Genomic DNA, 56,672 nt, shown 5'->3' on the forward strand with positions numbered 1-56,672 from the left:
ATCGCGTCGCGCAGCTTGGCGAGGTTCTGTCGGCGGGGGGGCGGGTGCTCAACATGGTCGACCTCAGCGACGTCTACATGACGTTCTTTCTGCCCACGGCGGAAGCGGGACAAGTGGCGCTGGGCGCGGAGATCCGGCTGGTGCTCGATGCGGCACCTCAATACATCATCCCGGCAAAGGCAACGTTCGTTGCCGACGTTGCGCAGTTCACGCCGAAAAGCGTCGAAACGGAAGAAGAGCGGCTGAAGCTGATGTTCCGGATCAAGGCGCAGATACCCAAGGCGCTGCTTCAGAAGTACATCCGGCAAGTCAAGACTGGGCTGCCCGGCGTGGCATACGTCAAGCTTGATCCCAACGCGCAATGGCCGGTGCTCGCAGGAAAGCTGGTGCAATGACGAGCGGCCCGGCCGAACCTGTTCCAGTCGTCGCCCGTCTTGAAAATGTCAGTCTAAGCTACGGAAAGACGCTGGCGCTCGACGCTATTACGCTCGATGTCCCTGCGGGGGTTATGGCTGGGCTGATCGGCCCGGACGGCGTCGGCAAGTCGAGCCTGCTGTCGCTCCTTTCCGGTGCGCGCAAGCTACAGAAGGGGCGCGTCACCGTCCTCGGCGGAGACATGCGGGACGCGGCCCATCGCCGACGAACCTGTCCGCAGATCGCATATATGCCCCAGGGGCTCGGCAGAAACCTTTATCCGACGCTGTCGGTCTTCGAGAACGTCGATTTTTTCGGTCGACTTTTTGGGCTCGACCAGCATGAGCGACAGGACCGGATTGCCGAGCTGCTAAAGAGTACAGGTCTTGCCTCCTTTGCCGACCGACCGGCCGGCAAGCTTTCCGGCGGCATGAAGCAAAAGCTCGGGCTTTGCTGCGCGCTGATCCACGATCCGGAATTGCTCATTCTCGATGAGCCGACCACCGGCGTCGATCCGCTCTCCCGCCGGCAGTTCTGGGAGTTGATCGACGGCATTCGTCTCGGCCGGAAGGGCATGAGTGTTCTCGTCGCGACCGCCTACATGGAAGAGGCGGCGCGGTTCGACTGGCTGATCGCGATGAACGCAGGAAACGTGCTCGCAACGGGCGCGCCGAGCGATCTTCTCAAGAAGACGGGTGCGCCCAATCTCGATGCAGCCTTCATTGCCCTATTGCCGGAAGATCAGCGCCGCGGACACGTCGATGTCGTCATTCCGCCGCGCACAGAAAACGGTGACGACGAGGTCGCGATCGAGGCCGATCATTTGACGATGCGGTTCGGTGATTTCATCGCCGTCGATGACGTCAGCTTCCGTATTACCAAAGGAGAGATTTTCGGATTTCTCGGCTCCAACGGTTGCGGCAAGACGACGACAATGAAAATGCTGACTGGTCTTCTGCCGGCCAGCGAAGGCACCGTGAAATTGTTCGGGCGAGAGGTCGATCCCAATGACATGGCCGTCCGACGTCGCGTTGGATACATGTCTCAGGCCTTTTCGCTTTATTCGGAACTGACCGTCGCACAGAACCTCGATCTGCATGCGCGGCTCTTTCATCTGGAGCCCGATCATATCGCGCCGCGCATTGCTGAAGTCGTGCGCCGCTTCGATCTTTCCGACGTCATGGACGCATTGCCTGATGCGCTTCCGCTCGGTATCCGCCAGCGCCTGTCGCTCGCCGTGGCGATGATACATTCCCCGGAATTGCTCATTCTCGATGAGCCGACGTCGGGCGTCGATCCGGTTGCGCGCGATCAGTTCTGGCAGATCCTAGCCGATCTCTCGCGCAAGGATAACGTGACAATCTTCGTTTCGACCCACTTCATGAATGAAGCGGAGCGTTGCGACCGCATTTCGTTGATGCATGCCGGCCGCGTTCTCGTCAGCGATACGCCGGCCGCGATCGTTGAGCAGCGCAAGGCATCGTCGCTCGAGGATGCCTTTATCGACTATCTGCAAGATGCGATCGGGAGCAAGGCAGGTAGCGACGTTGAAGCCGACCAGATCGCCACGTCACTTGCTGCTGAGCATCATGCGGCCTCCGCTCGACCGGCGAGCCCATTGAGCCAGAGCATCCGGCGGATGCTAGCCTATATGAGACGCGAGACGCTCGAACTGCGGCGCGACCCGCTTCGCGCCACGCTCGCGACGATCGGCAGCGTGCTTTTGATGTTCGTCATCGGCTACGGCATCAATCTCGACGTGGATAATCTGAGCTTCGCCGTTCTCGATCGCGACGACACGACAATCAGCCGTGATTATGCCACGCAGATTGCCGGATCTCGCTATTTCAAGGAGAAAGCGCCGGTTACCGACTATAAGGACCTCGACCGCCGCATGAGCAATGGCGAGCTGAGTCTGGTCCTCGAATTTCCGCCGGGGTTCGGACGTGACGTTGCACGCGGGCGAAACGTCGAGATCGGCGCCTGGATCGACGGCGCGATGCCGATGCGCGGCGATACCATCGCAAGCTACGTCCAGCAGATTCATACTGAGTGGCTAGCGCAGAAGGCGCGTGAACTTTATGGCGATTCATCAGCGCTCGGTGCTTTTCAGGTCGCGCTGCGCTATCGCTACAATCCGGATGTCGAAAGTCTCGTCGCGATGGCGCCGGCGGTTATTCCGCTGCTTCTTATGATGATCCCGGCGATGCTCACCGTTCTGAGCGTGGTGCGAGAGAAAGAACTCGGGTCTATCATTAATTTTTACGTGACGCCGGTGACGCGCCTTGAGTTTCTGCTCGGCAAGCAAATACCGTATGTGGCGCTCGCAATGCTCAACTTCGTTTTGCTGGCGGCGTTTGCGGTGTTCGTCTTTCGCGTACCGTTTACGGGGAGCTTTCTGGCTTACACCTTCGGAGCGCTGCTCTATGTGATCGTGTCGACGTCCATGGGGCTGGTGGTGTCGTCATTCATGAGCAGCCAGATCGCGGCCATTTTCGGCACGACGCTGATAACGCTGATTCCGGCTGTCCAGTATTCAGGCTTGATTGATCCGGTATCATCGCTGCAGGGAGTCGGTGCTTATATCGGCAAGATCTACCCGGCGGCCTACTTCGTCACGATCTCGCGTGGGACGTTTTCGAAAGGGCTGGGATTTGGCGATTTGGCCAATGACTACTTGGCGCTGCTGATTGCCATTCCCATCCTGTTCGGCCTAGGCGCGGCCTTCCTCAAAAAGCAGGCGACGTAAGATGCGCGTCGCGAACATCTGGCAGCTCGGGGTCAAGGAATTGCGCGGATTGATGCGCGATTCGACGATGCTGATCCTAATCGTCTACGCTTTCTCGGTTTCGATCTATTCGGCGTCGCGGGCGTTGCCGGATACGCTCAATCACGCGGCGATCGCAATCGTCGATGAGGATCAGTCGCCCGTATCGTCCCGTATCATCACCGCATTTTATCCGCCGTACTTCAGTGTGCCGCGGCTGATCACTCAGGAGCAAATGGACGAGCGTATGGATGCCGGCGCCGATACGTTTGCGCTCGATATTCCGCCCGAGTTCCAACGCGATCTACTTGCGGGCCGCTCGCCGACGATACAGCTCAACATCGATGCAACCCGCATGACGCAGGCCTTTACGGGTGGCGGTTATATCGAATCCATTCTCGCAGGTGAGATCAGCGAGTTTCTCGATCGCTATCGCTCGGATGGCGATCTTCCCGTTCGATTGACGCTGCGTGCTCGGTACAACCCAAATCTTAATAAGACTTGGTTCGGGGCGATAACGAATGTCATCATGTCGATTACAATGCTGTCGATCATTTTGACCGGCGCCGCTCTCATTCGAGAGCGGGAGCACGGTACGGTCGAGCATCTTCTCGTGATGCCCGTAACGCCATTCGAGATCATGGTCAGTAAGATCTGGTCGATGGGCTTCGTCGTGCTGCTGGCGTCGAGCATGTCGCTGATTTTCGTCGTGCAGGGATTGTTACAGGTTCCGGTCAACGGCTCGGTGCCATTGTTCCTCGTTGGCGCTGCCCTGGATATTTTCGCTATGACGGCCTTGGGTGTTTTTCTGGCGACGATGGCGGGGACGATGCCGCAATTCGGTATGCTGCTTATTCTTGTTCTTATCCCCTTGCAGGTTCTGTCAGGCGGCGTGACGCCTCGCGAGAGCATGCCGGCCATCATTCAGGATATCATGCTGGCCGCTCCGAACACGCACTTTATCATTCTTGCTCAGTCAGTGCTGTTTCGCGGCTCGGGATTTGACGTCGTCTGGCCGCAGTTCGCAGCGCTGCTTGGTATCGGCTGTATGCTGTTTGCGCTCTCCATGTGGAGCTTCAGGCGCTTCCTGAGATAGCGGCCTCGCCATTCGAGCGCGAGCCTGGCAGCTGCAAAACAAGCCGCTGAAGACTTTGGCATGAACTGTCAATTACTTCCCAGTCTGACCTGGATAGGTTTTTCCAGGCTGTCGGCTAGGAGCGCGCGCGGCGTTGGCTTGAGCCAGGGCACCATTCGGCAGTCCCGTTCAGTGTGAGCTGTGCTCGGTTTCGCAAACGATGGAGTTTGAACGCATGCCGGAAGGTCGTCGCGTGTCGCAACGTAAAAATTATTCGGGAAATCGCGGTGGCTTGGTTCGACGCCTGTCGCGAACGCTCGGAGCAGTCACGGCGCTGTCACTCTTTGGCGCCTCTGTCGCGTCTGCCGATAGCTTAAACATGCTGGTTTGGGAGGGCTATGCCGACGCGAGTTTCGTCGAGCCTTTCAAAAAGGAAAGCGGTTGCGCCGTCTCGGCTGTCTATGTCGGAACGAACGACGAAATTTTCGCCAAGCTGATGGCCGGCGGCGGCACTTACGATCTCGTGACGCCCTCCAACGACACGACCATGAAGCTGATTGATGCTGGATTGGTTGATCCGATCGATCCTGACAAGATCTCGGCGGAGGCCGATTTCTTCCCGATGCTGAAATCGCCGCCGTGGCTGTCGAAAGATGGCAAGACGTACGGCGTTCCCTATGCCTGGGGCATCATTCGCATCCTCGTCGACGCCACTGCCGTGCCGGAGCCGCCGACGAGTCTCGCGTTTCTCTGGGACCCCAAGTACGCCGGTAAGTTCGCGATGTGGGACGATATCGAGACACTCTATGAAGCGGCGCGCTATCTCGGAATCAAGAACGTCTACGACATGAATGACGAGGAGCTTGCGAAGGTCAAAGAAGCGCTTCTGAAGCTCAAGCCGAACGTTCGCAAGTACTGGACGACAGCAGGCGAGATGACGACCTTGCTCCAAGGCAAGGAAGTCATCGGCGGCAATGCATGGGAAGAAACGTTGGTCAAGCTGCGCGGCGGTGATCGGAAACTCATCGACATCGTTCCAAAGGAGGGACGGGGTGGCTGGAGCGATAGCTGGATGATTGCCAAGGGAGCTTCGTCCAATTCCTGCGTCTACAAATGGCTGAATTACGTGTCGAGTGCAAAGGCACAAGCTCTCGGACACGCCGTTACGGGATTTGGATATTCCAACGCCAAGATGGTCGATTTCCTTCCGGACGACCAGAAGAAGTCGTTTGAAGAACTCGGCATGACGAACCCGGAAACGCTGAAGACCGTCAGCTGGTGGCAGCCGGTGAAACAGCGCGCGAAATATCTGGAAATCTGGAATCAGGTCAAAGCCGCGCAATAATCACGAACCGTTTTTAGTCCGTCCAAGCTGCGATCAAGAGGGTGCGCGAATGGCCGCTTACATAGATCTCATCGGTATTCGCAAGACGTATGGTGCATCGAACGTTGCGGCCGTCGACGGTGTAGACCTGTCGATCCAGAAGGGTGAGTTCATCACCCTTCTGGGCTCATCCGGATGCGGCAAGACGACGACGCTGCGCTGTATTGCGGGTTTCGAAATGCCGGACACGGGCACCATTCGCATCGATGGTGAAGACATAACGTATTCGCAGCCGTCGGAACGCGACATGCGGATGGTATTCCAGGATTTCGCTCTCTTTCCCAATCTTACGATTTCAGAAAACGTAGCCTTTGGTCTCCGCCTCAAAAAAATGCGGGGTCGTTATACCGAAGCGCAAATCCGTGCGCGGGTTGATGAATACTTGAGCCTCGTGCAGCTGGCCGATCATGGCAAGAAAATGCCGCATCAACTCTCTGGCGGGCAGAAGCAGCGCACGGCTCTGGCGCGCGCGCTCATTACCGATCCAGCGGTCGTTCTCTTCGACGAGCCGCTTGCATCGCTTGACGCCAACCTGCGCAAAGCGATGCAGGTCGAGATCAAGCGGCTGCACCGGCAGTTCAACAAGACTTTCATTTACGTCACGCACGATCAGGAAGAAGCGATGGCGATGAGCGATCGCATCGTCGTCATGAATAAGGGGCGCATCGTTCAAAGCGGAAGTCCGCAAGAAGTTTACGCCCAGCCGAATTCCAAGTTCGTGGCGAACTTCATCGATCGGGCTAACGTTCTTACAGGCGTGGTCGACGCGGTTGATGGCCCGACGGCTAAGATCCGTTTGGCAGGCGGCGCAACGCTTTCGGCACCGGCCAACGCCGCGACCGTCTCAGGCAAGACAGTCGGCGTGATGATCCGCGTCGACCGCGTCGCCATCGGCGAGGACGTATCTGACCAAAGAAATATTCTTCGTGGCACTGTGGCTGAGCGTCTCTTCCTCGGTGCGAAGAATGAGTATGTGATCGAGCTTGCGGGCGGTGCCGGTCGGATAAGCGTGCATGATCGAACGACCGGCGCGCAGGCCAGCATCGGCGATGTCGTGCCGCTTTCCGTTCTTCCAGACGATATTCGCGTATTGGCAGCTTAATCCATGAATGACACTGCAGCTTCCGTCATGACGACTTCAAGCGCCATCTCGGAGACGGCCGCAAAGCTCAGCCCAGGCGCGCTGAAGGCGAAAAAGATCGAACGCGCGCGCATGCTTTTCTGGCTTCTGCCACCTGCGGCTTGGTTCTTCGTTTTTATGATCCTACCCTACTGCATGCTGTTCTATTACAGTCTGGGATCGGTCGATTACGTCGTCTTCAAGCCGGGCTTTTCACTGGCGAATTTCGTCAGGGTTTTTACGACCGAGCCATATCTCAGCGTGATGCTCAAATCAGCGAAGATCGGTATCTATACAGCGGTGTCGTCGTCGATTGTTGCGTATCCGCTGGCGTTCTATTTGGCGTTTCATGCTTCGGAAGCGACCAAACGCTACGTCTATCTTCTGGTTATCGTGCCGTGGTGGGCGTCTTATCTCGTCAAGGCCTACGCCTGGAAAACCATTCTCGGAACAGCCGGTCTCATCAACGCCTCACTGCTTGGGCTCGGTATAATCGATCGTCCGCTGACGTTGTTCCTCTATAACGAGTTCAGCGTGACGTTGACACTCGCCTATATCTTCACGCCATTTGCAGTGCTTTCGATTTACGCTCAACTCGAACGCATCCCGACGTCTCTTATCGAAGTTGCGCTCGACCAGGGTGCGACGCGTATGGAGATCTTCCGCAAGATCGTTTTGCCGATCAGCATTCCGGGCATCATCGCGGGCGGCGTCATCACGTTCTCGCTGGGGTTTGGAGATTTCGTAGCGCCCGCGCTCGTCGGTGGCGCGGATTCCATCATGATATCCAACATTGTTATCAACCTGCTGGGCGCGGCCTACGACTGGCCGATGGCGGCGGCGATCGGCCTGGTCATTATCGCCCTGGGGCTTGGGCTGATTACCTTGGCCCATCGCCTTGAGCACCAATTTCAGGTGCGTTTCTAGAACGGACGAGAGAAAATTGAATGCGCGCATTTGGAAACAAACCCCTTGTCGCAGGTCTCGCCGGAGCAGTTCTGCTGTTTCTCTATGCGCCGCTGCTCGTCATGGCATTCTTTTCATTCAATGCTAGCGAGTTTACCGGGCTTCCGTTCAAAGGCTTCACGCTCTCCTGGTATGAGAAGGTTCTCGAGAACGAAACGCTGATGCGGTCGATCGGCGCGTCCGTTTATGTCGGCATCGGAACGGTCATTCTCAGCATGCTCATCGGGCTGCCGGCGGCGATTGCGCTGGACCGCTACGAGTTTCCGGGGAAAGCCGCTTTCCGGCGGATCGTGATGCTGCCGATTGTGCTTCCCGGTGTCATTACCGGTGTTTCGCTTTTGAGTTTCTACATCACGATCGGGTTTCGGCTATCACTCAATACGATCATGCTCGGCCAAGGTACGGCTCTGACTTGCATCTATGTCACGGAAGTTTTTGCGCGTCTGCAGCAGCTCGGTCGGAGCCAGGAGGAGGCGGCCTTCAATCTTGGCGCTTCGCAGATCGAGACGTTCTTTAAAGTGACGTTGCCGAACCTGAAGTCCGCCATCTTCGGTACGATGCTGATCGTATTTTCGATCTCGTTCGACGAGATCGCGGTTACATACCTTCTGACCGGCCGCGAAAATACTTTGCCGATGGCGCTTTGGTCGATCCTTCGTCGCGAGGCGACGCCGGAGATCAACGCCGTTGCGACATTGGTGATTGCATTTTCAATTGTTCTCATCGTGATCGGCGTCGTGGCGTCGCGTGGCAAAGGACTTGCGTCAGCGTCTAAGGCTTAGCGCTGTCTTATCCAATCAATGGCTGGCGGCGCTCGTCGGCGCCATGAAAGAAGATCCCTGTCCTGAAGATGTTCGCGCGCGAACGGCGCCGTCCCGGAATTTAGCTGGTGTCGATCCGGTGAAGCTTTTGAAGCTTCGTGAGAATGCGCTCGTTTCACTATAGCCAAGATCGAACGCGATCTCCGGAATGGTGCGATCGGTGAACGCCAGCATCGCCTTCGCGATTTCCGTTCGCACTGCGTTGCGAAGATCTGCATAGTTCAGGCCAGCATCGGCGAGCTTTCGCTGAAAGCTTCTGACGCTCATACCGAAGTCGCTGGCTGCATCCTGTATGTCGATGCTCTTGGAACAGCATAGACTGGCGTTGATCCATGCCTTGACGCTGTTGCTGAGATCGAGCTCGAGTTCTTGCGAACTTAGGCAGTCGGACAGCTCACTCTCCAAGCGGTGGTGCAGCATGCGATCATATGAGAGGATCGGGCGGCTCAGCTCCGAGAGGGGAAACAATATAGCGTTATAACGAGCGCCAAAACGTAGTGGGCAATGAAAATGCGCCTGATAACTGGCGAGATTTGCACCAGGAGAATGCTCGAACTCTAGGCATAGCGGCTCCCAGTCCTTGCCCAAAGTCGCGCGCAGGACCGAGCACAAGACAGCCTCTGAGAAATTTGCATCCTGGACGCGATGTGAGACGGTTCTGTCGAAAATGGAGTAGGTCAGGCGTGCGGTGTCGCCGCTGACATTCAGTGCGCAGTGCGTTCCGCCCTGGAAGGTGGGAAAATACTCACAAAGCTTGGTGAGCCCTTCACCGACAGTACGAGCGGTGAGATAGAGCTGGGAAGTTGCTCCTAAGTCGTGAATATTGAAGAGTTTTCCCCACTTCATGCCAAGTGCATGATCGTTCGTCTGAGTTGCCGCCATCTCCAGCATCGTTGTGAACGCTGAGAGCGGAAGAAAAGGCGAGCGTCCAAACAACCCATCGTTCGCTATGCCGACACGTGCGGAAATTGTCTCCGGGTCCATTCTCCGGCGATCGATCGTGGAGAGAACTCCGTTGATGATCGATGCCGCGATGACGCCTGATGAAGGCATGCAACTCCACCCCATAGTGTCGCCGTTGAGTGGGACAGCATCGCAAGAAGCGTACCACTTCGTTTGCGGCGACGGCAGATCACCTTTGAACGTGAAATCTCTGTGCGGCGGTGGTTTCCAGATGAGCGCAGCAAACGGTTTCTGAGCGGACAGATTCGCTTTTTGGCGCCAACTATCAATTACAGCCCACATGGCGCTGGCTAGGGTCTTTCGAGAAAGGACGGTTGCCCTGATAGGGCGTCGCCTCGGCTGCTGTTGAAGCAGCGTCATTCGGCTAAAGTGCGTGACCAACCAGAACGCATTGCAACACTTGGGAGCCTAATCATGTCAGAAAGCTGTTGCTCGACGGCCGTGCTGGAAAAGTCATCTTTGGTTCGGCATCCACTGGATCCGTTGTCGCCCGATGAGATCCGGAATGCCGCTGGGGTCGTCAAGGTCGTGGCACCATACGGACCGAAGACGTGCTTCGAGTCGATCGGATTGGACGAGCCGACAAAGGACGAACTCAAGGCTTATGCCGAAGGTAAGCCAGTAGAGCGGCGTGCGGCAGTCAACGCCTCAAGTTCTGAGACGATCGGCGTTACAAAGTTCGTCGTTTCTCTCGATACAGGAAAGGTGTTGTTTCGCGAAGACTGCCCCGACAAACGGCCAATGATACAACTCGAACAGTTCTTGGCTATCGAGGACATTGTTCGCGGCAATACGGAGTTCATCGCTGCGTGTGCCAAGCGCGGCATTACCGACATGAGCAAAGTGTGCGTCGATCCGTGGTCGGCGGGGAGCTTCGATATTCCGGGGGAGGAAGGGCGCCATCTCTGCCATGTTTTTTGCTGGCTTCGGCTCCGGGAGTTCGAGAACTTCTACGCGCATCCTATAGAAGGCCTCAACGCTGTGGTGGACATCAACAGCGGCGAGGTCATTCGGATCGACGATTACGGCGTTACGCCGATCCCGATGGCTGAATACAACTATGAGCACCAGTTCTTCGACGAGTTCCAGCCGCCTGCAAAGCCGATCAATGTCGTCCAGCCGGAAGGCGTGAATTTCAAAATCGAGGGAAGTCGGCTGACTTGGCGTAATTGGGCGCTCAATATCGGGTTCAATACGCGCGAGTCGCTGACGCTGCACGATATCAGCTTCAACGGGCGACCGATCCTCCGGCGCGCATCTATCGTCGAGATGACTGTGCCCTATGGTTCGCCAGACGCCGGGCACTTCCGTAAGCACGTCTTCGATATTGGCGAGTACGGGATCGGCAAGCTCGCGAACTCTCTTGAACTCGGCTGCGATTGCCTCGGCGTCATCAAGTATCTCGACGCGCATCTCAATACGCGCGATGGTGAGCCGTGGACGATCAAAAAAGCAATCTGCATTCACGAAGAAGATTCAGGCTTGCTGTGGAAGCATACCGATTTCCGCACGGAGCGGTTTGAAATTCGCCGGGGCGCTAAGCTCGTCATTTCGTCGATCTGCACGGTCGGCAACTATGAGTATGCGCTGTACTGGTATTTCTTCCTAGACGGCAAGATCGAATTCGAGCTCAAGGCGACAGGCATTATCAACACGACGGCGTGCATTCCCGGCCAGCCAGGAAAATATGGACGCGAAGTTGCGCCCGGCGTCGTCGGGCAGATCCATCAGCACATCCTCTGCGCGCGGCTTGAGATGTGTGTCGATGGCGACAAGAACAGCTTTGTCGAGTGCAATACCTATGCCGAGCAGGAAGACGGAGAGAACCCTTACGGCAACGCCTTCTACGAACAAGAGACCCTCATAAAGACGGAGGGAGACGCCGCACGGACTGCAAATCTCGGTACGCAGCGCTATTGGAAGGTTATCAATCCAAACAAATTCAATCGTGCTGGAACGCCGGTCGGATACAAGCTCGATGCCCCGGATTGCCTGACGTCGTTCGTTGCGCCAAATTCGTTTTCGGGCAAGCGCGCATCCTTCACGCAGAACCACGTCTGGGTTTCGGCCTACGATCCGACCGAGCGTTTCCCTGCTGGCGAATTCATGAATCATTCGGACGGATCGGGAGATATCAAGTCTTTCGTTGCGAAAAACCGCTCGATCGAGAACACGGATATCGTGCTCTGGCATACGTTCGGATTGCACCATTCGGTTCGACCAGAAGACTTTCCCGTGCAGCCGTGCATTTCGGCCGGATTCAAATTGATGCCGTCCGGGTTCTTCGATGGAAATCCGGCGATCAATTTGCCGCCCGTCGTCAACGCTGCGAGCTGCTACGCCGACACCGGCAAATAGCAGCGTTGGAGGTCCAGTCCGTTTTAGGACGAGGAGGTTGACGGATGGACGGCGCGGCTTTGTTTGCCGGTGGGTTTGTCATGGGGCTCGCGGGAAGTCTGCACTGCTCGTGCGTTTGTGGTGGCATTGCGTCGTCGCTGCTGTTGGCGACGGCGCCTAGCTCATCCGCGCAGAGATCGCAGTTGCGTGCACTTGCCGGCATTCAAACCGGGCGCGCGCTGACGTATGTGCTCGGCGGAGCGGTGGTCGCATCGGTCGGATCATCATTTGCGAGTTTGATGCATCTTGCCGGATTGCAGGCAGCTGTGCGTATGATGGCCGCCGCGCTCATCGTTGCAGTAGGGCTGTCGATTGCCGGTATTCTGCCGCGATACGGTCTTTCTAAGGCAGTCACCGCTGTTCATGAGCGCATTCGTCGGTGGCTGCCTGCACGGATGTCGAAAGGTCTGCCGGTGATGTCCGGCATGGTCTGGGGATTTGCACCGTGTGGCATGGTCTACAACGCCTTGATGATGGCAACGGTCAGTGGATCAGGGACCGATGGTGCGTTGTTCATGGGCGGTTTCGCAATTGCAACGATGCCCGCAGTCAGCCTCGCTGCATACGGATCGGCGAGGGCCGTAGGTCCTGCGGGCATGCTCTCTCGGCCGCGTCTCAGAACGGCAGCGGGGACGATTGTTGCGATACTCGGCTTGGCGAGCGCAGTCATTCCGTCAGAAGCTCTGACAAGTCTTTGCTTGCCGGGTTAGGTAGGCGTAACGCTTCTTGTCTCTTTGGGCTCCGCGCTTGGGCCAATGGCAAGGTTTCGAGGCGAGACGGCTATTATTGGCTGTGCTTTTTATCAGGTGAAAGTTCAGCGCCGAGGCGTTTCAGGGCGTCCGACATATCCAGTTTGTCGAGCATGATTTCGATGACGGCGGGGCCATCGTTGCTGCTTCTCGCCTGGTTCAATGCCGCGTCGAGCTCTTCCTCGGTTTCGACGCGACGCCCCCAGCCGCCACCGAAGACATCCGGCAGTTTGTGATAGTCCCATGATTGGATATCGTTATAGGGGCCTTCGTGAATGACGCGTTCGGTGGTGTAGCCGTCATTGTTCATGATCAGCAGGACGACCGGGATATTTCGCCGGCAAAGCGACGATAATTCCTGCACCGTCATTTGCAATGCGCCGTCACCGATGAGAGCGAGAACGCGGCGGTTCGGGGCGGCGATAGAGGCACCCAGAACCGCGGGAAGGGCGTAGCCGATCGATAGGTAGAACGCCTGCCCTATAAAGCCGACATCATGATGCATGACGAGGTCGGCAGCGGCGAACAGGCTGTCGCCTGTCTCGGCAACGACGATGGTGTCGTCGCGGATATAGTCGTTGACGCGGCTCATGACCTTGTCGACCGTGAGCTTGGCTCCGCGGTGCGCAATCGATGGCTTGGCCTCACGTTTGGCTGCGCTTTCAAACGGGGGATGGGGCAATCCCTGGGCCGGCATGCGATCCGCGAGGCCGGTCACCACGTCGCCGATCCATACTTGCTCGTAGACGTGTTGGCTGATCTTCAGGCGGCCGGAATTTGCGAGGATCAATTGGCGGCCTTCGAGCTTGCCGGTAAACACGCCGAAATTGATGTCGCTGATCCACGCGCCGATGCAGAGCAGGACGTCGCTGGCTTCGACGATTGCCCGAACATCCTTTCGCGACATGGCACCTTCGTAAACTCCAATCGCCTGCGGGTGAAGTTCCGAGATGACGGTCTTGCCGAGGAGAGTTGTTGCAACCGGTAGCTTGCTCTTTTCGACGAGACGCATGAATTGTTGCATCAGGCCGTAGCGATGCAGCTCAACGCCACCGAGAATGACCGGCCGCTTCGCCGACGCGAGGAGGGCCATGACCTCGTCCAGGGCTTCGTTCAATGAGTCCGGATCTGACACGGGTGGTCCGGACGGTGTCTGCCGTTTCGAGGGCTCGCAGGGCTGATCAACGATATCGACGGGAATTTCGATCATGATCGGGCGCTTCTCAGAGAGACAGCGGGCAAGCGCACGGTCGATGAGTTGGGGCGCGTCTCCAGCATCGTCGAGCAGAACGGACGCAACTGTGATGTGTGCATAGGCATGCTGCATTGTCGAAAATTCGCCCACGCCGTGATGAAGCAGCATTGAGGAGCGGCGCTGATTTGTGCGCGGTCCGCCGACCAAGACCACGAGCGGAACCTGTTCCGCATAAGCGCCCGCGACGGCATTCATGGCGCTGAAGCCGCCGACGCCCCATGTCACGACGGTACAACCGATGCCGCGGATGCGAGCATAAGCATCGGCAGCATAGCCCGCATTAAGTTCATTACAGGTTCCTATCAGGTCGACGCCAGATGCGATCAAACGATCCATGAACGTCAAGACATAATCGCCGGGAACGCCAAAGGCGTGCTCAAGGCCCGCCTGTTTGAGCCGCTCGATCAGGTAGTCGGCGACCGTTGTCGATTTTTCCGGCATTCCTTCCCCACCTTTAAGACATGGCATCCAACTAAATTAGCCCTGCACAGGCACGTCGTCAGTGATAGATTCAAGGGTGTGAGTGGCCAAACCGCAATTTTTAGGATTATGGCTATGATTGTTCAAAATATCCTCAAAGCAAAAAAGAATGCGCATGTTCTGACCGTACGGCCGGACGACACGATCCTTAAGCTCGTGCAGATGCTGCGGGCCGAGGGCGTTGGCGCAATGGTTGTCAGCAGAGATGGCCAAGCGTTGGATGGGATCATTTCTGAGCGCGATGTGGTGCGCGCCTTGGCGACCAACGAAAACAGGCTTCTGGCGTTGCCAATATCAGCTCTCATGACGCACGAAATCGTTACGTGTTCTCCCGGCGATACGATCGCGCACGTGACGCATTTGATGACGGAACGGCGTGTCCGACATCTTCCTGTGGTCGAGAATAATCATCTCGTCGGGATCATCAGTATCGGCGACGTCCTGAAACACCGCGTTGATGAAGTGCAGTTTGAGGCAGCGGTTCTTCGCGATATCGCGCTTGCGGGCCGCTAGCTCGGACAGCTATCGCACGTTTTTGCAGTGAGTGGCCGCGGCGCGTTTCCGGCGCAGTCACGCCATGTTTTGCGCCCATCGAATAAGAGACATTCATCTTTCAAATAACAGCAATAAGAAGCGCATGACCAACATAACAGAAAAGACATCGCCGCCGTTGTCGTATGCAAAGTCTTCATTTCCAAGCCCCTGGGCGACGTATCTTGCTCAGGTCGATCGCGTAACGCCCTATCTCAAGACTTTGGCGCGTTGGGTGGAAACACTCAAACATCCCAAGCGGACGATGATCGTCGACGTGCCTATCGAAATGGACGATGGCATCGTCCGTCATTTCGAAGGTTTTCGCGTGCAGCACAATCTTTCGCGCGGGCCCGGCAAAGGCGGCCTTCGGTTTCATCCGCAGGTTACGCTGGAAGAGACAATGGCACTCGCTGCCTGGATGACGATCAAGACGGCCGCGATGGATCTGCCATTTGGAGGAGCAAAGGGCGGGATTCGCGTTGATCCGTTTGCGCTGTCGGACAACGAGCTGGAAAAGATTACGCGGCGCTATACCAGCGAAATCAGCATCATTATCGGCCCGCAAAAAGATATTCCGGCGCCAGATGTCAATACCAATGCCCAGGTCATGGCATGGATCATGGACACCTACTCGATGCAGGTTGGGTTTACGGCGTCAGGTGTCGTAACGGGAAAGCCATTGCATCTTGGCGGTTCGCTGGGGCGCGTCAAGGCAACGGGACGCGGTGTCTTCGTTACTGGACGCGAAGCGGCATCGCGTATGGGCTTGAGCCTCGAAGGCGCGCGGGTCTGCGTGCAGGGTTTCGGCAACGTCGGTTCGTCCGCGGCGGAGCTTTTCGTTCTCAATGGTGCAAAGGTGGTCGCGCTACAGGATCAGTGGGGTACCGTTATCGATGAAGCGGGAATCGACGTTCCCGCGCTGATGATGAGCGCGCCGTCGAGAAAAGGGATCGGCGGATCGCCGGATCTTAACGATGCTTTCTGGAGCACGCCCTGCGATATTCTGATTTTAGCGGCCTTGGAATCGCAATTGACGGCCGAGCGCGCGCGCCGGACGACGGCAAAGCTTGTGCTTGAGGGCGCCAACGGACCGACCCTGCCTGATGCCGACGATGTTCTTACCGACCGCGATATTCTCGTGGTGCCGGATGTCATCTGTAACGCCGGCGGCGTGACGGTGAGCTACTTTGAATGGGTGCAGGATTTTTCCAGCTTTTTCTGGAGCGAGAACGAAATTAACTCGCGACTCGATACGCTTATGGTTGAAGCATTCCGCAAGATATGGGCGTGCGCGGATTTCAATAAGGTTTCGCTACGAACGGCCGCTTATATCGTGGCTTGCGAGCGAATCCTGGCTGCGCGAGAGGCGCGGGGGCTATATCCGTAGTAGCGGTGGCAGGAGATTGATGAGGGAGCGAGATATCTCGCGCCCTCGAAAGATTTTGCGATGGATGGGCCGAGGTAGACGCAATTACGCCATCCCTGGAACCGGCAGGCACTCCATCACCTCGATGTGGTCGCCGGGGAAAATCGTAAAGTGAGGGTGGTTGAGGAACAGGCGCGTTGCTTCTTCCTGTGAATTGGCTTTAACCACCGTCCAGGCACATAGTTCGTTGCGTGTGTCCGACATACCGTTCTTGTCCGCACGCTTTGTTTTTCCGAGAGGCGAGCCCATTTCGGATATGACGCCGTTATGATCGGCCACCCATTTGTGCCACGCGGCCATACCGGCTTGCTCGCGGTCTTTGCGCTCCGATTCAGGTAGCGCCTTCCAAGCTTCCATCGCGTCTGATTTTCCGAAGAAGACGGCAAGGTAGTTTTTCATTGCAACTCTCCTTATGAGATTACTCTTTTACGGGTCCGTTGATGGCCCACACGATGCCGAACGGGTCTTGGACTTGGCCATACCGATCGCCCCAAAACATGCACGAGATCGGAACTTTAGGAGTGCAGCCCGCCGCGATCGCCCGCTCGTACCATGCGTCAGTGTTATCGACGGCGAGCGTAATGTTGAAGGCTGCGGGCGGGACGGGCGGATAGCCGTGCTCGGGGAAAAAGTCGCTGAGCATGACGGACGAACCGTTGATGTAGAGATGGGCATGCATCGTCCGTCCTTGCTCGTCGGGCGGGACGAGGGCGGCCAGGGTGCCTGCAAACGCGCGTTGATAGAATTCTGCTGCTTTCACTGCGCCATCGATGGATAAATAGACGATGGCGCCGCCTTTTACCGGCGCCTTGACACTTTCGGTCATGATTTCCTCCGTCTTGATCGCACTTCAAGGACGGCGCTTCCGGCCGCCATCCGACAAGGCGCAAAAAAAAATCATTCAGCATCGCGAATAATGCGATCCAGATGCTGGCGAATATGAGCCGCCTGGGCTGGCGTCGTGGCCAGAGATATAGCGCGATCGAAATCAGCGCGTGCTTCCGCCGTTCTACCGAGTTGCAATAAAAAAGCGCCGCGCGCGCCGAAATAATGAAAATACCCGGACAAGGGCCTTTCGAGCGGTTCGATCATGGCAAGGGCTGCTTCGGGTCCGCGAAGTTTTGCGGTCACCACAGAGCGGTTTAACGTGACTACAGGTGACGGCTGCATACGTTCGAGGGCGGCGTAAAGCCCGTCGATTGCCAGCCAATCGGTTTCCTGGAAGCTGCCGGCGCGGGCGTGTGTTGCGGCGATGGCGGCTTGGACCTGGTAGGGGCCCGGACGGTCATGGCGCATGGCCTTGTCCAAGAGAGCCACGCCTTCGTTGATCAATTTTGTGTTCCAGAGATTTCGATCCTGATCTTCCAGCAGGACTGCTTCGCCCTTGTCATCGAACCGGGCGCGCAAACGTGATTGCTGCAGCATCATCAACGCCGTCAGCCCCATGATTTCCGGTTCTGTTGGATAGAGGCGCAAAATCAATCGCGCCAGGCGAATGGCTTCATCGCATAGAGACGCGCGGGCAGGATCATTGCCCGCGGTATAGCCTTCGTTGAAGAGCAGATAGATCATCGTTACGACGGCCGCGAGGCGTTCGGATCGTTCAACCGGCCCTGGCGTTTCGAACGGTACGTCAGCTTTCGCTATTCGAGCCTTGGCGCGCGTGATGCGTTGCTCCATTGCAGCATCGCTGACAAGAAATGCGCGTGCGATCTGCGCGACGGAGATGCCCGAGACGATACGAAGCGCCAGCGCAATTTGTTGTGTCGCGGGAAGTTCCGGATGGCAGCAGATAAAGAGAAGGCGTAAGACATCGTCTCGGTAATGCGAGTCATCCAGCCGTTCAATCAGCGGAGCTTCCGCATCGCCAAGATCGGAGATCATCTCATCAGGCGGTAACGCTATGTCACGGCTTTTGCGGCGGGTGCCGTCGAGAGCCGCATTGCGGCCAACCAAGATCAGCCAAGCTACCGGATCGCGTGGCTGGCCGTTTCGAGGCCAATTGCGGAGTGCGCGAAGGCAGGCTTCCTGATAGGCCTCTTCGGCCGTGTCCATATCGCGAAAGTAGCGAAGCAGTGCGCTGACCGCTTGCGGACGAGAAGCGGTCAGTATGCTGTCGATCCATGTCGGATCTTGAATGACCTGGCTCATATCAATAGGCTTTGATGCGATCCTTTGGTGCATTCTCTCGCGCTTCAGGCACGTAGAGGGCTACGGGACGTATTTCGTAGACGCTCGTCGGATTGGCGGCAGAGAGTTCACGCGCGACCGCCAATGCTGCATCGAGATCGGGAACGTCGATGACATAAAAGCCGAGGAGCTGCTCTTTGGTTTCGGCGAACGGGCCGTCAATAACCATGTCGGGACCACGCAGCGTGGTTGCGGCGGTGGTCGGCAAGAGCCGTAGTGCGGGGCCGAGCTTGCCTTCCTTGACGAGCTTCTCGTGAACCACATTCAGCCGCCCCATCACAGCGTCGTCTTCCTCCTTGCTCCAGGACCAGACGACGTCTTCTTTATTGTAGCAAAGCAGCGTGTAGAGCATGGCGTCTCCTCTGTGTTTGCTTCCAGGACGTCTCAACGTCTGGCAATCCGACATGTTCAATAAAAAAAATCGCAGTACGGCATCGGGTATAAGGCTGTCGCTTCGACGGGCACATGAATATTCCTAAAAATCACCCATTCCTGTTGTCGGATGGGCGACGCAGCAAACGTCTTGAAGACAGAGCGGAGCCGATAACGGCTTTTCCGCGACTGCGAAACAGGGAGAAGCGTCGTGTCGGATAAGCAGAAAGCGACTGCAGCAGCCACAAATACCGTTCGATTGCATCGTGTCTTTGCCACCAAGCCGGAGAAGGTCTATCGGGCATTTCTCGACGGCGATGCTATGGCGCGATGGCTGCCGCCTTACGGCTTTATCTGCCACGTCGCGCAGATGGACGCAAAGGTGGGCGGCAAGTTCAAAATGTCATTTAAGAACTTCACGAGCGGAAAAGTGCATTCGTTTGGCGGGGAATATCTGGAACTCGTTCCGAACGAGCTCATCCGCTACACGGATAAATTTGACGATCCCAATCTTCCCGGCATCATTCATGTCACGGTTGTGCTCAAGGCCGTTTCAGTCGGCACGGACGTCAGCATTGAGCAGTCTGGTTTGCCAGCCGTCATTCCGGTCGAAGCCTGTTATCTCGGGTGGCAACAGTCGCTGGAGCAGCTTGCGAAACTCGTAGAACCGGACATTCCGGATTGAGGCTATGTGCGCATTTGCCGACGAGGCGCCATGAAGTACGCCATCAAAGTTTCAGTGCAGGACGTGAAGGCGAAAATATTTGCCTTCGCGTCGCAGAAGACGATGTATGGCGGCAAAAAATGTTGCTAAGGGCGATACGATCTTTGTGTTCGCCAGCGAAAATGAGGGTGGTATTGGTCTCATCGGGAGGGGTGTTATTGTAGCTGCCGAACCGGTCGCGAGAAAACTCGGCGTCGTGAGGCAGACACCTCGCGTAAGCGTGGTCATCAAGCGGACAGGCGTGACAAAGCAAGCTCTTGGTCGCAACAGCCTTAAACGTTTTTCGGACTGGGACGACGGCCGGCCTGAAACGGAACTCAACTTCAAATTCTATCGACAGGCCACGAATAAGATCGTTGAAATTTCGGATGAAGCTGCGGCGTATCTCGATACATTTTTTTAGAGTCTATTGTGCACGGACGACTTCGCGCTTGATCAACTTTTCCAGCCATTCTGCGAAAATCTGAAGGCGGCGGGAAAGGTGCTGACGATGGGGATAGAGCAGCGTTATCGGCATCGGGGCGGCTCGATACGTTGGCATAACCTCGCAAAGTTCGCCGGCTTCTATGTATCGTCGGACATCGAATGCCGGAATTTGAATCAGACCGAGGCCTGCAAGGGCACATGCAATATAGGCTTCGGCGCTGTTCACGGTGACTCGGCTGCGCATCGAGAGCGTGCGAAGTATTCCGTCCTCGAACCATTCCCAATCTTCGGTGCGGCCGGTCGAAGGTGAGGCGTACTGGATGGCCCAATGTTCAGTGAGGTCTGCGGGCGTTTTCGGAATGCGATGACGGCGCAGATAAGATGGGCTGGCGACGTTGATCAGTGTGAGCCTTCCCATGGGGCGTGCGATTAACACCGAGTCCGTCAACGGACCGACGCGTAAGACGCAATCGATGCTATCTTCCACGAGATTTACAGCACGATCGGTAACGCCAAGCTCAATCGATATTTCCGGATAGGTATCGAGAAAGTCGGGCAAGGCAGGAGCGACGATAAGGCGTCCAATTCGGCCGGGTACGTCGACTTTAAGTTTGCCGGATGGCTTTGCTGCCGTCTGGCGGAAAAGCCCTTCGGTTTCTTCCACGTCTGCTATGACGCGCAGACAGCGCTCGTAAAATGCGACGCCATCTTGTGTCGGCGAGACCTGTCTCGTCGTTCGGTGGAGAAGTCTCGTGCCGACGCGCTCTTCAAGTTCCAGGACGGCAGCAGAGACCGACGACCGCGGCATGCCAAGCGTATCTGCCGCGCGTGTGAAGCTGGAGCATTCGACGACACGCGCGAATACGCGAAATAGCTCGATCCGATCCAAGTCGCTGAAACAACCTTTCATTGCGCGTAAATTCTGACAAGTGATGTCGTAATATAATGATTTATCCGCAAATTATAGACTGTACGGTGTCGAGCGAACAGATACTGACAAGGTGATAGAAGTGAAAATGGCTGATCACAGCATCAAAGGAAAAACCGCAATCATTGCGGGCGGCGCCAAGAATCTTGGAGGTCTTATCGCGCGCGATCTAGCTGCTCACGGCGCCAAGGCGATTGCTATTCACTACAACACTGCGGCGAGCAAGGAAGCGGCTGAGGAGACTGTTGCGGCCGTGAAAAAGCTCGGGGCCGAGGCGATCGCGGTTCAGGGTGATCTCACGACGGCCACAGCCATGGAAAAGCTTTTCGCCGATGCCGTCGCAGCGCTCGGGCGTCCGGACATCGCCATCAATACGGTTGGCAAAGTTCTGAAAAAGCCGATGGTTGAAATATCTGAGGCGGAATACGACGAGATGAGTGCCGTCAACGCCAAGGCCGCGTTCTTCTTTCTCAAAGAGGCCGGTAAGCACATCAACGACAACGGCAAGATCGTAACGGTGGTAACGTCTCTCCTTGGCGCTTACACGCCATTCTATTCGAGTTATGCCGGTACCAAAGCACCCGTCGAGCATTTCACCCGTGCGGCATCAAAAGAGTTCGGCGAGCGCGGCATTTCGGTGACGGCGATCGGCCCGGGCCCGATGGATACGCCATTCTTCTATCCGGCAGAAGGAGCCGATGCCGTTGCGTATCACAAGACTGCCGCGGCGCTGTCGCAGTATTCGAAGACTGGTCTGACAGACATCGAAGATATTGTGCCTTGGATCCGCATGCTTGTCTCGGACGGCTGGTGGATGACAGGGCAAACGATCTTGGTCAATGGCGGTTACACGACGAAATAGACGATCATGGCGAGGAACCGCATCCTACTTTGGCAGTGGGCCGCGGTTCCTCGCGCTTAGCGATTAGAAGCGTTCGCCGACCATTTCTTCGCTTTTGGCCCACAGCGCCATCGCCCTTTCAGGGTCCAGTGCATAAGCGCGCACTCCGCCGCTCACGATGTCCATCTTGCCATCGGTTACGGACGCGACGTGGCAATCTTCGCAGTACTTTGCGCCGATTTCATCGGCTGGCGCTACGAAACCCGCCCACACGGTTGTTGCGGCGCCCTGCGGAACGGTCTTCCACTGGAATGGCGGTCTTCCGGCCGCTGCGGCTTGAGCATTGATCTGCTTCAATAGTTCATCGATCTCGCCGGGCTGCATATGGCGCGCAAGCTCGGTGGCGATGCCACCCGGATGTATCGCGGTGGCGCGAGCGCCCTTTTCTTTGTGGCGTCGGTCGAATTCGACAGCAAACAGAATATTCGCTGTCTTCGAGCGACCGTAAGCGACCATGGGATCGTAAGGCGTATTCGCGAAATTCGGATCGTCGAGATCGACGTCGGAATAACGGTGGCCGGCAGATGAGACGTTCACCAGCCGTCCGCCGGGTGCGATCAATGAGGCGATGCGGTTGACGAGGACGAAGTGTCCGAGGTGATTGGTTCCGAACTGCATCTCGAAGCCATCTTCCGTGTGCCAGAAGGGCGTGCGCATGACGCCGGCATTGGCGATCACAACGTCGAAAGGACGTCCGTCAGCCAGCAGAGCGTCGGCGCACGCGCGTACGCTTTTGAGGGAGGCGAGATCGAGATCTATAAATGTGATGCTGCCGCGGTTCTGGACTTCGGCGCGGGCTTCTGCCGTCGCACGCTCTGCCTTCGCAAGGTCGCGTACGGCGCCGACGACTTCTGCGCCGTGGGCTGCTAGTGCACGCGCGGTCTCGACGCCTAAGCCCGCTGAAACGCCCGTTACAAGTATGCGTTTGCCATGCAAGTTGACGTCTTGAAGGACATCTTCCGTTGTTGAGGTTGCTCCGAAAGCCGCGGCCATGACACTCTCCTTTATACCAGTAGACGCACGCCTCCGTTGGCGGCGGAGCATTGTCTGCCGACCCGATTTGGCATAAAAGGAGGGTGCCTCCATTTATATACGGAGGCATTCTCCGTTTATCAAGAGGCATTTCGTGTGTGAGCGATAAAGGTAAGCCTACTGCGGCCCGGAAGGTCCGCGTCGATGCGGAGCGCAATCGGCTTCGCCTGCTGGAAACAGCGAAAGGGGTCTTTGCGGACAAAGGATCAGCCGCGAGCCTGGAGGAGATTGCACGCGATGCCGGTGTCGGCATCGGAACGCTGTATCGGCATTTTCCGACGCGCGATGCGCTCATCGAAGCGGTCTATCGCAACGAGACCGAGCAATTGATGGCGGCGGCTATACGGCTCGCGAAAGAGCGACCGCCGGTCGATGCGTTGCGTGCGTGGTTGCTTATTTTTGTCGACTACATGGCGATCAAGCACGGGATGTCGGAAGCATTGAGTTCACTCGTTTGCGGACCGTCAGATCTTTACGCGTCATCCGGCGCCAAGGTCACCCAGGCGATCTCGACGTTGGTCGAAAACGCGACGGCGAGTGGCGATATTCGGCTGTCGGTCGAGCCTCTCGATCTTTTGCGGGCGTTGGCCGGCGTCGCGACGATTGCGACGGGTCCATCGGGAACTGATGCGGCCAAACGTTTGGTCGATATTCTCCTGGCGGGAATTTCCACGCGCACATAGTCAGGGTGACAGGCATCGTCTTGTCCTGTCGTGCGCGGGGGCAAAAGCGGGAGGCATTGTGTCGAACTACAAGATTTATCTGGCGGGGCCTGAAGTATTTTTGCCCGAATTTGGAAAGCCAGTCTTCGACGCAAAAAAAGCGCTGTGTGCTGAATTTGATTTCGAGGGCGTATCACCGATGGACGGCGAGCTGGATCTCGGCAAACTCTCGGCGTTCAGCCAGGGCATCGCTATTTATCGCGGTAATCTCGATCACATGAAGAGATGCGATGCCGTGATTGCAAATATGACGCCCTTCCGGGGCGTGAGTATGGATCCAGGCACGGCATTCGAAATGGGGTTCATGGCTGCCACGGGCAAGCCGGTCCTCGGCTACACGCATGTGACGTCGCCGTTCCATCAGAGATCGAGCGGATATTACGAACATGGTCGAGCGGATTTGCTGGAGATGTACAGCGCGGGCACGTCGGTCGAGCGTTTCGACATGTCGGACAATCTGATGATGGTGAGCGCCGTACATGAGAGCGGATTTCGCGTTCATCAAGTGGATGTTCAGGCGGGAACCGAACTGACTTCCTTGGAAGGATTTCGCTCCTGTTTGATTGATTTGTCGGCGCTTTGCGGCAATCGGCGAGTATAAGACGTTTTCAATAGAACTCTTCGGTACGTCGGCCCTCGCGCCGTATGCGAACGATGTCTCTTATTTCTCTGCTGATAGTCGCAGATCATCGCTCTGTGTTGAGAGCGAACCTATAGGATAGGTGGTCGGGAGTTCCGCAAGCAAAAGTGCTTCGCCACGAATGCCCGCTCTCGCTAGGTCCAGGCCGTCGGGACCGCTGATGCCGCTCATGCCTGTATACTCAAGTTCCGCTTCGGTACCGCAATGATTTGCGTAGGCGAGAAATAGTCCATTCTCAAGTGCGCGGGCGCGGACGAATGTGGTCGGAACCTCGACAAAGGGAAGCATATTCGCGGTTGGCGCGACGATGAGATCCGCGCCGCGTCGCTTCAATGCGCGGGCGAATTCTGGAAATTCGATATCGTAGCAGATCGCCATTCCGATCGTGCAGTCGCCGAGGCGGGCGACGACCAATTCGTCACCGGCGGTGAACAATTCTTGTTCCTTCGGACCGAACAGGTGAATCTTCCGATAAAGCGCGACGAGATTGCCCTGCGTGTCGAAAAGGGCGGAACTATTGAAAACGTTTTTTCCGTCGCGTTCGGCAAACCCAACACATATCGCGCAGCTTTCGCGTGCTGCGATTTTAGCGACGGCGGTGAGCGAGGGGCCATCCATTGCTTCTGCCAACTCGGCTGCTCTGGAGCCGATGTTGTATCCCGTCAAGAATAGTTCGGGCAGAACGACAAGATCGGTCCCCCAGCATGCCGCTGTGTGGACGGCTCTACTGATCGTGGCGATATTCTTCGCTTTGTCCCCAAGTGCAGCGCTTACCTGACAGACAGCCAGTCGCATTTTATTTCAGCTCCGTATCCTGGATTACTCGTTGAGTGGCGCCTGCTTTGGCGGATCTGATCGCAAGCCTCTTTGTAAGTGCGCCGGCTTTCAAGTCTGAAGTTTGACCCCATGCACGGATGTGCAAAGGCTTATGCATCAAAGTGCAAGACCTCTGCGGCATAAGAGTTATCGTGCACTTTATGTATATCGAAGCCCACAGGAGCTAAGTGACCTTGATGCCGTCTATCCTTGTCGTCTCTGCCAGCCCTTCCGAGAAATCGAAGACGGCAGCATTGGCGCAGCATGTTGCCGATCGTCTGACTTCGATGGAGATGGAAGCCCGGCACTTGCGGCTGAGGGATTTGCCGCCCGAGGCGTTGGTGCGCGCGGATACCAAAAATACTCAGATCGCAGAGGCGGCGGCTCTTCTTAAGGACGCCCATGGCGTCGTTTTGGTTACGCCTACCTACAAGGCGTCCTATTCCGGCCTGCTCAAGGTTTTTCTCGATCTTCTGCCGCAATATGCGCTCGCGGGTAAAGCAATCCTTCCTCTGGCGACTGGCGGAACGTTGGCCCATGCGCTCATGCTTGATTACGCGTTGCGACCGGTACTTCATGCGCTTGGCGCACGTCATTCCGTCCAGGGACATTTCGTTATCGAGAGCGTTCTCGATCCGACGTCAGATGGACTGATCACAGACGCGCGTTATAGCGAGATGCTAGATCAGGTGGTCGGTCAATTCGATGAAGCCGTGAAGTTTGCTGCGAAGAGCGTTGCATAATAGAGGTACGCTCTGTTCCTTTTTTTTGTTGTCAGTATTTTGTCACGGGACGAGGCGGAGGATGAGATCGCATCCTCCGCCTCTCATCGCATTAGAACGCGACAAGATTTTCTTTCAGGGTCTTGCCGGTGTATTCGGTGCGAACCAGACCTTTTCTTTGCAGAACAGGTACGAGGCCGTCGCACACTTCGATAACGGTCCGGCGGTTCGTCGATTGCACGGGTGTCGTGATGAGAAAGCCGTCACCGCCAACGGCGGCCATTGTGTCAGCCATTTTATCCGCAACTTGTTCTGGCGTTCCCACGAGTTCGACCGAACCAACGATGCCGCCGGATGCTTCGACGACGAGCTGACGAAGCGTCTTGTTCGAACCCCATTGCTGGAACATGTCGAGCGAGCCCTGTTCGCCGTTCGTGATAAGCTTCTCAGGCAGCGGCTTGTTGATGTCGTACTTCTTGAAATTGATATCCGTGATGGCCGAGATGAGCGCGAGGCATTGTTCCAGAAACATTGGATCGGACGTCTTGCGCGCGTTCTTTGCCTTGGCCTCTTCTTCCGTTTCCGCGAGAACCGGTGCGACGAGGAAGAGTATCTTGATGTCGTCCGGATTGCGGCCGTGGGCTTTGGCGCGTTCTCGTACGTCGTCGCGGAATGCTTTCATCTTTTCGATGCCCGGCGCCACGGCGACGATCGAGTTGGCGTGCCTGGCGGCGAAGTCTCGGCCTTTGGGAGATCCGCCGGCCTGCACCAGAGCGGGCACGCCTTGCGGTGAGCGGACGGTATTGAGTGGGCCGCGGCACTTGAAGAATTTGCCTTCAAAGTTGACCGCGTGAACTTTTCTGAAGTCGGCATACGTCGATGTCGCGCGGTCGCGAATGACTGCATCCGGCTCCCAGGAGTTCCAGAGTTTGTAGCACAGGTTCATGTATTCATCGGCCATCTCGTACCGCAGCTCGCGAGGAGGTAGTGCATCGAGGCCGAAGTTTTGTGCAGCAGCGTTTTCTGCCGAGGTCACGATGTTCCAGCCGAAGCGGCCGCCTGCGATGCTGTCAACGGTCGAAGCAAGGCGTGCCAGCAGAAACGGCGGATAGGCCAGCGTCGACATGGTGGCGACGACGCCGAGTTTGCTTGTTGCAGCGCTGATCATCGTCGCCAACGGTACGGGATCATGCTTCGGTGCAAATCCAAGAGCGTGCTTCAAGGTGATTTCAGCGGTGCCGCCGTAGGATTCGGAAATGGCGAGTTTGTCTTCGAGCATGATGTAATCGAAGCAGGCACGTTCGAGCGACTGGGCCATTTCAACGTAAAACTTGCCGTTCCACGGGGCGCCGCCGTTCGAGAAGGGGCCTAACCATTCGTCGGCGGTGAAGTTCGTGAACCAGCCGAGATGGAAGCGTTTAGCGGTCATTCATTATCTCCATTGAGACGCTGTCGTTATTTGGTGCGTCTGCCCAACGATAAGATCCCGCCTTTTGCGTCCCAATGAGATTCTGCAGCCTTTGCGCGAAACGACAAAAATTCATTCCTGATAGGAGGGATGGTTGCTAGCGGTGGGAATTGGAAAAGAGGTCGATCACATGCGGGCTTTCGGAATTCTCCTGCCAGGAGGCTAGAGTTTCACCACGCTCACTCGGCGTCTGGCCGGCAAGGCCGACATCGCGAACCAAAGTTGCGCCGTAGGCATCGGGAGCTTGGGGATCGCGCCGGACTTTACCGAATTCGAGGACGCGCGTTGCCAACGTGAATGCTTCGGTCAGATCGTGCGTGACCATGAAGACTGTCATCTGGCGATCTTGCCAAAGCTGGTGCATCAGCGTGTGGATGTTCGATTTAGTCGGCGGATCGAGGGCGCCGAAGGCTTCGTCAAGAAGCAGGACTTTCGGACTGCAGAGAAGCGCTTGGGCGATCGCAAGTCGCTGCTGCATGCCGCCCGAGAGTTGTGCCGGATAGTGGTTTAGGACGTGACCGAGGCCAACACGCCCAAGCATATCAGTTGCGGAACTTTTCGCTTGTGCGCGTTTATTGCCGAAGAGATGTCCGCCCATTTTTGATTGCGCGAGTTCTGTCCCGAGCATTGCGTTGCCAAGAACGGTGAGATGGGGAAAAACGGAGTACCTCTGAAAGACGATACCGCGATCGCGCGCGGGCTCAGTTGATATCTGTTCCTCACCGACCAGAATTTTACCGCGGGTCGCGGGCTCCATGGATAACAGCAGACGGAGGAACGTCGTCTTTCCGCATCCTGAGGGCCCGACAAGGGCGCAAAATTCGCCCTTTTGGACCGTGAAATTCAATCGCTCGAGTACGGTCGCACTGCCGTACTCCTTCCAGACATTCTTGATCGTAATTTCACTCATGGGGCGGCCGCCTTTGCCCACGGAAAGAGCCTCGCACTCAGGATGCGCAGACCGTAGTCCATCAGAAATGCAAGAGCTGTGATCCAGATGACGTAGGGTATGATGATATCCATCGCGAGGTAGCGGCGGACGAGGAAGATGCGATAGCCCAGGCCGTCGGTTGAGGCGATTGCTTCCGCAGCGATGAGAAACAGCCATGCGGGTCCGATTGAGAAGCGCAATCCATCCAGCACGCGCGGCAGCATTTGCGGCAGGACGATCCGCGTCATGATCTGCCAAGTCGAGGCGCCCATTGTTTGCGCTTTCACGAGGAGTTCGTATGGCATCTGCTCGATACGCAGCGCCAGATCGCGAATAAGATAGGGCGTTACACCCAGAATGATCAGGACGATCTTAGAAAGTTCGTCGAGACCGAAGGCGATAAACAGAATCGGCAGAAGGGCAAGCGGCGGGACCAACGCCAGCACGGCCACGAACGGATTGGCGAGCGCGGCAGCGTAGGGAATAAGTCCGAGAAGAGTACCAACGACGATGGCGATCACGAAGGACGTGCCCAAGCCAATGGCAAGACGCCGGAGGCTCGAAAACGTATCGGCCCAAAACAGATACTGACCGGTGCGTGTATCTTCGGAAAAGGCAAGATGGGAAATTGCCGATCCCATCGCGCTGAAGGGCGGCAGGAGTTTGTCGTTGGGATTGGCATGCAACCTTATCTCGGAGCAGATGAGATAGAGGATGATGAGGGCGATAAAGGGCACCAACCCGAGGAAACGTGCAATCCTCGGGTTGGGCTTTATATTGATGATGCGCGGCACCTCAGAGCTTTCCCTCGGCGGCCATCTCCGTAAACTTGGTGTTGAAGCGGAATTTGATGTTCTTTGGGTCGCCGATCGTGGACCCGTCGGGGAATTCGATGCCGACGACATCTTTTGACGCCGCGTTTTGGCCAAGCAGGCCGTGCTCGAATGAGAACGTGCGGACGAGATCCATGATCCTCTTCATCTCGGCAGGGCTTTCGAATTTCAGCGTCTCTGCCGGAGTATTGAATAGGTACGTGGTGGCGAGCTGAGCCTTGAAGCCCGGGACATCGGTGCCTGATGCTGCAGCCATCGACGCGATCGCCTTGTCGGCTTCCGGCGTTCCAGAGTTCATCAGGGCCAGCATTTCATACCAAGCGCCCGTCAGAGCTTTGCCGAAATCGGGATTGTCTTTCAGCGTTTGGGTGTTCACGGCCATGACGTCCATGATCTCACCGGGGATCTTGGAGCTATCGAAGACGAGCGTTGAGCCTGGAACCTTTTTGATGTCGCTCAGCATCGGGTTCCAACTCACGATGTTCTGAATATCGTTAGAGCTGGTGAAAGCTGCGACGCCGTCGCTCTCCGTCGTGTTGACCGTCTTCACGTCGCGCTCTGACAACCCCACGCTATTCAAGGCGCGCGCGAGCAGGTAGTGGGAAACCGAGAACTCGACGAGGTTGACCTGCTGGCCTTTGAGGTCGGAAACCGATTTGCCCTTCTTCATGACGATGCCGTCGTTGCCGTTCGAGTAGTCGCCCATGATGAGGACAGTCGTGTCGACGCCGCCGACGGCCGGGATTGTCAGTGTATCCATTGTGGCCATGCCGCAACCGTCGAACTTACCGGCGGTATATTGGTTGATGGATTCGATGTAGTCATTGAGCTGAACGATATCGATGGTGATGTGATATTTGTCGGCCCACTTCTTGAGGATGCCGTGGTCGGCGAGGTAGCCCCACGGCATCCAGCCTGCGTAGATCGACCAGGCAACCCGGAAGTGATCTTTCTTCTCCGCCATCGCGGGCGTCATGAAGGCCAGACTGCATGTCGCGAGTGCGATGAGTGCCGTGAGTAAGCGTTTTCGCATCAAATTAATTCCCTGGGTTTGCCGTGGTCGAAACTTCGCAAGTTCGTGCGGAAGCCGCCGGCAATGCCGAGCAGCCTTATTGGCTTCGGAGAATGGAAGTTCTGATGGTGTGTTGCCGGAGCTTGCCAATTCAGTTGGGGGCTCCGTGCATTTGCTTGGCACGATAACAGTCTGATCTGGCCCACACTTGCGGGTGAGCGCACAATCGATTGCGCAATCGCGCAACGTGTCATTTTCGATTTGAAAAAATCGTGCGCACGATGCAGGCAGACGGGTTGCCGCAAGAGCGTCGGCCCCGGAGCGCCATTATCCTTCGGAAAATCGTTTCAGCTTGCGCGTCAGGAGGGCATTTGCGCGCGTTCTTTCGCACGCGAGGCAGCGGCGCGCATTTCGCGGGGCGTCATTCCATAGCGTGCCTTGAAGTGCCGGCTGAATTGCGCTTGATCGCTGAAGCCCCAGCGATAAGCGATTTCGCTAATGCTCTCTTTTCTGTGGGTTTCGGCAAGTTGCGCGCGGCATGCTTCCAAACGCGTGTCCCGGATCCATTGCGCTACGGAGATGCCGCTGCCCTGAAAGAGCGTGTGAAGATAGCGCACGGAGATATTGCAAGCCCGTGCAATCATATCGAGGGAGAGCGATGGATTGCCGATGTTTTGCTTCACAAAGCGCTCGACACGACCGAGATGTGCGCGCTGAACCGACGTCTGAGCGCTGTTTGCTGCGTGATCGTCGGATTGAAGGGCGAGTACGAATAGCTCGATAAATGTGTTGCCGACGCCTTCGGCGGAGGCTTGCTCGGATGAGCCGAACCGCAATGGAACGTGGCGAACCATATCGAACAAAAGGCCGCCAACTCCGCAATCGCCGTCGAAAAGGCGGCCGAAGAATGGGTCAAGGGAGCGGATATACCGTTTCACGGATGCCAGCGGTATCTTCAGGCACCAGACTTCATTCGGGGTTGCTTGGAGAAAGTCAGAAGGCGTGCGGCCTTTTTCGATGAAGAATTGTTTTTTCGGGCACGTCAGCTCGATGCCGTCCTGTGCGAAAAAGATGTCGGAAGCCGATGAGAATGATACGATGATGTTATCTTCGTTATCGCTTTGGACGTGCTGGGTGCCGCGAATATAGCGGATTTCGTCGGACCGCATCCAAGTCAGCGTGGCGGTGCCGAGGTCCCAATTTCGCAGGACGGCGTTGAATGATTCAGGCTGCCGATATGATGCTTCGACCGGAAATATCGTTTCGGAGACCGCATCCTGCCATGTGCGGATGCGTTGCGGTGGGGGCATCGCCTCGACAGAAAATTCGCGGTACATCCAGTCATTCCGCTGCGGTGAAAGCCAACGGGAGGAAAGCAACTTTGATGCCAGTCACAGATTGCGATGAGATGCACGGAAAAAGCGCTATTTCTCAACCTAGCGTCGAGAGACGCAGTTCTTGAGAAAACGGGGGGTCGGCTGAATTATTTGCGAAACGCGCAAATTTTGGGCCGAACGCTCGCGACCAGTAGTGGTATGAACACTGCGATAAGGAAGCCGCGCTGCACTTATGATACCGTTGCAAGCGCCGTCGCTGCCGTTGGCGCTTGCATCAACTTATGTGGTCGGGCCGCAAACCCGAGCTTCTCTCTGTGAAATTATGCTACGCTGAGAGCCAGCCTGCCAAGAGTGACACGCCCGCAAGTGCGCCTGCGGTTCCTGCCAAAGCATTGAGCAGCCTTGAGCGAGTAGGACCCAGGCGATCGAGGCTCAAACCCAATGCTAGGCCGGAGACGTGAAGCAGGGCGGTCGCGCAGACGAATCCTGCGGCATATGGAAGGAATGCAATTCCAAGCCCGATGCCTTCGGTGCCATGCGCGTGGCCGTGGAAAACTGCAAAAAGTCCGACGAGAGCCATCGCTGCAATCGTCGGTAGCCTGACGCCGAGTGCAATGGCCAAGCCCATAACAACGACGGAAAAGCCGATGCCTTCCTCGACCATCGGCAGCGGCCAACCGTAGTAGCCGAGTGCTCCACCAAAGATCATTGTGCCGACAAATGCCGACGGCACGAGCCAAAGCGCGGCGCCTCCGAGATTGGCTGCGAAAAGACCGACAGCGACCATCGCCAGAATATGATCGATACCGCTCATGGGGTGGACGAAGCCATGGCCGAACGTATCGACGGGACCCACGCCGACGTGGGCAAAGGCAGGTCCTGCGGTTAGAACAAGGGCGGCACACGCGAGTGCCGGTAGTTTTTTCAACATCGTGTTTTCTCCCGGTGGGTGTTTCATAAGACGTCAACAAATTCTTGGAAGCTGCTCGCCGACCAGCATGTCGACGATGCGAGTGCCGCCGAAAACAGTGCGCATGGTGACGCGACCAGGCTCTCCCGCCATTACTTCGCCGACGATTTCCGCGTCGTGCCCTAAGCTGTGCGTACGAAGAGCTTGAAGCGCTGCGTCGGCTTCATTTCGCGGCACGATCGCAACGAGTTTTCCTTCGTTGGCGAGATAGAGCGGATCGAGTCCGAGGATTTCGCAGAAGCCCTTCACTTCTGGTCTGAGCGGTGTGCGCTCCTCATCGACTACGATCGACACGCGAGATGCGTCAGCGATCTCGTTGAGGACGGTGGCGATGCCGCCGCGTGTCGCATCACGTATGGCGCGTGTGTGGGGCGCGGAGCGAAGCAGGGCGGCAATCAATCCGTCGAGTGGCGCGCAATCGCTCATGATCGGGCTGTCGAGCGCCATATCGCCTCGAGCGCCGAGAATTGCCGCGCCGTGATCGCCAAGGAAACCGTTGACGAGAACGACGTCTCCCGCTTCCGCAAATTCGGCGCCAAGCGAGATGCCCTCGGGAATGACGCCAATGCCCGTCGTTGTCAGAAAGACTTTATCGCACGCGCCCTTGTGCACGACCTTCGTATCGCCGGTGACGATACGAACGCCGGCGCTGCACGCCGTCTCGGCCATGGAGCGCGCGATCCGGCGCAGCAGATCAACTTCCACACCTTCTTCAAGGATTGCGGCGCAAGAAATGTAGAGTGGCTTGGCGCCTCCCACAGCGAGATCGTTGATGGTGCCGCATATTGCGAGCTTGCCGATGTCGCCGCCCGGAAAGAACAACGGATCGACGACGAAGCTGTCGGTTGTGAAGGCGACACGGTCGCCCAGCTTCGTTAGCCCGAGAAGATCGATGCGGGCCTGGTCTTCCAACGTTCCGTGGCCTTCGCGATCGAAGACGGAAATGAAGACATCATCGATCAGATCCTTCATCGCCTTGCCGCCGCCGCCATGTGCAAGGGTCACGTTCGGCACAGAGACGGTGCCCAGTCGGCGGGCTCGCCGGTTGATAGGAATTACATTCATGACGCCACCGCCTGCTTTTTCACGCCGCCGTACTGATAGTAAGCGGCGCATGCACCCTCGGAAGAAACCATGAGCGCACCAAGCGGCGTCTCCGGTGTGCATGCCGTTCCGAAGACTTGGCATTGCCAGGGCTTGATGATGCCCTTGAGAACGTCGCCGCATTGGCACGCTTGTGGATCGGCGATCTTCAGATGCGGCATCGCGAATTTGCGTTCGGCATCGTATCTTTCATAGGCGTCGCGGATACGCACGCCGGAGTGATCGATCGACCCGAGGCCGCGCCATTCGAAAAACTCGCGAAGCTCGTACACCTTGAAGACTGCGTCGAGCGCCTGATGATTGCCCGCCTTAGGGACAATGCGCTTGTATTGGTTCTCGATCTCGGCTCGTCCGTCCTTGATTTGCTTTAGAACCATCCAGATCGACTGAAGAACATCAAGCGGCTCGAAACCCGCGACAACCATGGGCCGCTTATAATAGTGCGCCACGAATTCGTAAGGATCGGTGCCGATCACCATCGAGACGTGCCCTGGCCCCAGAAAGCCATCGAGCTGCATGTCTGGGCTATCCAGGATTGCCTTGATCGTCGGCACGATAGTGATGTGGTTGCAGAAGACCGAGAAATTCGTGATGTCTTCAGCCTCGGCCTGAAGGATCGTCAGTGCCGTCGACGGCATCGTCGTTTCAAAACCGATACCGAAGAATACGACCTCGCGATCCGGATTTTTACGGGCGAGCGCCAGCGCGTCCATCGGCGAATACACCATCCGGACGTCAGCACCTGCTGCCTTAGCTTGCAGCAAGCTCTTGCGTGAGCCCGGAACACGCATTGCGTCGCCGAAGGTCGTGCAGATGACGTCGGGCCGTTCCGCGACAGCCACGCAATCGTCGATCCGGCCCATCGGGAGGACGCATACCGGACATCCAGGGCCGTGCACCAATTCGATCTCCTTGGGCAGCATGCCTTCAAGCCCGTAGCGGAAAATCGAATGCGTGTGGCCGCCGCAAACTTCCATGATCGCGATGGGTCGCTCCTTGGCGATATCGATTTCGCTCACGAGAGCTTCGATCTCCTTCACCAGCGTTTTTGCCTTGTCGCGGTCGCGAAATTCGTCGACGTACTTCATGGCTTCATCTCCCGGTTTTTTACGCGGTTTATTGCAGGCCTGACGCGCGCATAGCTTCCATCTCGGCCTGTGCTTCCCCGAGTTCGTGCAAAATCCGCAGTGTTTCTGCGGCTTCGGCTTCATCGATTCGGCTCATCGCGAAGCCGACGTGAACGAGCACCCATTCGCCGACACACGTTTCAATCGGATTGTCGTCATCGATGATGCAGGCGACGTTCACCTGCCGTTTAACGCCGCTCACGTCGACTGTGGCAAGCCTCTTGTCTGCGTCGTCGATCTTTACGATGCGGCCTGGAATACCGAGACACATGAGGTGCTTCCTTCGTTCGTTTTGTTTTTTGCAGCTGTGATGAGTTGGGCAGCAGCGATTACCGCCTGACCGAGCGACAATCCTCCGTCGCCGGCCGGCACGTCAGCGTGTGTCAGGACCTTGAAGCCTTTTGCTTGTAATCGGCCAAGGACTTGTTCGAGCAAAATTCGATTGTTGAAGCAGCCGCCAGACAGCGCGACGGTGTCGAAGCGTGGTTCTGTCTCGTCTTTGCGGATCGCGAGGCTGGCAGTCATGTCTACGATGCCTCGCGCGAGCCCTTTGTGAAAGCGAGCCGCCATGACGCCAATTGGCGTCTTCTGCATCAGGTCTTCAAGAATGGCCTGCCAAGCGGCGAGAGGTTCGATGTACGGAAGCCGCGTGCTTCCGAAATTTACAATCGTAAAAGGATAGGACAGCGCATCGTCTTCGTGCAGCAGTGCATTGTCATCCACCGCGGCCTCGAGTTGCGCCGCGGCCTCGCCTTCATAACCTTGCCGGTCGAAGCACAGACCAAGAGCCGCGGCTACCGCATCGAATAAGCGCCCGCACGATGAAGCTTTTGGCACGTTGATGTCGGCTTGCAGCATGGCGTCGACGATTTGGCGCGGCTTTGCATCGAGGCGGCGAAAAACGTCGAGATCGCTGAAACGCTTTGCGTATTCCGGCCAACCCATCTCGGACGTGAGATGTGCGTAAAGATTTCGCCAGGGCTCGCGGGAGGCCACATCGCCACCCGGCATTGCTACCGGCTTAAATGTAGCCAGCCTCAAGGAGCGCGCGTAGTCGGCGAGTAGAAATTCTCCGCCCCAGATTTCTCCATCGTCGCCGAAGCCAAGACCGTCGAGCGCAATGCCAAGAACCGGAGCACCATGAAGCTCGCGGCCGTTCTCCGCCAGGCAACTTGCGATGTGGGCGTGATGATGTTGAATCTCGATAAGCGGGGCGACCTGCTTTCGGGCAAGGCTCTCGGCATGCGTTCTGCTGCGATAGCTGATGTGGCGATCGCAGACGATGACTTCCGGTTGAGCATCGAGCATCCGACAATAAAGGTCGATCGTTCGCGCGAAATCATTGCTCGTCTGGATGTCGTCGAGGTCGCCGATATGCTGAGACAACACTGCGCTACTGCATTTCAAAACGCAAAACGTGCTTTTCAAATCGCCGCCAAGTGCGATGAGTGGTGGAGCCGCTTCGAAACCTTGTGGCAATCTCATCGCCGCTGGTGCGTAACCGCGCGAACGCCGAATGATGCGCGCTTTGCTGGCGGCTATGCGCACGACTGAGTCGTCTACGCGGTTCAGAACATTGCGATTGTGAACAAGTGCGTAGGGCGTGATATCAGCGAGATTCGATTTTGCGTCTTCGTCGGAAATGACTTGCGGTGAATCTGAGCGATTGCCGGAGGTCATAACCACGGGGCGATCAACGTTCTGAAGAAGAAGGGCGTGTAGTGGCGTTGTCGGCAACATGAAGCCGAGCGTTCGCAAACCTGGAGCAATCGCCTCGGGGAGCCGTTCGGGGCCGTTGGCATCGAGAAGGACGATTGGCGCGGCGGCGCTCGTCAGTGCGGTCTCATCATCCGCTGACACGGTCGCATGCTGCCGGATGACATCAAGGTCTCGCGCCATCAGGGCAAATGGTTTGCGGTCGCGGTTCTTGCGATCACGCAAGCGCTGTACCGCGTCGGTGCGGGTTGCGTCGCACGCAAGTTGGTAGCCGCCAAGTCCTTTAATCGCAACAATCTCTCCCCGAGAAAGGAGATCACGCGTTGCATCGATGTCGTCGCGCATCAATGTGCGGTCAAAATCGAGGGGCTTTCCATCCAAACGGATCAAGCGCGCTTGCGGTCCGCAAGCAGGGCATGCCGTGGTTTCAGCATGAAACCGCCTGTCGCGGGGGTCGGTATATTCCGCTGCGCACTCGGGGCAGAGATCGAATGCCGCCATGCTCGTCGTTGCGCGATCGTAGGGAATGCTCTGGACGATCGACAGGCGCGGGCCGCAGTTTGTGCACGTTGTAAATGGATAGCGGTAGCGACGCGAGAGGGGTTGGGTAATTTCTCCGGCGCAATCGGGGCAAAGTGCGGTGTCGGGAGAAATTTCAGTATTGCCGACGCCGACCGTGCTTTCTTTGATCTCAAACGTTTCGGGTATATCACCGGCAAAGGTCGTGAGGTCGATGGATGCAACGGAGGCGAGTTCAGGAGCGTTCGTTCGAATTTCGCGCACCAGCGCGTCAATCGCTTGAAGATCGCCACGAACGCGAATGAGCACACCGTCAGCATCATTTAAAACATATCCCCAGAGACCAAGCTGATGCGCATTTCGCCAAACAAAAGGCCGGAATCCGACGCCCTGCACGCGGCCGCGAACGCGGATTTCGACGCTTGAATCCGAAGTCTTATTGGCGATGCATGCAGCACTCTTCATCGCTTTTGCCTCAGTGCGGAAAATCGGATTCGGGCTCGATCTCGGACAGCAGGGCGTCCGCGTCGCTTCCATCTTCGATGTCGTAACGGAGAAGCTTTGCGCGCAATCCCACTCGCGACAGGCCGAGCTCTTCTGCGGTGCGCGACTTGTTGCCTTTGCAGCGGATCAACGTCTCGCGAATGATCTTGGCTTCCAACCGCTCCACGCGCTCGCGCAACTGTCCGGGACCTCCTACAAATGTATCGACGATAGGGTCCGGAACGGCTTCGGCGCCGTCAGCATAGAGAATGTTGGTATCGAGTAAGTCCGCGCCCAACGTCTGGTCCTTCGACAGGATCAGCATTCGCGTAACCTGATTTTCCAGTTCGCGGACGTTGCCGGGCCACGAATAGGCACACATCCGTTTGATCGTCTCAGGCGCGAATTCCACGGCTTTCAAACCGTGACGGATCGCGGCGCGTTCCAGAAGTGCATTTGCCAACGGCGCAACATCGCAAATGCGTTTACGTAAAGGCGGGACTGAAATCGGGAAGGTCGCCAAGCGATAGTAGAGGTCATCGCGAAAGCGTCCGCTTGCAACCTCTTGCGCGAGATCGCGATTGGTGGCGGCGATGACACGGACGTCGACTTTTACCGTGTTGTTGGCGCCAACCGCCCGGACTTCACCTTCTTGCAGGAAGCGCAGCAGCTTCACTTGAAAAGCCGGCGAGATGTCGCCGATTTCATCGAGGAAGATCGTGCCTTCATGCGCTTGGCTGAGAAGACCCAGCCTGTGGGCGTGCGCCCCCGTAAAGGCGCCTTTCTGGTGGCCGAAGAGTTCACTTTCGAGAAGATCATCCGAAATGGCGGCGCAATTCACCGCGTAGAACGGCTTGTCCGAACGTAGGCTGCAGTAGTGGATGGCGCGGGCCATCAGTTCCTTGCCTGTCCCGGTTTCACCGAGGATGAGCGTCGGGACATCGAACCCTGCAATGCGCGCTGCCATATCGCACACTGCATTGAGTGGTGAACCCGGTGCGCGGACGATGTTGTCGAAGTTGAAGCCTTTGCGAAGCTGCTTGCGCTGTTCGTTCAAGCGATTTTGAACAGACGGTCCGAGCAACTTCAACTCGACGGAAAGACGTTCATGCTCGCGTTGGAGCATGAAAAGCTGTGTCGCGTTGCGGACAACGAGGAGCAGCTCCTCGGGATGCCAAGGCTTCGAGATGAAATGATAGATCCCGGCCTTGTTCACGAGATCGATGATATCGTTCGGGTCGGTATAGCCGGTAATCACAACGCGCATTACTTCGGGCCAGCGACGTCGCGCCTCGCTCAACACGTCGACGCCTGACATCCCAGGCATCCGCTGATCGCACAGGACAAGCTGTATCCATTGGTTTTCTAGAATGGATAATGCTTCCGCTCCGCTGGTCGCGGTGAAAACCTCGAAATCGTCTTCGAGGGTACGTTTTATCGCCTCGACCGAGCGCTGTTCGTCGTCGACGACAAGGACGGCCGGTTGATGCGCGTTCGACATCTCGTCACTCTAGACCGGCTGCCAGCATCAGATTGTCGAGGCGGGCTTTGACCGCATCGATCGCTTTGAGCGCCACGGCCTTCCGCCGCGCTTCGATCCAGCGCAACCAAGACTGCATTCCTTCACCGCTTTTTGCCGAAATCCGAATGACTTCGATATCGGGATTGATGCGCCGTGCGTTCGCTTCGCAGGCATCCATATCGAAATCGACATGCGGCGCCAGATCAACTTTATTTAGCAGCATGAGCGATGCCGCCGCAAACATGTGGGGATACTTCAGGGGCTTATCCTCCCCCTCGGTCACCGACAAAATCGCGACCTTGCTGTCTTCGCCGAGATCGAATGCGGCTGGGCAGACGAGGTTCCCAACATTTTCGATGAACAGCACGTCGCGCTCATGAAGATGCAGATGATCGATGGCGTGCTGGACCATCGATGCTTCGAGATGGCAGCCTTTTCCTGTGTTGATCTGAATGGCTGGGACGCCGGTTGCGCGAATGCGCATGGCGTCATTGTTCGTTTGCTGATCGCCTTCGATGACCGCTATGCCTTTGGCGCCCATTTGCCGAATCGTCTCGACGAGCAGCGTCGTCTTTCCAGAGCCGGGACTGGAGACTAGATTAAGAGCGAGGATCGCAAGGCTTTCGAGCCGTTTGCGATTACGCTCGGCGAGTCGATTGTTTTTCGACAGAATGTCTGCTTCGACCGCGACGAGCCGATTTTGCGAAATGCCCTCGACGTGAAGCCCAGCCTCGCCGCCGCTATAGTCGAGACTTCCGTCTTGACCATGATGGTGATGGCCATGACCCTCCTGAGCGTGGGCATGGCCGCCGTGGCCAGCTGTATTGACTGCTTCCGGGCCGCAGCCGCAAGTCGCACACATCAGATCACCTCCAAGTCCTTGATACGCAGTTCATCGCCACCGGTAACCCGCAAGCGCGCACCCGAGCAAAGGGGACACTCGGAGCCGTGTGTTTCGATATCGACGGTCCGATTACAATCAAAGCACCAAGCCTTCCCGGGAAGATCGATGATCTCAAGCGCGGCTCCATCTGCCACCGTTCCGCGCGCGGAGACATCAAAACCGAACATCAGGGCTTGTGGTTCGACACCGGCGAAGCATCCGATTTCAAGACGGACACGCGTCACACGATCGAACCGGGAGACCCTCGCCTGTTCAGCAATCAGATCAATAAGACTTTGGCAGATAGAAAGCTCATGCATTGCGCATTGCCTCCTCGTCCCATACGACCGGCATGCAGGGATCTGCGCACGTCATAGCAATGGCCATCTGTTGTCGCCTGACGGTATGGGGGGCTGTAGCGGCCGAGTTCAATAGTGTTTCGAGAAACGCCCCATTACCGGTCATGCCATCCGTTGGTGTCGCGATGCAATAGCTCTCGATCAACCCGTTGCGCAGACGTGCGGAATGCGTGAGGAGTCCGCGCGCCGCCTCGGCCCAGCCTTGGCCGTTCCGGATTGTGCCATGTCGGATTGCGATCTTATCCGAGCGTATTTCTTGGATGAGCGCGGCTGTCTCGATTGCCCGCGCGGCCATGCGCGCAAAGAGTGTGATGCCTTCCGCGTCGATGATGCGTTTCAAGCCCGGATGATGAATCACGCGGCCTATGAACGTCGGATCGCTGTCGTAGGCGACGCGACCCGGCGCCTTTGGCCATTGAGCAACCGTTGCAAGATCCGCGGCGATGTTGGCGCCGCTTTTGGCCATCCAAGTTTCGAAATCATTCAGCACAAGGTCCGATGGACCGTTGAAAACGACGCGCTCCAGATTATCGAGTTGCTGAGCCGTGAATTTTTTTGCCAGTCCCGTCATCGCAGCAATATCGGGTTGGCGGTCCAGTGCCACCGGCCACTCACGCAGCATGACCAGCGCATGCTCACGGAGCGTTTCGACTGCTATATGAAGATCTGCTTGCGTGTTCGGCGGCAGCCCCAAGGCTATGGCGGCTGCGGCGCTTTGGGCCGCCGGGCAGAGATTGAATATGAGAGGCACAAGCCGCATGGCTTCGGCGCGGCTCCGTCCGAGCAGCAGACGAGAGGCAGAATTCTCGCCTTTCGTTGAGAGTGTGATCCGAGGCTTTCCGCCAAGCTGCTTCAGCCCGACGGTGAGCGCCGGCATCATGATGCGCGCACCGGTGGTTGGTTGGCTGAAGCCTTCCTGCCGATCAGGATCGTTCGTCGGCTAAGAATGCCGTTATCCGGCGCGTTATCTTCATTGCCTTGCGGGATGATGTTTTCTTCCGCGCGCGCGATCTCGGCTTCGCGCAGCATACTGATATCGGCGACCCTGTCGGTCTCCTCGCGATTGGTCTCGTCGAATAGGCCGACGATTGCTGCTCGGGCAACGTCCGTTGCCTGCAATTGGCTCGCAAATTCGCCCATCGCAGAAAACAAAGAACATGCGAAATAGCTGCCGACCGGCGGCCGGCTGTTGTAGAGAAATTCATAGCGTCCGGACGGGAACGAAAACACCCGTTTGTCGCCGACTTGATGATGCGACCAGTCCTCGGCTGGGCCCGGCAGGATAATCAAATTCATGAACCATGGCGCGAGAAGGATGCCGATAACACGGCCTTCCCAAATTCGGAAGCCGATTGCTTCGACGCTGAGCGAGCGATTGCAAAAGGGCACGTCGCGCATCTTCGTGTTGAAGATATTCTGGAAAGCCTCTGCCAGTTGCTTCGGCCGTTCGGCCAACGTGGCCGCTAATTTTTGATCGTCATCTGTCGGCGCTGGCGCGCTGCTGCTGACCACCATGAACCCTTCACGTCCACCGTCGCATTGCGGACACCGCCAATCGGCGGGGAGGGCGGTAAATGGCATGCCGGGCCGAATTTGCCGGACCTCGTCTCCGACTGCAGGATCGTAGGTGTACCAGCAGATTTTGCATTCGAGAATCGTATCGCTGGCGATGTTGCTGCCGTTGCCCTTGAATGATCCTTCAAAACGTTCGCCGCTCATGACATGGCCTCGGCAACTTCGGCGAGACGCGTTGCCGAGTCGCGAATGTCCTCCGGCGCCGCGCATGCAACTTCGGGAATCTCCGAGACTTCGATGGTGTCGAGGATCAACGCGTCCTGCGAATTGTAATAGCGGACGCGCCAGACTGTCGGATATGCGGTCGCTTCGATTCGGCAGTTGCCGTATCCGCGAGAAAGGAACGTCGCCGGCCCCGTGCCGAGGGATGTTGCCAGATAGTCGAGGTCTTCCGGTGTGTGTGGCATCAACGTCAAATTTACAATGTGGGGTGCTGCGCGCTCGGTGCGCTGGTGCACCTGTTCGAGAATCTCGGTCAGCAGAAAGGGGCCATTCACGACGCCGGGGCCGGGCTCAGGAGGCATTGGTGGCATGTCGGAACGGCGCTTGAAGACTGCGTCTGGCACTGCGCCGATTTCGATGTGTTCGCCCTTCGGATTGCCGACTTCGCGAATTCGCCAAACTCCGGCAAACACCGACTCTTGAGCTTCGATGCGGGGTATCTCATCGATGCGCACCGCAATCTCTCCTTCGCCCAACGCATCGGCAAACGTCTTGGCATTTCTGCTATCGAACTCCGGCAAATCGAAACGCAGGTTTGCGTTGCCTTCCGTCCAGCCCGCAGCCAAATCCCCTATGCGGCGCAGAGCATTGACCGCCATCAAAATTTGGGACGGATCGTCAATCGAAGGAAAGTTCGGTTGAAACGTGCGCATGCCCGACGGCATCACCATGTAGTCGAGTTCGGCGCCGTCTCCCTCTCCGGGCTGGCTGCCGGGACCAAATCCGAGAGGCGGAAGGACAAAGCTTCTGGCCATTGCTTAATGCTCCTACTGGCGGACGGAAGTGGCGGGCCGGTCTAAGATGGTTTTGATCTCGGCAAGATAGTCCGTCCAATCGCGGACCTTCGGAATGGCCCCGGTCATCTCGCCATCGCAAAGAAAGATGAGCGATGGCACCGGCCAGACTTCGTATCGCTCTCGTAGTGGTTGCTCGATGGATCGGTCTACGACCGCTGCTTGGAAGCGATGTTGAAACGCCTGGACAAGTTCGGGAAGAATTGCGGCAACGTCATCGGTTTCAAGATTCGTCGCCGGATCTCCCGTGAGGAAGAGCACGCGTTCGCCCGGCTCCGCGAGAAAACATTCGAGCGTTGTTTCATCGAGAATGGGATAGCCCAAATCTTCCGTCAGGCGCTTTAGCACTTTCGACATCATTCGCTCCTTAACCGACGGATGCGCCGGATCTGCGTGCACGTTCGAGATGCGGAGGCAAAGACGGCTCTCGCGTTTCGAGATCGGAGAAGAATCCGGAGACGTTTTCTCCGGCCATTGCCGCTTCGAGGCCGCGCAGGGCTTCGGCGACAAGCGCCGCCTCAGTATCGTCAAGCCGCCTTCGCGCCACTTTGAGGAACACGAGAAGCCAGTCTCCAGTCTGGACTTGACCGACGAGACTGGTGTCGATGTCTTCCTGCACGCCGTCCCTATCGCAGATGGCCGAGAGGTCATTTGCGCGAATGACCTTCATGGGCGCGCCGATGCACATCTCAACTTCTCCAAGTGGATAGAAATCGTTCATCGCCGAAGCGGCAGGCGACGTCAGCATTCGGCCGTCCTTGCTCGTAGGCGCGTCGTTCAAGTGCGGCGGGGCCGAGCTCTTCGGGGACGGATGTCCGTTGCGTGGCCTGGACGCCGAGGCGGTCTAATTCTGCAAGTACGGCGGCCAGAGCGTCATCGATGCGGACTTCGGTCGCCGGCGTCAGCGATCCGCCGTAGTCTTCGATCACTGCGGGCTGCACGCCGACAAGGAGGATGCGCTTTGGTTCCCAGCCAAGCATTCGCGCTGTGGCCAGAACCTCCTGAAATCCGGCCTGATGAAGCGAGATTTTCTTGGCGCCCATAAAGGTCGGCACATCGTCGTCGGTGACGAGCTTCAGCGTTCCGGGTGTAAGACCGTAGTCAACAGCATCGAGAATGATTAGCGCCGCGCAGGACTGAACATGCGGCAGCAAATAGACGCCTTGCGTTCCGCCATCCATCACGAGAACATTGTCTGGAAACGTGTAGCGCTGGTGCAGGTATTCGACGGCGCGAACACCGAAGCCCTCGTCGGCCCACAAAACGTTGCCGATTCCGAGCACAAGAATTGAGACGTTTGTCACGTCGTCTCCCCTCGCCAGCTCTGTGGCTGGCTGCTTGTTTTGAGGGGAGCAGCATCAAGAAACGTGCCAGCGGGAAAAATAAATATGACATCAACAAATACAAGGCGTTACAGATCAATTTGATTTTCGTTCAATGATTTTTCGGAAGGTCGCCTTCCGAGGCTCCATACCAATCGACAACTTACTTTCCAATAAAAAAGGCAGCCTGGCGGCTGCCTAAGGGTGAGTGTGGGAGGACGAAGGTTAGTCTGGGTCGTCGTCTTTGAAAGTTCGGTCACCCGAGATCATCGTTGAAACGATGCTCTGACGGGACATGATGTCTTCGCGGATGGCGACGTAGATGTGAATGATGACGAACGTCAGGATAAACCACATGCCAAGCCTGTGTAGCGTGTGGACGTCATAACTCTGGCCGACAAGCGGGATTAGCCAGCCGAAGACCTTGTCCTGCCAGCTTCCGCGCTGGGCTCCTTCGGCGTAAAGCGCAAAGCCGGTAACGATCATGAATGTCAGGCCAAGTGTCATGAAAATAAACATGGCGACTTGAGCCAACGGGTTGTGCCCGACGTACTTCTTTGGTTGTTTTTCCAGGAACAGATACCAGCGTAGCTCGAACCAGACTTCCCTGCGCCACTTGGGATCCAAGAGCGGAAGACGAAAGAGCTGTTTGGAATGGAAGTTGCCGATAAACGACCAGTAGAAGCGGAAAATGAAGCCGATTGCGAGAATATAGCCTGCCGTGAAGTGGGTGAAGCGAATATAGCCCATCAGAAAATTGGCGCTCGCTTCGCCCGGCATCGTTGGCAGCGGGCGTCCGATGAAGAAGCCCGTCAGCGCGAGAACGAGGATCGCTGCGGCATTGATCCAATGCCACAGCCGAACCGGTGCTTCATAGACGTAAACCGACGTCTGGTGGGTCGCGCCGGGCAACGCCGGCGCGCGAGGGCGTGATGGGGATAGGCTTTCTGAATCGACAATGTCGGTCATGTTACCCTCCTTAGCGCACCGTAACTTTGGCAAGTTCACGCCCGTCCTCGCTCATGACGTGCGTTGAGCAGGCAAGACATGGATCGAAGGAGTGGAGCGTCCGCAGAATTTCGACGGGTTCATCCGGGCGTTCCATCGGCGTATTCATCAAAGACGCTTCGAAGGCGCCGATATTGCCGCTGGGATCGCGCGGCGAGCCGTTCCAGGTGGTCGGGACGATGCACTGGTAGTTGGCGATCTTGCCGTCCTTGATCTGGATCCAGTGGCCGTTGGCGCCGCGGGGAGCGGCAACAAGACCATAGCCCTTGGCTTCCTTTGGCCAGGTTGCCGGATCCCACTTTTCAACGTTGGCGGTCGCGGAATCACCGTCCTTGATGTTGGCGATGAGCTCGTTCCAATCTTCGCGCATCATCTCAGCGCAGTAGTGCGCTTCAAGCGCACGCGCGAGCGTGCGCCCGATCGTAGAGGGCAATGCCTGCTTCGGCGTCAAATTCGTGCCGGCAAGCGCATTAAATGCAGCGAGCGACGAGTTGACTTGCTCGATGACGTAGCCATTGCCTTGCGCGTAATTGAGAATGTAGCGCGACAGAGGGCCAACCTCGACGGCGTGGCCGCGCCACCGCGGCGACTTGATCCAGGAATACTTTGCAGACTCGTCGATCTGCTTGATATCCGTCCGCGTTCCGACGAGGTTCGGGCCGAGCACGAAGTTATGGTCAGTGACGCCATCCCACGGATGAAGGCCTTTGGCCTCATCGGGGTAGGTATACCAAGAGTGGGCGACGAATTCCTGAATCTGATTGGGATCGGCCGGATCGATCGGAAGCACTTCGTTCCAGTTGCCGTTGAGGATGACGCCGCCCTTTAATTGGTCGGTCGATTTATCGTAGTTGACCTTCGGGTAATCGCCGTAGTCCATGACGTTCGTGGCGGAAAGGCCGCCGCCGTAGAGCCATCCTTTATAGAACGTCGCGATGGCGATGACGTCTGGGATGTAAACGTTCTTGGAGAACTCGTAGGCTTGGTCGATCTTCTCCTTGACGAGGTTCAAGCGTTCCATGTTGAGCGGAGCGCCCGCGGCCAAATCGCCATCCATGTTAATGGCGCAGGGAACGCCGCCGACCATGTAGTTCGGATGCGGGTTCTTGCCGCCGAAGATCGTGTGGATCTTGACGATCTCTTTCTGCAGGTCGAGCGCTTCGAGATAATGCGTGGTGGCCATCAAGTCGGCTTCGGGCGACAGCTTGTAAGCCGGATTGTCCCAATAGCCGTTCTTGAAGATGCCGAGCTGGCCGGATTCAACAAAACGCTTTAGGCGGTTCTGAACATCGCGAAAATAGCCGGGCGATGACATCGGATGGTTGGGACCGACGCGCTGCTGCAACTCAGATGTCGCCTTGGGATCGGCCTTGAGAGCGTTGACAGGATTGACCCAGTCGAGTGCGTGCAGATGATAGAAATGCACGACGTGATCATGCCATTGCAGGGTCTTGGCCATGATCTCGCGGATGAGATGCGCATTCTTCGGAATGCGGATGTCGAGCGCGTTTTCGACGGCACGCACCGAGGCGAGGGCATGACAGCCTGTGCAGACGCCGCAGATACGTTCGACGAAGGCCCATGCGTCGCGTGGATCGCGGCCACGAAGAATGACTTCAAGTCCTCGCCACATCGTTCCTGTCGAGACGGCGTTGCGAATGACGTTATGCTCGTCGACATTCACCTCGCAACGCATATGCCCTTCGATGCGGGTGACTGGATCGACGACAATACGGCGCCCGGTGGTGTCCAGGCTGAAACCGTTGGGGGTTTGGATGACAGGCATCAAACGTTCTCCTCATTCTCAGCGGCCGACTGGCGCTTGACCTGCGCGCGCTTCAGCGCGCTGATCGCGGCGTGGATGGCGACTGCGCCGCCGACGCCGGCCGCTACCGTGCCGCCGATCCGATCGGCATTTTCTTCAATTCCAAATTGGTGGATGGTTTGCAGGCGCGCGTACCAGGAACCCTTGTCCCAGAACCCTTCCTCCGAACAGCCGATACAGCCGTGCCCCGCTTGAATCGGGAAGCTTGTTCCATCATTCCAGCGTACGGTCGAACAGGCGTTGTAGGTTGTCGGCCCTTTGCACCCGACCTTGTAAAGACAGTAGCCGCGGCGGGCGCCTTCATCATCGAATGCTTCGACGAACTGCCCGGCGTCAAAATGGGGACGGCGATAGCATTTGTCGTGAATGCGCTGGGAATAGAACATTTTCGGGCGGCCGGTCCGGTCCAGCTCGGGCAACCGGTCGAAGGTCAACATGTAGGTAATAACGCCGGTCATGACTTCGGCGATCGGCGGGCAACCGGGAACCTTGATGATCGGCTTGTCTGTGATGACCTTGTGAACCGGTGTTGCCTGTGTCGGGTTCGGGCGCGCCGCCTGGACGCAACCGTGGCTCGCGCAAGAACCCCACGAGATGATCGCTTTGGCGTGCTCGGCGGCGTGCCGCAACTGATCGACGAACGGCTTTCCGCCGATGATGCAGAACATGCCGTCTTCGTTGAGCGGCGGATTGCCTTCGACGGCAAGAATGTAATTTCCCTTATAGCGCTCGATCGTATCCTGTAACGCGGCTTCCGCCTGATGGCCGGCCGACGCCATCAAGGTATCGTCGTAGTCGAGCGAGATCATCGAGAGGACGACGTCTTTGACAAGCGGATGCGCCGAGCGAATGAACGATTCGGAGCAGCACGTGCATTCCAGACCATGTAGCCAAAGCACGGGCGTGCGCGGCTTGGTCTCCATCGCGTGCGCGATCTCGGTCATGTAGCTCGGTCCGAGCCCGAGTGCCGTCGCAGTCAGTGAGCAGAACTTGAGGAACGACCGGCGAGTCACGCCCTGCCGCCGCATTACCTCGTAGAATGTTTCGGTTGGTTTCATCCTGCTGCCTCTCCCGGATTTCGCGCGCAGCGATGCGCGCTTTGGCGGGTCAAGACGCAAGGCTCATGCCATCACATTTATGCTTTTAAAATCAAGTATTTCTCTAAATCACGGACGCTCAATGTGGTGACGCGCTTTCACTTCGATCGAAAGGTTGGAAGCGCGGTTGCCAGTTGATGGCGGTGTCGCCATGTCCGTCAGTGAACCGTGCAGACCATGCAGGGATCGAATGACCGGACGATGTGCTGCACCGATACCGGCGTCGATTCCCCGGGACGAACGCGAGCGCCGCGCAAGGCTTGCTCGACGGGGCCAGGTGTTCCGGTGGCGTCGCGCGGCGAGAAGTTCCAGGTCGTCGGGGCAATGATCTGGTAAGAGGCGATCCGGCCCTGTTCGATCACCAGCCAGTGTCCGAGTGAACCGCGCGCCGCTTCCGTCAGGCCCTGCACGTGTGCCGACTGGGGTAAACGTCCACGCGTGATGAAATGTTCGCCGGGTGTGATCTCGCTCGCCCAACGTTCCATCGCGACCAATGTTGCCGCGATCTCGAATAGCCTTCCGACGACGCGCGCACGCACGTTGGCTGCGCCCTCGTGCAAAAGATCGGCAGCCAATGGATGTCCTGCGATCAGCATGCGGGCGAAGGCTCCGACTTCTACCGTTTGCCCTCCCAGTCGCGGGGCCTTGCACCAGCTATAGCCGTCCGCCATGGCCTCATCAGGGTACGTGCGGCCCTCGAAGGGATGCGCCGGCGGTCCGAGCATCCAGGAACTCGCCAGATCCTCGACGATAAGGCCGGTATCCAAATATGCGCGGCGTCCATCGTCCCAAACGCCCGAAGGAAGGAGCGGGATCCCATCGACAGGATAAGCGCCATAGCTCATGAAACGCGTTGGTCCGAGTCCCGATTTGTCGAGTTCAAGCGCGTCTGAAATCGTAAGAAAGAGGCGCAAACTTCCTTGGCTTGGCTCTCGCGAATGCCAGGCACGAAGCGCATCGGCAGTGTCGATTTCCAGCACTCGCTCAAGCTTGTCGGCGAAGATGCTCGCTTCCGCCCAGGCCCGGAATTGCCTGATGATTGCGAGAAGCCGCACGCGGTCGCGCTGATCCGGCGCCTTCGTCACGCCGCCCGGCTGCAGAGACAGCGTATGGGGCCATTTTCCGGCGAGAAGCCCCATGATGTGCAGAAGCTCCGAACGCGCTGTCATCGCCTCTCCGACGAGCGTGCCGCCTTTCGCCTTGAATTTTTCGACGACCTTGGCGTGCCACGGCTCGTCGGCGTAAACTGCACGCGCGAAATCGGTCATGAAGAACACGTGGAAATGTGTCAGATGGTCAGCGATGTTTTCGGCGGCGTGGATGATCGCAGCCGCCCGCTCGCCGTTCGGCGGTGGTGCAATCCCTTGCGCGGCCGCAAGCGCCCTTGCGGCGGCGACGGATTGCGATACGGAACAAATTCCACAAATGCGCGGCACGATCGTCAGCGCATCGCGCGGATCTTTGCCTTCCAGTATCTGCTCGAACCCGCGGAAGAGTGGCGAGTTGACATAAGCCGCGCCAACCTCTCCATCTCGAATATCGAGGCGAATTTCGAGGTCGCCTTCGACTCGATTGAACGGCCCCGCAATGATCCGCCGGGTACCCTCAGTCATTTGAGATTCGTGTCTCTGTCAGTCGGTGGCGCGACGATGTAATCAGCGACCGCGTTGAGTTTGACGCGTTTGGGCGTCGCGGCCTTGGACAGCGAAGCCAGCGCGATAAACCAAGCCTTCGGCATGTCCGTCGGTAGACCGATCGGAATGCCGCCGATCTTCGGCGTTTCTGTAAACACGCGGCCCGGCTCCTCGAATTCCGGCGCCGTGCAATTGATGCACGGATAGCCGCCGCGCGTGCACGACCCTTCGCCATTCCAAGCTCGAGTGTTGCAATCGCCGTGGGCCTGCGTGCCGATACAGCCCAGGTTTTCCATCATGCAGCCGATTTCGGACAGTTCCTCAGCGCTCGCCTTGTATTCGTAATATTCATTGCGGGAACAGCCGTGATGCACGAGGTGATCGGAATAAAAGCGGGGACGGCGCAATGGATCGAGGTCTGAGAGAGAGAGTGCATCTTCGGACAGAAGCATGAGCGTTTCGGTTACCCAGTTAGGGTGCGTCGGGCAACCGGCGATATTGATGACGGGCAGACCGCTTCTGCTGCGGAAATCTGCACCGAGCGCGCCGCCCTGATTGCGCCCTTCGAACTGCAGTCCAACCGCGTCGGCTGGATTGTTCCCTGCTGCCGTTATGCCGCCGTAAGCCGCACAAGAACCAACGCCGACGACGTATTTCGCCAGTGGCGCAAGTTCCCGCAGCCACTCGATCATCGGCCGCCCTGTCCCCGCGAGTATATGAAAGCGTCCGCTGCCATTGGGGCCGCGCAGTACGGAGCCTTCGAAACAAAGAATGTCGAGCGGTCGCCGGCCCGCGATCACGTCGCTTAAGACCGCTTGGACTTCGTCTCCGCTTTCTTCGCTGAGCGAAGGATGCCAAAGAAAATCGAGCCCGAAACTCTCCAGCACTGGAAACAGTCCCGGTGCTTCGGCGCACATCATCGACATCGTGCAACCACCGCAGCCGCCGGATTGCAGCCAGAGCACTGTCTTCGGATTTCTCATCGCTCAGCCTCTCCGCCCTGCCACGACAGCGGCAAACGGATTTCAAACATTGCACCTCCCGACGATTTGTTGACGGCCGTGAGCATGCCGCGATGCTCCTTTACGATTTTATAGCTGATGGAAAGGCCGAGCCCCATGCCTTTTCCCACCGGTTTGGTCGTGAAAAACGGATCAAAAAGCTTGAGCAGAGCTTCCGGCGAGATGCCAGGGCCTTCGTCCGCAATCCGCAAAATCGCTTCGTCTTGAGTTGCTGTGATTTCGACGGCAATCTCGCCGCTCTCTTTGCCTTCCATACTGTCACAGGCGTTTTGGATGACATTCATCACGACCTGCTGAATATGGCCACCGCGCCCCTCGACGAGAAGTTTTTCTGGCGCCGTCACCGCCACGTGAATTCTGGGCTCGTGCGCCTTGACGACCCATGTCAACGCTGTGCGGGTGATGGCCACGAGATCGAAGAGCTGCGTCTCGCCATTGCCCTCAGCAGAGAACCGGCGCAGTGACTCGACGATATCGCGGACACGTTCCGCGCCTTCGAGCGCACCGGCAACGGCGCTGCGCAGATTGGCGACAGCGCGATCGATTTTGAGAGTCTGGCGGGCTTCGATGAGCTCTTCGCGCGGCGCGCCAGCCTGAACCTTATCGAAATACGCTTCGAGGCGGCCGACGTAACGCTCCAGCGCATGGGCATTCCCATAGACAAAGCTGATCGGATTATTGATCTCGTGAGCAACGCCCGAAACGAGGCGTCCGAGCGAGGCCATTTTTTCCGAATGCACGAGCTGCTCCTGGGTCCGCACCAGCGTGCCGTGAGCATTGTTGAGTTCGAGATAAGCGCGTCGCAATTCGCCGACGGGCCGTCCGATGAGAACGATACCGACAACGCGCCCTCGCGGATCGATACGTGGGGCTGCATGGATATCGAGAAGTTCGGCGGAGTTGCTGCCTTGGATCGAGAGTTCCAGGCGCTGCGTCTTTGCATTGGCCGCGGCGGCAAAGAGCATGTTCGACAACCGCTCTCTGTCTGCTTCGATGAACAGGTCTGCAACCAGCATGCCTATGAGCTTCGAAGCGGGCGTTCCGGTCTGCCGAACTAACGCCGCGTTGGTCTGCACGATACGGTTGGAGAGATTGCAGGCGATCAAAACATCCGTCATCGATCCGAGGACGGATTCCATGAAGGCACGCATTGCTTCGAGTGCCGAGTTTTTCTCTTCGAGTTCGACTTGGTACTTGAGAAGCTCCGAGTACGTCTCGTCCATCTTCCGGATCACGTCGATCCAGGCACCGTCCGTAAAGCTGCTGTCGGCCGTAGGTTGCGTATCTGCCATCGGTTGGATTATAGGGCTTCGCCTCGTCGTCGACAAACCCGCTTTTGGCATTTACTGACTTAGCAGCCTTGGACTTTTCGTCCGACCGGTCTGGCGCGACGGCTTAGCCGTCCTCAAATTCTGACGAAGCGTAGTTTTTTGGCGGCCCATACCGGGCCTGTGTAATCAACGCCGATGCGCGGCGTTGAGCGAACGCGAAGCTTCGTTGCGTTCTCGCCCGTATCGGCAAACCAAAGTCCGGTTTTGGGTGTGGCTTCCCGGCCGTGGAAGCTCGCGTCGATGTCCATCGCTGCGGTGACGCGGCCGGGCCCGCTTACTCCTTCGACGCCTCGGATGAGCACGGCGGATGCGTCACCCGCCTTGCCCGTCACGATGTTGAGCATCCAATGGATGCCGTAGGTGCGGTAGATATAAAAGTGTGCCGGCGGTCCGAACATGACTTCAGTTCTCGCCGTTCTTCCTTTGGAAGAATGCGAGGCAAGGTCGTGGACTCCTTCGTAGGCCTCGGTTTCGGTCACGGCCAACGCGGTTCGCATTTTCCCGATCCGACGCACGAGGTTTTTTCCGAGGAGATCGCGAGCAACCTTTGCGGCCGGGCGGTCAAAGAACGACTGCGGAAGTACATTGCTGCCGACAACGGAGTCCAATATCTGCCCCCCACGATTGACGATCCGAACTCCGCTTAGTCGCTCGCACATTTCAATATTTCTGCTGTATGCGATCTAATTCAATGCCAAGGCTGAGGTCGGGACGAGCATCTCGTTCCTAATGGTCGCGACTGGCTGAGCACAGCCACTTGCAGCTGGGGGCCGGCGCCTACACACCAAATGCCTAAGTCTGTCCAAAATCTGCATCATGCTGTGGCCGATTCCATATCGAGGCGACATCAAATTTTTCTTAGCGAGATGGAATAAAGCGCCAGGAGCACGAGTCTTCCCTTTCAAACCGCCAATTCGCGGGCTTTGGAAGGGAGTGCAGAAAATGGGTAATAATGACGGGGACGGTATCAACCGGCGGCATGCGCTGGAATGCATGATTTGGGCGGGGACCGGCGTCCTTTGGACGGTAGCGGGTGGAGTGCCGAAATCACTATCTCTGCTCGATGACGTTGAAGCTGCCGAAGCGGCAAAAAGCGGTTTCACTTTCTTGCAAATATCCGACAGCCATGTCGGCTTCAACAAGCCTGCCAATCCGCATGCGATTGAAACACTGAAAGAGGCGATCGGTCGGATCGACGCGCTCCCCGAGAAGCCGGCCTTTTTACTTCATACCGGGGACATTACTCACAGCGCGAAGCCCGTAGAGTTTGACGATGCGAATGAGATTATAGGCTCGACGCGAGTGAATGTTCATTATGTCCCCGGCGAGCATGACATCACGGACCAAGCGACTGAGAATGCCTATCTCGAACGGTACGGTAAAGGTGTAAAGGGCGGCGGTTGGTATAGCTTCGACCAACACGGCGTACACTTCATCGGTCTGAACAACGTGGTCAATCTCAAGAAGTTTGGCTTGGGGTTTCTTGGCGATGAACAGCTCAAGTGGCTGGAGGACGATCTTCGAGCACTGTCGTCTTCAACGCCAATCGTTGTTTTCGCGCACATTCCGCTGTGGTCGATCTATCCGAATTGGGGATGGGGAACGGACGATGCTGCTGTTGCGCTTGGTTACTTAAAGCGCTTTGGCTCGGTCACCATTCTCAACGGGCATATTCATCAGCTGATGCAGAAAGTCGAAGGCGACGTGACGTTTCACACGGCGCGCTCGACGGCGTTTCCACAACCTGCTCCCGGAGAAGCACTGTCACCCGGGCCGATGGTCGTTCCAGCCGACAAGCTGCGTGGCATGCTCGGGCTGACGAGTGTCACGTTCAAAAAGAACAAGTCGCCCCTTGCCATCATAGATACGTCGTTGGCGGATTGAGGCGGATTTCAAAATGCTTCGCATTGCAAAATTGCTCGTTGCTGTCGCGGTCGGGATATTCATCATTGTTCCGAGCGCCAGGGCCGCGCCGAGTGCTGCATACGGTGAAGAGATCTACCAAAGCTGCCAGGATTGTCATTCGCTCGACACCAACGATGTCGGCCCCAAGCATCGCGGTGTATTCGGGAGAAAGGCGGGAGCAGTTCCCGACTATAGTTATTCGGTTGCGCTCAAGACTTCCGGTATAGTTTGGACCGAAGATACCCTCGACAAATGGCTCGCGGACCCGCAGAAGCTCGTTCCTGGAGCGAAGATGTTTTTTCACCTCGATGCCGCCCAAGATCGAGCGGACGTCATAGAATATTTGAAAGAGCGAGCGAAATAATTTCATCGGGCGTAAAGTCCCGCTGCGCGCGCTTGGAGCGACGATCAATGGCCGACCGGCAGCGGTTTAACGAGGCGGTTCTTCCGTATATCGACGATGCTTTGTCGTTGGCGCGCTGGCTGACGGGCAACGTGGCCGATGCGGAAGATGTCGTCCAGGATGCTTGCATCCGGGCTTTCAAGGCGATCGCGACAGTGAGGCCTACAGATGGGCGCGCCTGGCTTCTCGCCATCGTTCGCAATACTGCATTCACTTGGATCTCGAAGAATCGACCAAAGGCCGTGGTTGCAACCGACGATGACGGATTGTTCGAGCAGGCGGTGCTGGAGATGATTGAACCGCATGCGTCTCCTGAAGCTATTCTCATTGGAAAAATGGATGCGGAATATTTGCACCTCGCGATAGCGGCGCTCCCCCTGTCCTATCGCGAGGTTCTGGTGCTGAGGGAAATGGAAGACCTTAGCTATCAAGAAATATCGCAAGTCTTGTCGATCCCGATTGGAACCGTGATGTCTCGGCTTGCCCGCGCGCGCAATCTCCTCATTCAGCGTATGGCGATGGTCGGCAAGGGAAAGGCGGGTGCAGCGTGAACAAGCCTTCTTCATGGTCATCGCGCGAAGAGTCGCTGCTTCTGCTCAACGCTTATCTAGATAATGAGCTGGATGCGGCTTCCGTTTTGAATATTGAGCGTCAGCTTGCGAATGATCCCGCCCTTCGCGCTGAGTATGACCGGCTCACCCAGTTACGGGCCGTGCTTTCCTCTCATTTGAAAAGCGAAGTCGCCTCAGATGCTTTTCGGAAGCGGATTGCTATGCTTGCCGAAGGCCCGGAAACTCAATTTCCTAAAGAAACTTTCGTGCCGTTGCCAGCGGCTGCCCGACGATCGAACGACTGGCGACACATGGCAGCGGCGGCTGTGTTTGCTGCCGCCGTTACCGGGATGGGCATGTATGGCATTTTGCGGCCTAATATGGAGGCGAGCGAGATCGCCGCGATCGTCGCCGATCATCAACGTTCACTTCTTGCGGCAACGCCGTTCGACGTTGCATCGAGCGACCGACACACCGTGAAACCTTGGTTTGACAGCAAGCTTGCGCTGTCACCTCAGGTCATCGACCTGTCGAGCGACGGCTTTCCGCTGGCAGGCGGTCGTGTCGAGGTCATCGAGGGTAAGCCGGTGCCGGTTCTGGTCTATCATCGCCGCGCACACATTATCAGTGTCGTCGCGATTCCGAAGGTGGGACGAAAAACGACAACCGAGCCGTCGCTCGCGACAACGAAAGACGGCTATTCGGTCATTCGCTGGCATGGACAGGACTTCGATTACATCGTTGTGTCGGACCTCGCCATGAACGAACTCGATGAGTTCGTCATGCGCTGGCGTCAAGCCGCGGCGGAACGGTAAGTGGCGCAGCGATACCGCACGCGCACGTCAGCTTGCGAGAAGGTCACTGCGTTTGGCCCGCAGCAGCGAGGTATTAAGCCGGGCATTGGCGCGCTGAATCTCAGCGACGGTATCAAATACGAAGCGAATGTGATCGGTCGCGGCGGTTTCAGCCCGTTCCGGATCGCCTGAGACCACGGCTTTGCCGATTTCGATGTGCTGTGCGAGCAATTTTTCTCGCACGCCAGCCTTCAGATAGAGGTTCTTGCGGTTGAAAAAGATGTTGTTGCGAAGAAGCTCGCTCAACGCACGCATCACGTGGAGCATGACGAAGTTATGCCCGGCTTCATAGACGAGCATGTGCAATGTGACGTCGGCCTCTGCCTCTTGCTCAGGATCCTGGAGCTTGTGCGCTTTTCGCATATTGCTGAGACACGAACGGATTGCCACTCGCTCCACGTCGGTTGCTCTAAGCGCTGCGTCGCGCGCAGCCCGGGCCTCGACGCACTGACGAAATTCGAAATAATCGGCAAAGGCGTGCGCGTTGTCGCGGTATAGGTTCGCCAGTGGCGCCATGATGGGCGACAGAAATTGCGCCACGTAAGTTCCATTCTTGGAAGATTTCAGCAGTCCACGGTGTACGAGCTTGTCGATGCCCTCTCTCAGCGAAGGCCGCGATACGTCGAGTTTCTGTGCGAGTTCTCGCTCGGCGATGAGCTTCTCGCCTGGACGCAATGCCCCCTCGAGAATGAGCTTCTCGATCTGGGACGCAATGGCGTCGGCAATTTTCGGTGTGCGCACAGTAAGCATGAAATGGCCGCCCCGGAGAATTATTGTGTCACTCTTTTAAGACTGCGCAATGAGCAATGCCATAGGTCGTTTCCGTCCAGCTATATGGCAATCAGATTTGACCGCTCCCAAGTTGTGGTATAAAAATTTTACCAAAAAGGCGGCGATGTCAAAGCAGCCGTTACGGGGGGAACGGGTCGCATGTGGTCACAAGTTTATGACCCGTTTGGCAGTCTGCTGGTTTCGGCGGCCGTAGCTGTAATCCCGGTGCTTGTGCTCCTTGCCAGCATCGGGATTTTCGAGGTTCGAGCA

Annotated in this window: 58 protein-coding genes (2 of these 58 running past the window's edge); 22 read left to right on the forward strand and 36 right to left on the reverse strand. The window is 57.2% G+C overall.

The annotated features are described in order from the left end of the window. The 7 genes from HYPMC_RS01805 to HYPMC_RS01835 all read left to right on the forward strand — a co-directional run. Positions 1-395: the 3' end of an HlyD family secretion protein gene (locus tag HYPMC_RS01805; protein ID WP_013946051.1), read on the forward strand. Its footprint begins 772 nt before the window's first position; only the last 395 of its 1,167 coding nucleotides appear in the window; its start codon lies beyond the left edge, outside the window; it ends in the stop codon at positions 393-395. Beyond that, on the forward strand, positions 392-3,163 hold the full coding sequence (rbbA, locus tag HYPMC_RS01810) for a ribosome-associated ATPase/putative transporter RbbA (RefSeq protein ID WP_013946052.1): 2,772 nt from the start codon (positions 392-394) through the stop codon (positions 3,161-3,163). Before HYPMC_RS01805 ends, rbbA begins: the two co-directional genes overlap by 4 nt. A gap of 1 nt (position 3,164) precedes the next feature. Further along, positions 3,165-4,277 (forward strand): ABC transporter permease, encoded by a 1,113-nt coding sequence (locus HYPMC_RS01815; protein ID WP_013946053.1) that lies wholly within the window; start codon positions 3,165-3,167, stop codon positions 4,275-4,277. Positions 4,278-4,509: 232 nt separating this feature from the next. Beyond that, entirely contained in the window at positions 4,510-5,601 is a 1,092-nt protein-coding gene (locus HYPMC_RS01820; protein WP_157135382.1) for an ABC transporter substrate-binding protein, read from the forward strand. Between the two features lie 49 nt (positions 5,602-5,650). Beyond that, positions 5,651-6,742 carry an ABC transporter ATP-binding protein gene (locus HYPMC_RS01825; protein ID WP_013946055.1) on the forward strand — a complete coding sequence of 364 codons (1,092 nt, stop codon included), beginning with the start codon at positions 5,651-5,653 and terminating at the stop codon, positions 6,740-6,742. Between the two features lie 3 nt (positions 6,743-6,745). Continuing rightward, positions 6,746-7,687: an ABC transporter permease gene (locus tag HYPMC_RS01830; RefSeq protein ID WP_013946056.1), complete on the forward strand. Its 942-nt coding sequence runs from the start codon at positions 6,746-6,748 to the stop codon at positions 7,685-7,687. Positions 7,688-7,707: 20 nt separating this feature from the next. Then, positions 7,708-8,508 (forward strand): ABC transporter permease, encoded by an 801-nt coding sequence (locus HYPMC_RS01835; protein ID WP_013946057.1) that lies wholly within the window; start codon positions 7,708-7,710, stop codon positions 8,506-8,508. Positions 8,509-8,523: 15 nt separating this feature from the next. Here HYPMC_RS01835 and HYPMC_RS01840 read toward each other — a convergent pair whose 3' ends face one another. Next, the gene (locus HYPMC_RS01840; protein ID WP_013946058.1) at positions 8,524-9,600 is read right to left on the reverse strand and encodes an AraC family transcriptional regulator; all 1,077 of its coding nucleotides are present in this window, start codon (positions 9,598-9,600) and stop codon (positions 8,524-8,526) included. A gap of 324 nt (positions 9,601-9,924) precedes the next feature. On the opposite strand from HYPMC_RS01840, the gene HYPMC_RS01845 reads away from it, so the two are divergent. Both HYPMC_RS01845 and HYPMC_RS01850 read left to right on the forward strand, forming a co-directional pair. Beyond that, a complete protein-coding gene (locus tag HYPMC_RS01845) occupies positions 9,925-11,868 on the forward strand; it encodes a primary-amine oxidase (protein WP_013946059.1) in 1,944 nt (647 codons plus the stop codon). A 44-nt stretch (positions 11,869-11,912) separates the two neighbouring features. Continuing rightward, entirely contained in the window at positions 11,913-12,617 is a 705-nt protein-coding gene (locus HYPMC_RS01850; RefSeq protein ID WP_013946060.1) for a sulfite exporter TauE/SafE family protein, read from the forward strand. A gap of 73 nt (positions 12,618-12,690) precedes the next feature. Here the strand turns inward: HYPMC_RS01850 and HYPMC_RS01855 are convergent, their stop codons facing one another. Further along, the gene (locus tag HYPMC_RS01855) at positions 12,691-14,352 is read right to left on the reverse strand and encodes an alpha-keto acid decarboxylase family protein (protein ID WP_013946061.1); all 1,662 of its coding nucleotides are present in this window, start codon (positions 14,350-14,352) and stop codon (positions 12,691-12,693) included. Positions 14,353-14,466: 114 nt separating this feature from the next. Here HYPMC_RS01855 and HYPMC_RS01860 point away from each other — a divergent pair, with 114 nt between their 5' ends. Continuing rightward, complete coding sequence (locus HYPMC_RS01860; protein ID WP_013946062.1) at positions 14,467-14,904, forward strand: CBS domain-containing protein; 438 nt, start codon at positions 14,467-14,469, stop codon at positions 14,902-14,904. Between the two features lie 124 nt (positions 14,905-15,028). Beyond that, on the forward strand, positions 15,029-16,312 hold the full coding sequence (locus HYPMC_RS01865) for a Glu/Leu/Phe/Val dehydrogenase (protein ID WP_013946063.1): 1,284 nt from the start codon (positions 15,029-15,031) through the stop codon (positions 16,310-16,312). Positions 16,313-16,396: 84 nt separating this feature from the next. Here the strand turns inward: HYPMC_RS01865 and HYPMC_RS01870 are convergent, their stop codons facing one another. The 4 genes from HYPMC_RS01870 to HYPMC_RS01885 all read right to left on the reverse strand — a co-directional run bounded on the left by HYPMC_RS01870 (position 16,397) and on the right by HYPMC_RS01885 (position 18,893). Further along, complete coding sequence (locus HYPMC_RS01870; protein WP_013946064.1) at positions 16,397-16,750, reverse strand: hypothetical protein; 354 nt, start codon at positions 16,748-16,750, stop codon at positions 16,397-16,399. A 19-nt stretch (positions 16,751-16,769) separates the two neighbouring features. Continuing rightward, positions 16,770-17,177, reverse strand: coding sequence for a glyoxalase/bleomycin resistance/extradiol dioxygenase family protein (locus tag HYPMC_RS01875; protein ID WP_013946065.1), 408 nt, complete (start codon positions 17,175-17,177; stop codon positions 16,770-16,772). A 71-nt stretch (positions 17,178-17,248) separates the two neighbouring features. Further along, a complete protein-coding gene (locus HYPMC_RS01880; RefSeq protein WP_013946066.1) occupies positions 17,249-18,502 on the reverse strand; it encodes an RNA polymerase sigma factor in 1,254 nt (417 codons plus the stop codon). 1 nt (position 18,503) lies between these two features. Beyond that, complete coding sequence (locus HYPMC_RS01885) at positions 18,504-18,893, reverse strand: YciI family protein (RefSeq protein WP_013946067.1); 390 nt, start codon at positions 18,891-18,893, stop codon at positions 18,504-18,506. Positions 18,894-19,124: 231 nt separating this feature from the next. On the opposite strand from HYPMC_RS01885, the gene HYPMC_RS01890 reads away from it, so the two are divergent. Both HYPMC_RS01890 and HYPMC_RS01895 read left to right on the forward strand, forming a co-directional pair. Further along, positions 19,125-19,598 carry an SRPBCC family protein gene (locus HYPMC_RS01890; RefSeq protein ID WP_013946068.1) on the forward strand — a complete coding sequence of 158 codons (474 nt, stop codon included), beginning with the start codon at positions 19,125-19,127 and terminating at the stop codon, positions 19,596-19,598. Between the two features lie 106 nt (positions 19,599-19,704). Further along, positions 19,705-20,040, forward strand: a complete 336-nt coding sequence (locus HYPMC_RS01895; protein ID WP_013946070.1) for a hypothetical protein — start codon at positions 19,705-19,707, stop codon at positions 20,038-20,040. Positions 20,041-20,043: 3 nt separating this feature from the next. Here the strand turns inward: HYPMC_RS01895 and HYPMC_RS01900 are convergent, their stop codons facing one another. Next, entirely contained in the window at positions 20,044-20,952 is a 909-nt protein-coding gene (locus HYPMC_RS01900) for a LysR family transcriptional regulator (RefSeq protein WP_024275293.1), read from the reverse strand. A gap of 127 nt (positions 20,953-21,079) precedes the next feature. Here HYPMC_RS01900 and HYPMC_RS01905 point away from each other — a divergent pair, with 127 nt between their 5' ends. Next, a complete protein-coding gene (locus tag HYPMC_RS01905; RefSeq protein WP_013946072.1) occupies positions 21,080-21,853 on the forward strand; it encodes an SDR family oxidoreductase in 774 nt (257 codons plus the stop codon). A gap of 63 nt (positions 21,854-21,916) precedes the next feature. Here HYPMC_RS01905 and HYPMC_RS01910 read toward each other — a convergent pair whose 3' ends face one another. Continuing rightward, entirely contained in the window at positions 21,917-22,885 is a 969-nt protein-coding gene (locus HYPMC_RS01910; protein WP_013946073.1) for an SDR family NAD(P)-dependent oxidoreductase, read from the reverse strand. A gap of 137 nt (positions 22,886-23,022) precedes the next feature. Between HYPMC_RS01910 and HYPMC_RS01915 the strand changes: the two genes are divergently transcribed. Then, positions 23,023-23,607 carry a TetR/AcrR family transcriptional regulator gene (locus HYPMC_RS01915; RefSeq protein ID WP_013946074.1) on the forward strand — a complete coding sequence of 195 codons (585 nt, stop codon included), beginning with the start codon at positions 23,023-23,025 and terminating at the stop codon, positions 23,605-23,607. A gap of 58 nt (positions 23,608-23,665) precedes the next feature. After that, on the forward strand, positions 23,666-24,247 hold the full coding sequence (locus tag HYPMC_RS01920) for a nucleoside 2-deoxyribosyltransferase (protein ID WP_013946075.1): 582 nt from the start codon (positions 23,666-23,668) through the stop codon (positions 24,245-24,247). A gap of 60 nt (positions 24,248-24,307) precedes the next feature. Here the strand turns inward: HYPMC_RS01920 and HYPMC_RS01925 are convergent, their stop codons facing one another. Continuing rightward, positions 24,308-25,081 (reverse strand): carbon-nitrogen hydrolase family protein, encoded by a 774-nt coding sequence (locus HYPMC_RS01925; protein WP_013946076.1) that lies wholly within the window; start codon positions 25,079-25,081, stop codon positions 24,308-24,310. A 218-nt stretch (positions 25,082-25,299) separates the two neighbouring features. Here HYPMC_RS01925 and ssuE point away from each other — a divergent pair, with 218 nt between their 5' ends. After that, complete coding sequence (gene ssuE / locus HYPMC_RS01930; RefSeq protein WP_013946077.1) at positions 25,300-25,845, forward strand: NADPH-dependent FMN reductase; 546 nt, start codon at positions 25,300-25,302, stop codon at positions 25,843-25,845. 91 nt (positions 25,846-25,936) lie between these two features. Here the strand turns inward: ssuE and HYPMC_RS01935 are convergent, their stop codons facing one another. The 26 genes from HYPMC_RS01935 to HYPMC_RS02060 all read right to left on the reverse strand — a co-directional run bounded on the left by HYPMC_RS01935 (position 25,937) and on the right by HYPMC_RS02060 (position 52,577). Further along, complete coding sequence (locus HYPMC_RS01935) at positions 25,937-27,253, reverse strand: NtaA/DmoA family FMN-dependent monooxygenase (protein WP_013946078.1); 1,317 nt, start codon at positions 27,251-27,253, stop codon at positions 25,937-25,939. Between the two features lie 136 nt (positions 27,254-27,389). Then, a complete protein-coding gene (locus HYPMC_RS01940) occupies positions 27,390-28,202 on the reverse strand; it encodes an ABC transporter ATP-binding protein (RefSeq protein WP_024275294.1) in 813 nt (270 codons plus the stop codon). Then, positions 28,199-29,017: an ABC transporter permease gene (locus tag HYPMC_RS01945; RefSeq protein WP_013946080.1), complete on the reverse strand. Its 819-nt coding sequence runs from the start codon at positions 29,015-29,017 to the stop codon at positions 28,199-28,201. The genes HYPMC_RS01940 and HYPMC_RS01945 overlap by 4 nt, the downstream gene beginning before the upstream one ends. A gap of 1 nt (position 29,018) precedes the next feature. Continuing rightward, a complete protein-coding gene (locus HYPMC_RS01950) occupies positions 29,019-30,089 on the reverse strand; it encodes a putative urea ABC transporter substrate-binding protein (RefSeq protein WP_013946081.1) in 1,071 nt (356 codons plus the stop codon). 338 nt (positions 30,090-30,427) lie between these two features. Further along, complete coding sequence (locus HYPMC_RS01955; RefSeq protein WP_013946082.1) at positions 30,428-31,405, reverse strand: helix-turn-helix domain-containing protein; 978 nt, start codon at positions 31,403-31,405, stop codon at positions 30,428-30,430. A 325-nt stretch (positions 31,406-31,730) separates the two neighbouring features. Beyond that, the gene (locus tag HYPMC_RS01960) at positions 31,731-32,336 is read right to left on the reverse strand and encodes a HupE/UreJ family protein (protein WP_013946083.1); all 606 of its coding nucleotides are present in this window, start codon (positions 32,334-32,336) and stop codon (positions 31,731-31,733) included. 33 nt (positions 32,337-32,369) lie between these two features. Further along, entirely contained in the window at positions 32,370-33,440 is a 1,071-nt protein-coding gene (gene hypE, locus HYPMC_RS01965; RefSeq protein ID WP_013946084.1) for a hydrogenase expression/formation protein HypE, read from the reverse strand. Then, on the reverse strand, positions 33,437-34,567 hold the full coding sequence (hypD, locus tag HYPMC_RS01970; protein ID WP_013946085.1) for a hydrogenase formation protein HypD: 1,131 nt from the start codon (positions 34,565-34,567) through the stop codon (positions 33,437-33,439). Before hypD ends, hypE begins: the two co-directional genes overlap by 4 nt. Positions 34,568-34,595: 28 nt before the next feature. Beyond that, complete coding sequence (locus tag HYPMC_RS01975) at positions 34,596-34,877, reverse strand: HypC/HybG/HupF family hydrogenase formation chaperone (RefSeq protein WP_013946086.1); 282 nt, start codon at positions 34,875-34,877, stop codon at positions 34,596-34,598. Then, positions 34,847-37,306 carry a carbamoyltransferase HypF gene (gene hypF / locus HYPMC_RS01980; protein ID WP_013946088.1) on the reverse strand — a complete coding sequence of 820 codons (2,460 nt, stop codon included), beginning with the start codon at positions 37,304-37,306 and terminating at the stop codon, positions 34,847-34,849. The genes HYPMC_RS01975 and hypF overlap by 31 nt, the downstream gene beginning before the upstream one ends. Positions 37,307-37,316: 10 nt before the next feature. Continuing rightward, positions 37,317-38,825: a sigma-54 dependent transcriptional regulator gene (locus HYPMC_RS01985; protein ID WP_013946089.1), complete on the reverse strand. Its 1,509-nt coding sequence runs from the start codon at positions 38,823-38,825 to the stop codon at positions 37,317-37,319. Positions 38,826-38,829: 4 nt separating this feature from the next. Then, positions 38,830-39,708, reverse strand: coding sequence for a hydrogenase nickel incorporation protein HypB (gene hypB / locus HYPMC_RS01990; protein ID WP_013946090.1), 879 nt, complete (start codon positions 39,706-39,708; stop codon positions 38,830-38,832). Then, positions 39,708-40,049, reverse strand: a complete 342-nt coding sequence (gene hypA / locus HYPMC_RS01995) for a hydrogenase maturation nickel metallochaperone HypA (RefSeq protein WP_013946091.1) — start codon at positions 40,047-40,049, stop codon at positions 39,708-39,710. Before hypA ends, hypB begins: the two co-directional genes overlap by 1 nt. Beyond that, a complete protein-coding gene (locus HYPMC_RS02000) occupies positions 40,042-40,968 on the reverse strand; it encodes a Uptake hydrogenase (RefSeq protein ID WP_013946092.1) in 927 nt (308 codons plus the stop codon). The genes hypA and HYPMC_RS02000 overlap by 8 nt, the downstream gene beginning before the upstream one ends. Further along, the gene (hybE, locus tag HYPMC_RS02005) at positions 40,965-41,807 is read right to left on the reverse strand and encodes a [NiFe]-hydrogenase assembly chaperone HybE (RefSeq protein WP_013946093.1); all 843 of its coding nucleotides are present in this window, start codon (positions 41,805-41,807) and stop codon (positions 40,965-40,967) included. Before hybE ends, HYPMC_RS02000 begins: the two co-directional genes overlap by 4 nt. Further along, positions 41,804-42,640, reverse strand: coding sequence for a hydrogenase expression/formation protein (locus HYPMC_RS02010; protein WP_013946094.1), 837 nt, complete (start codon positions 42,638-42,640; stop codon positions 41,804-41,806). Before HYPMC_RS02010 ends, hybE begins: the two co-directional genes overlap by 4 nt. Positions 42,641-42,652: 12 nt before the next feature. Next, positions 42,653-43,036 carry a hydrogenase gene (locus HYPMC_RS02015; protein ID WP_172636527.1) on the reverse strand — a complete coding sequence of 128 codons (384 nt, stop codon included), beginning with the start codon at positions 43,034-43,036 and terminating at the stop codon, positions 42,653-42,655. 10 nt (positions 43,037-43,046) lie between these two features. Further along, entirely contained in the window at positions 43,047-43,427 is a 381-nt protein-coding gene (locus HYPMC_RS02020) for a HypC/HybG/HupF family hydrogenase formation chaperone (RefSeq protein WP_013946096.1), read from the reverse strand. Continuing rightward, positions 43,369-43,983: a HyaD/HybD family hydrogenase maturation endopeptidase gene (locus HYPMC_RS02025; protein WP_013946097.1), complete on the reverse strand. Its 615-nt coding sequence runs from the start codon at positions 43,981-43,983 to the stop codon at positions 43,369-43,371. Before HYPMC_RS02025 ends, HYPMC_RS02020 begins: the two co-directional genes overlap by 59 nt. A gap of 243 nt (positions 43,984-44,226) precedes the next feature. Continuing rightward, positions 44,227-44,970, reverse strand: coding sequence for a Ni/Fe-hydrogenase, b-type cytochrome subunit (cybH, locus tag HYPMC_RS02030; protein ID WP_013946098.1), 744 nt, complete (start codon positions 44,968-44,970; stop codon positions 44,227-44,229). 10 nt (positions 44,971-44,980) lie between these two features. Next, entirely contained in the window at positions 44,981-46,795 is a 1,815-nt protein-coding gene (locus HYPMC_RS02035; RefSeq protein ID WP_013946099.1) for a nickel-dependent hydrogenase large subunit, read from the reverse strand. Continuing rightward, entirely contained in the window at positions 46,795-47,892 is a 1,098-nt protein-coding gene (locus HYPMC_RS02040; protein WP_013946100.1) for a hydrogenase small subunit, read from the reverse strand. The genes HYPMC_RS02035 and HYPMC_RS02040 overlap by 1 nt, the downstream gene beginning before the upstream one ends. Before the next feature lie 197 nt (positions 47,893-48,089). Further along, complete coding sequence (locus HYPMC_RS02045; protein WP_013946101.1) at positions 48,090-49,544, reverse strand: nickel-dependent hydrogenase large subunit; 1,455 nt, start codon at positions 49,542-49,544, stop codon at positions 48,090-48,092. Next, complete coding sequence (locus HYPMC_RS02050; protein WP_013946102.1) at positions 49,541-50,548, reverse strand: HupU protein; 1,008 nt, start codon at positions 50,546-50,548, stop codon at positions 49,541-49,543. Before HYPMC_RS02050 ends, HYPMC_RS02045 begins: the two co-directional genes overlap by 4 nt. Next, complete coding sequence (locus HYPMC_RS02055; protein ID WP_050976740.1) at positions 50,545-51,879, reverse strand: sensor histidine kinase; 1,335 nt, start codon at positions 51,877-51,879, stop codon at positions 50,545-50,547. The genes HYPMC_RS02050 and HYPMC_RS02055 overlap by 4 nt, the downstream gene beginning before the upstream one ends. Before the next feature lie 113 nt (positions 51,880-51,992). After that, entirely contained in the window at positions 51,993-52,577 is a 585-nt protein-coding gene (locus tag HYPMC_RS02060) for a DNA-3-methyladenine glycosylase (protein WP_013946104.1), read from the reverse strand. A 283-nt stretch (positions 52,578-52,860) separates the two neighbouring features. Between HYPMC_RS02060 and HYPMC_RS02065 the strand changes: the two genes are divergently transcribed. The 4 genes from HYPMC_RS02065 (at position 52,861) to HYPMC_RS24610 (ending at position 55,592) form a co-directional block, all read left to right on the forward strand. Further along, positions 52,861-53,802, forward strand: coding sequence for a metallophosphoesterase (locus HYPMC_RS02065; RefSeq protein WP_013946105.1), 942 nt, complete (start codon positions 52,861-52,863; stop codon positions 53,800-53,802). A gap of 13 nt (positions 53,803-53,815) precedes the next feature. Continuing rightward, on the forward strand, positions 53,816-54,187 hold the full coding sequence (locus HYPMC_RS02070) for a cytochrome c family protein (RefSeq protein WP_013946106.1): 372 nt from the start codon (positions 53,816-53,818) through the stop codon (positions 54,185-54,187). Between the two features lie 47 nt (positions 54,188-54,234). After that, a complete protein-coding gene (locus HYPMC_RS02075; protein ID WP_013946107.1) occupies positions 54,235-54,777 on the forward strand; it encodes a sigma-70 family RNA polymerase sigma factor in 543 nt (180 codons plus the stop codon). Positions 54,778-55,088: 311 nt separating this feature from the next. Beyond that, positions 55,089-55,592 (forward strand): anti-sigma factor, encoded by a 504-nt coding sequence (locus tag HYPMC_RS24610; RefSeq protein ID WP_244420961.1) that lies wholly within the window; start codon positions 55,089-55,091, stop codon positions 55,590-55,592. Between the two features lie 27 nt (positions 55,593-55,619). Here the strand turns inward: HYPMC_RS24610 and HYPMC_RS02085 are convergent, their stop codons facing one another. After that, on the reverse strand, positions 55,620-56,381 hold the full coding sequence (locus HYPMC_RS02085; protein ID WP_013946109.1) for an FCD domain-containing protein: 762 nt from the start codon (positions 56,379-56,381) through the stop codon (positions 55,620-55,622). Positions 56,382-56,561: 180 nt separating this feature from the next. Between HYPMC_RS02085 and HYPMC_RS02090 the strand changes: the two genes are divergently transcribed. Continuing rightward, on the forward strand, positions 56,562-56,672 hold the start of the coding sequence (locus HYPMC_RS02090; RefSeq protein ID WP_013946110.1) for an L-lactate permease. It continues 1,533 nt past the right edge of the window; only the first 111 of its 1,644 coding nucleotides appear in the window; its start codon is at positions 56,562-56,564; the stop codon falls past the right edge of the window.

This window comes from Hyphomicrobium sp. MC1 (assembly GCF_000253295.1).
In the GTDB taxonomy this organism is placed as follows: domain Bacteria; phylum Pseudomonadota; class Alphaproteobacteria; order Rhizobiales; family Hyphomicrobiaceae; genus Hyphomicrobium_B.

Bases quoted from the DNA above. Each gene is read 5' to 3' on its own strand.
- HYPMC_RS02020 (WP_013946096.1), bottom strand. From the start codon at position 43,427: ATGCTGACGTCGCCTGCCGCTTCGGCGATGAACGATTTCTATCCACTT.
- HYPMC_RS01875 (WP_013946065.1), bottom strand. From the start codon at position 17,177: ATGACCGAAAGTGTCAAGGCGCCGGTAAAAGGCGGCGCCATCGTCTAT.
- HYPMC_RS01840 (WP_013946058.1), bottom strand. From the start codon at position 9,600: ATGCCTTCATCAGGCGTCATCGCGGCATCGATCATCAACGGAGTTCTC.
- rbbA (WP_013946052.1), top strand. From the start codon at position 392: ATGACGAGCGGCCCGGCCGAACCTGTTCCAGTCGTCGCCCGTCTTGAA.
- HYPMC_RS02060 (WP_013946104.1), bottom strand. From the start codon at position 52,577: ATGTGCGAGCGACTAAGCGGAGTTCGGATCGTCAATCGTGGGGGGCAG.
- HYPMC_RS01815 (WP_013946053.1), top strand. From the start codon at position 3,165: ATGCGCGTCGCGAACATCTGGCAGCTCGGGGTCAAGGAATTGCGCGGA.
- hypD (WP_013946085.1), bottom strand. From the start codon at position 34,567: ATGAAGTACGTCGACGAATTTCGCGACCGCGACAAGGCAAAAACGCTG.
- HYPMC_RS01860 (WP_013946062.1), top strand. From the start codon at position 14,467: ATGATTGTTCAAAATATCCTCAAAGCAAAAAAGAATGCGCATGTTCTG.
- HYPMC_RS24610 (WP_244420961.1), top strand. From the start codon at position 55,089: ATGGCAGCGGCGGCTGTGTTTGCTGCCGCCGTTACCGGGATGGGCATG.
- ssuE (WP_013946077.1), top strand. From the start codon at position 25,300: ATGCCGTCTATCCTTGTCGTCTCTGCCAGCCCTTCCGAGAAATCGAAG.
- HYPMC_RS01955 (WP_013946082.1), bottom strand. From the start codon at position 31,405: ATGTACCGCGAATTTTCTGTCGAGGCGATGCCCCCACCGCAACGCATC.
- HYPMC_RS01865 (WP_013946063.1), top strand. From the start codon at position 15,029: ATGACCAACATAACAGAAAAGACATCGCCGCCGTTGTCGTATGCAAAG.
- HYPMC_RS02085 (WP_013946109.1), bottom strand. From the start codon at position 56,381: ATGCTTACTGTGCGCACACCGAAAATTGCCGACGCCATTGCGTCCCAG.
- HYPMC_RS02075 (WP_013946107.1), top strand. From the start codon at position 54,235: ATGGCCGACCGGCAGCGGTTTAACGAGGCGGTTCTTCCGTATATCGAC.
- HYPMC_RS01895 (WP_013946070.1), top strand. From the start codon at position 19,705: ATGGCGGCAAAAAATGTTGCTAAGGGCGATACGATCTTTGTGTTCGCC.
- HYPMC_RS01880 (WP_013946066.1), bottom strand. From the start codon at position 18,502: ATGAGCCAGGTCATTCAAGATCCGACATGGATCGACAGCATACTGACC.
- HYPMC_RS01905 (WP_013946072.1), top strand. From the start codon at position 21,080: ATGGCTGATCACAGCATCAAAGGAAAAACCGCAATCATTGCGGGCGGC.
- HYPMC_RS02040 (WP_013946100.1), bottom strand. From the start codon at position 47,892: ATGAAACCAACCGAAACATTCTACGAGGTAATGCGGCGGCAGGGCGTG.
- HYPMC_RS01975 (WP_013946086.1), bottom strand. From the start codon at position 34,877: ATGTGTCTCGGTATTCCAGGCCGCATCGTAAAGATCGACGACGCAGAC.
- HYPMC_RS01845 (WP_013946059.1), top strand. From the start codon at position 9,925: ATGTCAGAAAGCTGTTGCTCGACGGCCGTGCTGGAAAAGTCATCTTTG.
- hypF (WP_013946088.1), bottom strand. From the start codon at position 37,306: ATGAAGAGTGCTGCATGCATCGCCAATAAGACTTCGGATTCAAGCGTC.
- HYPMC_RS01940 (WP_024275294.1), bottom strand. From the start codon at position 28,202: ATGAGTGAAATTACGATCAAGAATGTCTGGAAGGAGTACGGCAGTGCG.
- HYPMC_RS01850 (WP_013946060.1), top strand. From the start codon at position 11,913: ATGGACGGCGCGGCTTTGTTTGCCGGTGGGTTTGTCATGGGGCTCGCG.
- HYPMC_RS01830 (WP_013946056.1), top strand. From the start codon at position 6,746: ATGAATGACACTGCAGCTTCCGTCATGACGACTTCAAGCGCCATCTCG.
- HYPMC_RS02015 (WP_172636527.1), bottom strand. From the start codon at position 43,036: ATGTCGAAAGTGCTAAAGCGCCTGACGGAAGATTTGGGCTATCCCATT.
- HYPMC_RS01825 (WP_013946055.1), top strand. From the start codon at position 5,651: ATGGCCGCTTACATAGATCTCATCGGTATTCGCAAGACGTATGGTGCA.
- HYPMC_RS02065 (WP_013946105.1), top strand. From the start codon at position 52,861: ATGGGTAATAATGACGGGGACGGTATCAACCGGCGGCATGCGCTGGAA.
- hypB (WP_013946090.1), bottom strand. From the start codon at position 39,708: ATGTGTGCGACTTGCGGCTGCGGCCCGGAAGCAGTCAATACAGCTGGC.
- hybE (WP_013946093.1), bottom strand. From the start codon at position 41,807: ATGAGCGGCGAACGTTTTGAAGGATCATTCAAGGGCAACGGCAGCAAC.
- HYPMC_RS02000 (WP_013946092.1), bottom strand. From the start codon at position 40,968: ATGATGCCGGCGCTCACCGTCGGGCTGAAGCAGCTTGGCGGAAAGCCT.
- HYPMC_RS01885 (WP_013946067.1), bottom strand. From the start codon at position 18,893: ATGCTCTACACGCTGCTTTGCTACAATAAAGAAGACGTCGTCTGGTCC.
- HYPMC_RS01950 (WP_013946081.1), bottom strand. From the start codon at position 30,089: ATGCGAAAACGCTTACTCACGGCACTCATCGCACTCGCGACATGCAGT.
- HYPMC_RS02035 (WP_013946099.1), bottom strand. From the start codon at position 46,795: ATGCCTGTCATCCAAACCCCCAACGGTTTCAGCCTGGACACCACCGGG.
- HYPMC_RS02045 (WP_013946101.1), bottom strand. From the start codon at position 49,544: ATGACTGAGGGTACCCGGCGGATCATTGCGGGGCCGTTCAATCGAGTC.
- HYPMC_RS02070 (WP_013946106.1), top strand. From the start codon at position 53,816: ATGCTTCGCATTGCAAAATTGCTCGTTGCTGTCGCGGTCGGGATATTC.
- HYPMC_RS01870 (WP_013946064.1), bottom strand. From the start codon at position 16,750: ATGAAAAACTACCTTGCCGTCTTCTTCGGAAAATCAGACGCGATGGAA.
- hypA (WP_013946091.1), bottom strand. From the start codon at position 40,049: ATGCATGAGCTTTCTATCTGCCAAAGTCTTATTGATCTGATTGCTGAA.
- HYPMC_RS01925 (WP_013946076.1), bottom strand. From the start codon at position 25,081: ATGCGACTGGCTGTCTGTCAGGTAAGCGCTGCACTTGGGGACAAAGCG.
- HYPMC_RS01960 (WP_013946083.1), bottom strand. From the start codon at position 32,336: ATGTTGAAAAAACTACCGGCACTCGCGTGTGCCGCCCTTGTTCTAACC.
- HYPMC_RS02050 (WP_013946102.1), bottom strand. From the start codon at position 50,548: ATGAGAAATCCGAAGACAGTGCTCTGGCTGCAATCCGGCGGCTGCGGT.
- HYPMC_RS01910 (WP_013946073.1), bottom strand. From the start codon at position 22,885: ATGGCCGCGGCTTTCGGAGCAACCTCAACAACGGAAGATGTCCTTCAA.
- HYPMC_RS02010 (WP_013946094.1), bottom strand. From the start codon at position 42,640: ATGGCCAGAAGCTTTGTCCTTCCGCCTCTCGGATTTGGTCCCGGCAGC.
- cybH (WP_013946098.1), bottom strand. From the start codon at position 44,970: ATGACCGACATTGTCGATTCAGAAAGCCTATCCCCATCACGCCCTCGC.
- HYPMC_RS01855 (WP_013946061.1), bottom strand. From the start codon at position 14,352: ATGCCGGAAAAATCGACAACGGTCGCCGACTACCTGATCGAGCGGCTC.
- HYPMC_RS01935 (WP_013946078.1), bottom strand. From the start codon at position 27,253: ATGACCGCTAAACGCTTCCATCTCGGCTGGTTCACGAACTTCACCGCC.
- HYPMC_RS01985 (WP_013946089.1), bottom strand. From the start codon at position 38,825: ATGTCGAACGCGCATCAACCGGCCGTCCTTGTCGTCGACGACGAACAG.
- hypE (WP_013946084.1), bottom strand. From the start codon at position 33,440: ATGAATGTAATTCCTATCAACCGGCGAGCCCGCCGACTGGGCACCGTC.
- HYPMC_RS01835 (WP_013946057.1), top strand. From the start codon at position 7,708: ATGCGCGCATTTGGAAACAAACCCCTTGTCGCAGGTCTCGCCGGAGCA.
- HYPMC_RS02055 (WP_050976740.1), bottom strand. From the start codon at position 51,879: ATGGCAGATACGCAACCTACGGCCGACAGCAGCTTTACGGACGGTGCC.